Source organism: Mesorhizobium sp. Z1-4 (assembly GCF_004000235.1).
GTDB lineage: Bacteria > Pseudomonadota > Alphaproteobacteria > Rhizobiales > Rhizobiaceae > RCIO01.
In genome coordinates, this window is the sequence record NZ_RCIO01000001.1 from 569,523 (window position 1) to 627,193 (window position 57,671).

Annotated in this window: 49 protein-coding genes, 1 pseudogene and 1 riboswitch (2 of these 51 cut by a window edge); of the genes and pseudogenes, 22 read left to right on the top strand and 28 right to left on the bottom strand. The window is 60.3% G+C overall.

Going from position 1 to position 57,671, the window contains the following annotated elements:
• Positions 1 to 1,188, bottom strand: the 5' portion of a protein-coding gene (locus tag EP165_RS02740) for a proton-conducting transporter transmembrane domain-containing protein (protein ID WP_127520016.1). It extends 372 nt beyond the left edge of the window; the window shows 1,188 of its 1,560 coding nt (coding positions 1-1,188); its start codon is at positions 1,186 to 1,188; its stop codon lies beyond the left edge, outside the window.
• A 109-nt stretch (positions 1,189 to 1,297) separates the two neighbouring features.
• On the opposite strand from EP165_RS02740, the gene EP165_RS02745 reads away from it, so the two are divergent.
• Entirely contained in the window at positions 1,298 to 2,164 is an 867-nt protein-coding gene (locus EP165_RS02745) for a LysR family transcriptional regulator (protein WP_127520017.1), read from the top strand.
• A 521-nt stretch (positions 2,165 to 2,685) separates the two neighbouring features.
• Here the strand turns inward: EP165_RS02745 and EP165_RS02750 are convergent.
• Together EP165_RS02750 and EP165_RS02755 are read right to left on the bottom strand one after the other, a co-directional pair.
• Positions 2,686 to 4,818 (bottom strand): type IV secretory system conjugative DNA transfer family protein, encoded by a 2,133-nt coding sequence (locus tag EP165_RS02750; protein WP_127520018.1) that lies wholly within the window; start codon positions 4,816 to 4,818, stop codon positions 2,686 to 2,688.
• Entirely contained in the window at positions 4,811 to 5,359 is a 549-nt protein-coding gene (locus EP165_RS02755; RefSeq protein ID WP_127520019.1) for a hypothetical protein, read from the bottom strand. The genes EP165_RS02750 and EP165_RS02755 overlap by 8 nt, the downstream gene beginning before the upstream one ends.
• A gap of 295 nt (positions 5,360 to 5,654) precedes the next feature.
• Here EP165_RS02755 and EP165_RS02760 point away from each other — a divergent pair, with 295 nt between their 5' ends.
• Complete coding sequence (locus EP165_RS02760) at positions 5,655 to 6,089, top strand: Ros/MucR family transcriptional regulator (RefSeq protein ID WP_127520020.1); 435 nt, start codon at positions 5,655 to 5,657, stop codon at positions 6,087 to 6,089.
• Positions 6,090 to 6,155: 66 nt separating this feature from the next.
• Here the strand turns inward: EP165_RS02760 and EP165_RS20355 are convergent, their stop codons facing one another.
• The 3 genes from EP165_RS20355 to EP165_RS02775 form a co-directional block, all read right to left on the bottom strand.
• Positions 6,156 to 6,476 (bottom strand): hypothetical protein, encoded by a 321-nt coding sequence (locus EP165_RS20355; protein WP_164742934.1) that lies wholly within the window; start codon positions 6,474 to 6,476, stop codon positions 6,156 to 6,158.
• Between the two features lie 54 nt (positions 6,477 to 6,530).
• The gene (locus EP165_RS20360) at positions 6,531 to 7,130 is read right to left on the bottom strand and encodes a hypothetical protein (RefSeq protein WP_164742935.1); all 600 of its coding nucleotides are present in this window, start codon (positions 7,128 to 7,130) and stop codon (positions 6,531 to 6,533) included.
• 191 nt (positions 7,131 to 7,321) lie between these two features.
• Positions 7,322 to 7,669: a hypothetical protein gene (locus tag EP165_RS02775; RefSeq protein WP_127520022.1), complete on the bottom strand. Its 348-nt coding sequence runs from the start codon at positions 7,667 to 7,669 to the stop codon at positions 7,322 to 7,324.
• Between the two features lie 375 nt (positions 7,670 to 8,044).
• Between EP165_RS02775 and EP165_RS02780 the strand changes: the two genes are divergently transcribed.
• Positions 8,045 to 8,617, top strand: coding sequence for a tyrosine-type recombinase/integrase (locus tag EP165_RS02780; RefSeq protein ID WP_127520023.1), 573 nt, complete (start codon positions 8,045 to 8,047; stop codon positions 8,615 to 8,617).
• A gap of 300 nt (positions 8,618 to 8,917) precedes the next feature.
• A complete protein-coding gene (locus EP165_RS02785; RefSeq protein WP_245439972.1) occupies positions 8,918 to 10,246 on the top strand; it encodes a class I SAM-dependent methyltransferase in 1,329 nt (442 codons plus the stop codon).
• Here the strand turns inward: EP165_RS02785 and EP165_RS02790 are convergent.
• From EP165_RS02790 to EP165_RS02805, 4 genes are all read right to left on the bottom strand, one after another.
• A complete protein-coding gene (locus EP165_RS02790) occupies positions 10,232 to 11,389 on the bottom strand; it encodes a hypothetical protein (RefSeq protein WP_127520024.1) in 1,158 nt (385 codons plus the stop codon). The two genes, EP165_RS02785 and EP165_RS02790, sit on opposite strands and share 15 nt — an antisense overlap.
• Complete coding sequence (locus EP165_RS02795) at positions 11,376 to 12,020, bottom strand: hypothetical protein (RefSeq protein ID WP_127520025.1); 645 nt, start codon at positions 12,018 to 12,020, stop codon at positions 11,376 to 11,378. Before EP165_RS02795 ends, EP165_RS02790 begins: the two co-directional genes overlap by 14 nt.
• Positions 12,013 to 14,043 (bottom strand): coiled-coil domain-containing protein, encoded by a 2,031-nt coding sequence (locus tag EP165_RS02800; protein ID WP_127520026.1) that lies wholly within the window; start codon positions 14,041 to 14,043, stop codon positions 12,013 to 12,015. The genes EP165_RS02795 and EP165_RS02800 overlap by 8 nt, the downstream gene beginning before the upstream one ends.
• Positions 14,044 to 14,412: 369 nt before the next feature.
• A complete protein-coding gene (locus EP165_RS02805) occupies positions 14,413 to 14,610 on the bottom strand; it encodes a helix-turn-helix transcriptional regulator (RefSeq protein WP_127520027.1) in 198 nt (65 codons plus the stop codon).
• Between the two features lie 815 nt (positions 14,611 to 15,425).
• Here EP165_RS02805 and dctP point away from each other — a divergent pair.
• A pseudogene (gene dctP, locus EP165_RS02810) lies at positions 15,426 to 17,269 on the top strand (TRAP transporter substrate-binding protein DctP).
• A gap of 353 nt (positions 17,270 to 17,622) precedes the next feature.
• Here the strand turns inward: dctP and EP165_RS02820 are convergent.
• The 7 genes from EP165_RS02820 to EP165_RS02850 form a co-directional block, all read right to left on the bottom strand.
• The gene (locus EP165_RS02820; RefSeq protein ID WP_164742937.1) at positions 17,623 to 18,633 is read right to left on the bottom strand and encodes a ketopantoate reductase family protein; all 1,011 of its coding nucleotides are present in this window, start codon (positions 18,631 to 18,633) and stop codon (positions 17,623 to 17,625) included.
• Positions 18,630 to 19,427 carry an SDR family NAD(P)-dependent oxidoreductase gene (locus tag EP165_RS02825; protein ID WP_127520031.1) on the bottom strand — a complete coding sequence of 266 codons (798 nt, stop codon included), beginning with the start codon at positions 19,425 to 19,427 and terminating at the stop codon, positions 18,630 to 18,632. Before EP165_RS02825 ends, EP165_RS02820 begins: the two co-directional genes overlap by 4 nt.
• A 6-nt stretch (positions 19,428 to 19,433) precedes the next feature.
• Positions 19,434 to 21,179 (bottom strand): M28 family peptidase, encoded by a 1,746-nt coding sequence (locus EP165_RS02830; RefSeq protein ID WP_127520032.1) that lies wholly within the window; start codon positions 21,177 to 21,179, stop codon positions 19,434 to 19,436.
• A complete protein-coding gene (locus EP165_RS02835) occupies positions 21,176 to 22,012 on the bottom strand; it encodes an ABC transporter permease (RefSeq protein ID WP_127520033.1) in 837 nt (278 codons plus the stop codon). The genes EP165_RS02830 and EP165_RS02835 overlap by 4 nt, the downstream gene beginning before the upstream one ends.
• Before the next feature lies 1 nt (position 22,013).
• The gene (locus tag EP165_RS02840; RefSeq protein ID WP_164742938.1) at positions 22,014 to 22,898 is read right to left on the bottom strand and encodes an ABC transporter permease; all 885 of its coding nucleotides are present in this window, start codon (positions 22,896 to 22,898) and stop codon (positions 22,014 to 22,016) included.
• Positions 22,891 to 23,979, bottom strand: a complete 1,089-nt coding sequence (locus tag EP165_RS02845; protein WP_127520035.1) for an ABC transporter ATP-binding protein — start codon at positions 23,977 to 23,979, stop codon at positions 22,891 to 22,893. Before EP165_RS02845 ends, EP165_RS02840 begins: the two co-directional genes overlap by 8 nt.
• 67 nt (positions 23,980 to 24,046) lie before the next feature.
• Positions 24,047 to 25,114, bottom strand: a complete 1,068-nt coding sequence (locus EP165_RS02850) for an ABC transporter substrate-binding protein (protein WP_127520036.1) — start codon at positions 25,112 to 25,114, stop codon at positions 24,047 to 24,049.
• A 194-nt stretch (positions 25,115 to 25,308) separates the two neighbouring features.
• On the opposite strand from EP165_RS02850, the gene EP165_RS02855 reads away from it, so the two are divergent.
• The 3 genes from EP165_RS02855 to EP165_RS02865 are packed head-to-tail and all read left to right on the top strand — an operon-like array spanning position 25,309 to position 28,698.
• On the top strand, positions 25,309 to 25,842 hold the full coding sequence (locus EP165_RS02855) for an Lrp/AsnC family transcriptional regulator (protein WP_127520037.1): 534 nt from the start codon (positions 25,309 to 25,311) through the stop codon (positions 25,840 to 25,842).
• Positions 25,843 to 25,875: 33 nt separating this feature from the next.
• Entirely contained in the window at positions 25,876 to 27,678 is a 1,803-nt protein-coding gene (locus EP165_RS02860) for a gamma-glutamyltransferase family protein (protein WP_127520038.1), read from the top strand.
• 3 nt (positions 27,679 to 27,681) lie between these two features.
• On the top strand, positions 27,682 to 28,698 hold the full coding sequence (locus tag EP165_RS02865) for an NADPH:quinone reductase (protein ID WP_127520039.1): 1,017 nt from the start codon (positions 27,682 to 27,684) through the stop codon (positions 28,696 to 28,698).
• Positions 28,699 to 28,767: 69 nt separating this feature from the next.
• Here EP165_RS02865 and EP165_RS02870 read toward each other — a convergent pair whose 3' ends face one another.
• Positions 28,768 to 31,479: an autotransporter outer membrane beta-barrel domain-containing protein gene (locus tag EP165_RS02870; RefSeq protein WP_127520040.1), complete on the bottom strand. Its 2,712-nt coding sequence runs from the start codon at positions 31,477 to 31,479 to the stop codon at positions 28,768 to 28,770.
• Positions 31,480 to 31,781: 302 nt separating this feature from the next.
• Here EP165_RS02870 and EP165_RS02875 point away from each other — a divergent pair, with 302 nt between their 5' ends.
• A complete protein-coding gene (locus EP165_RS02875) occupies positions 31,782 to 32,405 on the top strand; it encodes a response regulator (RefSeq protein WP_127520041.1) in 624 nt (207 codons plus the stop codon).
• On the opposite strand, the gene EP165_RS02880 is transcribed toward EP165_RS02875, so the two are convergent.
• From EP165_RS02880 to EP165_RS02890, 3 genes are all read right to left on the bottom strand, one after another.
• Entirely contained in the window at positions 32,402 to 34,057 is a 1,656-nt protein-coding gene (locus tag EP165_RS02880) for an ATP-binding response regulator (protein WP_164742939.1), read from the bottom strand. The two genes, EP165_RS02875 and EP165_RS02880, sit on opposite strands and share 4 nt — an antisense overlap.
• A gap of 433 nt (positions 34,058 to 34,490) precedes the next feature.
• Positions 34,491 to 35,648, bottom strand: coding sequence for a helix-turn-helix transcriptional regulator (locus tag EP165_RS02885; protein ID WP_127520043.1), 1,158 nt, complete (start codon positions 35,646 to 35,648; stop codon positions 34,491 to 34,493).
• A gap of 151 nt (positions 35,649 to 35,799) precedes the next feature.
• Positions 35,800 to 36,369, bottom strand: a complete 570-nt coding sequence (locus EP165_RS02890; RefSeq protein WP_127520044.1) for a hypothetical protein — start codon at positions 36,367 to 36,369, stop codon at positions 35,800 to 35,802.
• Positions 36,370 to 36,727: 358 nt separating this feature from the next.
• Between EP165_RS02890 and EP165_RS02895 the strand changes: the two genes are divergently transcribed.
• Together EP165_RS02895 and EP165_RS02900 are read left to right on the top strand one after the other, a co-directional pair.
• On the top strand, positions 36,728 to 37,723 hold the full coding sequence (locus tag EP165_RS02895; RefSeq protein ID WP_127520045.1) for an ankyrin repeat domain-containing protein: 996 nt from the start codon (positions 36,728 to 36,730) through the stop codon (positions 37,721 to 37,723).
• Between the two features lie 30 nt (positions 37,724 to 37,753).
• Entirely contained in the window at positions 37,754 to 38,500 is a 747-nt protein-coding gene (locus EP165_RS02900; protein WP_127520046.1) for a hypothetical protein, read from the top strand.
• 151 nt (positions 38,501 to 38,651) lie between these two features.
• Here the strand turns inward: EP165_RS02900 and EP165_RS02905 are convergent, their stop codons facing one another.
• The 5 genes from EP165_RS02905 to EP165_RS02925 form a co-directional block, all read right to left on the bottom strand.
• Positions 38,652 to 39,461 carry an IclR family transcriptional regulator gene (locus EP165_RS02905; protein WP_127520047.1) on the bottom strand — a complete coding sequence of 270 codons (810 nt, stop codon included), beginning with the start codon at positions 39,459 to 39,461 and terminating at the stop codon, positions 38,652 to 38,654.
• A gap of 72 nt (positions 39,462 to 39,533) precedes the next feature.
• Positions 39,534 to 41,480, bottom strand: a complete 1,947-nt coding sequence (locus EP165_RS02910; RefSeq protein WP_127520048.1) for a TRAP transporter permease — start codon at positions 41,478 to 41,480, stop codon at positions 39,534 to 39,536.
• A gap of 60 nt (positions 41,481 to 41,540) precedes the next feature.
• On the bottom strand, positions 41,541 to 42,527 hold the full coding sequence (locus tag EP165_RS02915) for a TAXI family TRAP transporter solute-binding subunit (RefSeq protein WP_127520049.1): 987 nt from the start codon (positions 42,525 to 42,527) through the stop codon (positions 41,541 to 41,543).
• Positions 42,528 to 42,628: 101 nt separating this feature from the next.
• Positions 42,629 to 43,558, bottom strand: a complete 930-nt coding sequence (locus EP165_RS02920; protein WP_127520050.1) for a beta-keto acid cleavage family enzyme — start codon at positions 43,556 to 43,558, stop codon at positions 42,629 to 42,631.
• A 1-nt stretch (position 43,559) separates the two neighbouring features.
• Entirely contained in the window at positions 43,560 to 44,897 is a 1,338-nt protein-coding gene (locus tag EP165_RS02925) for an aspartate aminotransferase family protein (protein WP_127520051.1), read from the bottom strand.
• Positions 44,898 to 44,993: 96 nt separating this feature from the next.
• On the opposite strand from EP165_RS02925, the gene EP165_RS02930 reads away from it, so the two are divergent.
• The 11 genes from EP165_RS02930 (at position 44,994) to EP165_RS02980 (ending at position 55,982) form a co-directional block, all read left to right on the top strand.
• Positions 44,994 to 46,160 carry a CaiB/BaiF CoA transferase family protein gene (locus EP165_RS02930; RefSeq protein WP_127520052.1) on the top strand — a complete coding sequence of 389 codons (1,167 nt, stop codon included), beginning with the start codon at positions 44,994 to 44,996 and terminating at the stop codon, positions 46,158 to 46,160.
• Entirely contained in the window at positions 46,157 to 47,035 is an 879-nt protein-coding gene (locus tag EP165_RS02935) for an SMP-30/gluconolactonase/LRE family protein (RefSeq protein ID WP_245439973.1), read from the top strand. The genes EP165_RS02930 and EP165_RS02935 overlap by 4 nt, the downstream gene beginning before the upstream one ends.
• A 15-nt stretch (positions 47,036 to 47,050) precedes the next feature.
• Entirely contained in the window at positions 47,051 to 47,950 is a 900-nt protein-coding gene (locus EP165_RS02940; RefSeq protein ID WP_127520053.1) for a dihydrodipicolinate synthase family protein, read from the top strand.
• Between the two features lie 11 nt (positions 47,951 to 47,961).
• Complete coding sequence (locus EP165_RS20810; RefSeq protein WP_501981652.1) at positions 47,962 to 48,231, top strand: 2Fe-2S iron-sulfur cluster-binding protein; 270 nt, start codon at positions 47,962 to 47,964, stop codon at positions 48,229 to 48,231.
• On the top strand, positions 48,221 to 49,633 hold the full coding sequence (locus EP165_RS02950; RefSeq protein ID WP_127520055.1) for an NAD(P)/FAD-dependent oxidoreductase: 1,413 nt from the start codon (positions 48,221 to 48,223) through the stop codon (positions 49,631 to 49,633). The genes EP165_RS20810 and EP165_RS02950 overlap by 11 nt, the downstream gene beginning before the upstream one ends.
• Positions 49,630 to 50,727 carry an NAD(P)/FAD-dependent oxidoreductase gene (locus tag EP165_RS02955; RefSeq protein ID WP_127520056.1) on the top strand — a complete coding sequence of 366 codons (1,098 nt, stop codon included), beginning with the start codon at positions 49,630 to 49,632 and terminating at the stop codon, positions 50,725 to 50,727. The genes EP165_RS02950 and EP165_RS02955 overlap by 4 nt, the downstream gene beginning before the upstream one ends.
• Positions 50,728 to 51,513: an SDR family NAD(P)-dependent oxidoreductase gene (locus EP165_RS02960; RefSeq protein ID WP_127520057.1), complete on the top strand. Its 786-nt coding sequence runs from the start codon at positions 50,728 to 50,730 to the stop codon at positions 51,511 to 51,513. It begins immediately after the preceding gene.
• Between the two features lie 125 nt (positions 51,514 to 51,638).
• Positions 51,639 to 51,852: riboswitch (cobalamin riboswitch) on the top strand.
• A 105-nt stretch (positions 51,853 to 51,957) separates the two neighbouring features.
• On the top strand, positions 51,958 to 52,776 hold the full coding sequence (locus EP165_RS02965) for a (2Fe-2S) ferredoxin domain-containing protein (protein ID WP_245439975.1): 819 nt from the start codon (positions 51,958 to 51,960) through the stop codon (positions 52,774 to 52,776).
• 10 nt (positions 52,777 to 52,786) lie between these two features.
• On the top strand, positions 52,787 to 54,283 hold the full coding sequence (locus EP165_RS02970; RefSeq protein WP_127520058.1) for an ABC transporter substrate-binding protein: 1,497 nt from the start codon (positions 52,787 to 52,789) through the stop codon (positions 54,281 to 54,283).
• An 8-nt stretch (positions 54,284 to 54,291) separates the two neighbouring features.
• Positions 54,292 to 55,215: an ABC transporter permease gene (locus EP165_RS02975; RefSeq protein WP_245439976.1), complete on the top strand. Its 924-nt coding sequence runs from the start codon at positions 54,292 to 54,294 to the stop codon at positions 55,213 to 55,215.
• On the top strand, positions 55,212 to 55,982 hold the full coding sequence (locus tag EP165_RS02980; protein WP_127520059.1) for an ABC transporter permease: 771 nt from the start codon (positions 55,212 to 55,214) through the stop codon (positions 55,980 to 55,982). The genes EP165_RS02975 and EP165_RS02980 overlap by 4 nt, the downstream gene beginning before the upstream one ends.
• A 25-nt stretch (positions 55,983 to 56,007) precedes the next feature.
• On the opposite strand, the gene EP165_RS02985 is transcribed toward EP165_RS02980, so the two are convergent.
• A complete protein-coding gene (locus tag EP165_RS02985) occupies positions 56,008 to 57,153 on the bottom strand; it encodes an iron-containing alcohol dehydrogenase (RefSeq protein WP_127520060.1) in 1,146 nt (381 codons plus the stop codon).
• Between the two features lies 1 nt (position 57,154).
• On the bottom strand, positions 57,155 to 57,671 hold the 3' portion of the coding sequence (locus tag EP165_RS02990) for an aldehyde dehydrogenase family protein (RefSeq protein ID WP_127520061.1). It continues 863 nt past the right edge of the window; the window shows 517 of its 1,380 coding nt (coding positions 864-1,380); its start codon lies beyond the right edge, outside the window; its stop codon occupies positions 57,155 to 57,157.

The window sequence follows — 57,671 nt, forward strand, 5'->3', positions numbered from 1 at the left end:
GCCGAGCGCGATCGCCTGCGGCGACTTCGTTTCCAGGCCGAAGCCGAAGCCGATGACCGCGTAGATCGCCAGCGCTAGCGCAAAGGCGCGCAGCACCGCCCAGCCGTTCGGGACCGCGATCGGGCCGGGCCGGCGGATCGACGCCACCAGATCGACAGCGTTGCCGGAGGCGAGGAAGGCGTGCGCCTTGTAGAGCGAATGGGCCACGATATGGAGAAGCGCCAGCGGGAACAGCGCCAGGCCGCACTGCATGATCATGAAGCCCATCTGTGCGATGGTCGACCAGGCGAGCGAGTTCTTGACCGCCGACTGGGAGAGCATGGCGAGGCCGGCGAAGAGCGCGGTAAAGCCGCCGACCATCACCAGCACCGCCAGCACACCGGGGCTGAGCAGCATCACGTCGGCGAAGCGGATCAGCAGAAAGCCGCCGCCATTGATGACGCCGGCATGCAGCAGCGCGGAGACTGGCGTGGGCGTCTCCATCACCTCGGTCAGCCAGCCATGGATTGGGAACTGCGCCGATTTGAGCATCGCCGCAAGTGCGAGCAACCCGGCGGCCCAGGTTACGCCGGCGGGCATGACGCCATCGCGCGCAGCGGCCAGGATGGTGGCGATGTCCAACGTGCCGTACCCGATGGTGAGAAGAACCGCCGCGCCGATCAGCGCCGCATCGCCAACCCGCGCGACGATGAACTTCTTGCGCGCCGCCCTGACGGCCTGGATGCGGTTCCCATAGAACAGCAGCAGCCGGTGCAGGCACAGGCTGGTTGCGATCCAGGCCAGGACGAAGTGAACGAGATTGCCCGCCTGCACGAGCAGCAGCACTGCGGCCAGCGTCGCCGCCATCCAGCCGAGAAACGCGCCCTGCCGCGCCTCGCCATCAAGGTAGGACGCCGAATAGCGCAGCACGATCCAGCCGACGAAGGCCACTAGGACCAGCATGGTCGCGCTCACCACGTCGAGCCGGATTGAGAGGCCGATCCCGCCGAGGCCTAAGACCGGTCCGGTGTGCGCGCCCTCAGCGACCAGAAGCGCCGCCGAAGCGATCGCGGCGGCAAGCGCCACCAGCGCCGCGCCCTCTGCGAGCTTCGGGACGAGCGGCGGGCGCCGGCCGGGTCGCAGGGAGGCGATCAGAGACGCCAATATGAGAATCGCGGGCGCAATTAAGGGGGTGAGATAATAGTCCATGGGCAGTATGCTTTCCAAAGCGGTTCCGTGTTGCCTCCGTTGTATCCTGCGCCCTACTACCAAGAAAAATACATTGTTCTGGGCATGTCGTTCTGTTTACATGAACGATATGGCAGAGCTGAACTTCCACCATCTGCGCTATTTCCACACCGTGGCGCACGAGGGGAACCTGACCCGCGCGGCCGAACGGCTGAACGTCTCGCAGTCGGCGGTATCGACGCAGATACGGCAGCTTGAAGATCGGCTGGGCCAACCCTTGTTCGAACGGCGCGGCCGGACCCTCTTCCTGACGGAGGCAGGTCGCATCGCGCTCGATCACGCCGACGCCATCTTCGCGGTCGGCGAGGAGCTTCTGAACACCCTCGGCGAACGGCCATCCAGCCGGCTTCAGGTGCTCCGCGTCGGGTCGCTGGCAACGCTCTCGCGGAACTTCCAGATCGGTTTCCTGCAGCCACTGCTTGGCCGCGACGATGTGGAGGTGGTCATCCGGTCCGGAGCGCTCGGCGATCTGCTCCAGAATCTCGAAGCGCACCGGCTCGATGTGGTCCTCGCGAACATCGCGCCGCCGCGCGACGCAGCCACGCCGTGGATATCCCATGCGATCGCCGAACAGCCGGTCAGCCTCATCGGGACGCCAGAGCGGATCGGCGCAAACGATGCATTCGAGGACCTGCTCGCGCGCGAGCCACTCATCCTGCCGACCGTCGAGAGCAGCATCCGGTCCGGCATCGACGCGCTGTTCGATCGCCTACGTATCCGCCCCCGCATCGCCGCGGAGGTGGACGACATGGCGATGATCCGCCTCCTCGCCCGCGAGGGAGCCGGGCTCGCCATCGTGCCGCCCATTGTCGTCAAGGACGAACTTGAGAGCGGCCGGCTCGTCGAGGCGGACCGGTTCCCGCAACTAAGCGAGACCTTCTATGCCGTAACGCTCGCCAGACGATTCCCAAATCCGCTTTTACGAGATGTCATCTAGCATAGCGGTTCAGTTCGTGCCGCAACGTAGAAGGGCGTCGGAAGCGTCTGATTGGGGCGGCAATGCTTTCTGATCGGTACGGCGGCAGTGCCGGGTTGAAAGCCTCGAAGTGGGCTTGTTGTCAGAAATACATTCAGGCGCCGACCATGCACTTGAATTGCTCGAAAACGTTGCAATTGTCAGCTTTCCGGCGGCATGAAACCCTCGATCAGGCTGCCGGGAACGCGGTAGGAAGCTCAAACTGGATCGCAATGGTCGAAAAGGCGATCACGCTGATACTACCAGGCGCAGTGTCCGCTTTCTGCAGGCGGGCGGAGCCGATGAACGATCGAGTTGGAGGGCGCAAAGCTGCCATTCGCATTGTCGATACGAAATACGACTTTGGGCTCGAAGCTGTCATTCGCTTCTGGCTTGATAGAAGACAGGAGCTAGGGACGCGCGGCTGCCCTTGTCGTTGCAGCCGGCATGGCCGAGTAGGAGTGCCAAGGTCCACAGAATAGGTCGCCAACTGAATACCTGAACTAGTCCCATCTCATCGGTTCGCCGCTGTCGAGTTGGTCTTCCGGCGGGGTCGGTTCGTCCCCGGACTTAGATTCGTTGTTGTCCTCGCCCACCTCCGAGTGATGCACGGCATACTTCTCTCGCATGAGGGCGCGTAGCTCTCTCCGTTCATCACTGTCCATGCGCCGCGCCCGCTCCATGCGCCCGGCCTCGATGCGCATAGAGACCGCCTGTTTAGTCACACCCTTGATGAAGGCGGCGAAGGACAGCCGATCTTGGTTCTCGATCATGCCGGCGTCTGTCCTGAGATCACCCGCTAAGGCGCGCGCATCCTTTGACGATACCCCGCCGGCGAACTTGATGGCCGTATTGGCCGAGATCGCCTCGTGGAGCTTGGGCTCAAGCTGCCCAAGATATTGATGGCTCAGGATCATGCCGACGCGGTTCTTGCGCGCTTGGCTGAGGATGAGGCCGATGTTGCGGTCGAAGTAGTCGCTTGCCTCGTCAACGTAAACCAACGTCGGGAGGCGTTTGGCCTTCGGCAGGATGGCCCGCTCCTGGGCCGCCTGTGCGATCATGGCGATGAAGAAGCGCCCGAATATCTCGGTCCCGTTTTCCTTGAGCAGATCCTTTGCTGTGTTGACCAAAATGACCTTGCCGGCATTCATCTCGGTGAACAGGTCGAGTTTGTTCTTCGGATGCGAGAACATGCGCTCGAAGGTCTGGTTCTCGAGGATGCCGTAGAGGCGGCGAAGAACCTGGCGGCGTGTTTGGGTGAACTCCTTGCCCCGGAACTCATTGTCGAAGAAGGCACGTGCCGAGCCTGTGAGCTTGGCGATGTATTGCTGGTAACGATCGTAGCCGTCGTCTTCGAGCAACTCGCGCAAAGTGTGGATGGTGGCGCCGGGGATGTGTAGTAGCAGGCGGGTTATGTAGCGGAAGATTATCGTCTGCTTCTGCGTCATGCCCGCGTCGAGCAAGGACCCAAGCACGAAGTCGTAGAGTTCGAGGATGGAGTTGGTCAGCCGCTCGCGATCGAGTGGCGAATAGGCACCGAGCCGGCTTTGCCCGACATCAAAGAGGTTGAGTGCTACGGGGTATTCGACATCGGTCGGATCGATCAGGCAGATGCGGTCATGCAGCGGACCACCTGGCGCAAAGACCTGCATGCCGGCGATTGTGTTGATGAGGTCGGCCTGGCTGTCGATGACAACAATGGTGGCCTCGCCTTTCGCGACAGCATCGAGGTCGTGGAGGATGAGCGTCTGTAAAGCCTGTGTTTTGCCGTGGCCTGAACCTGCGACGATGTGATGATGTTCAAAGCGAGTCTCAAGCGGAATCGCGATTGGAACAGAGACGTCGAACAAAGCTGGTAGCGGTGTGCCGCCAAGATAGGTGGCGAGCAGCTGAGTGGGTGGCATAGTCGGTGCGCGGCTCGGCAGTTTGACCGAGCGGTCGCGGATTGACGCTTCGCCGGGAACTGCGCCCGACGCAGCCAGCAAATTGAACTCTAGCCGAGACTTGAGTGCTTCGGTCAAACCCAGCTCAGCCCAATCCGGGGCGAAGGCAAGCTGAACCATATTCTCGACCGCTGCTGGCAGTTCGTTGACATTGTCGAGAAGCGGCGTGTCAAAAACGATGTTAGTGTCATCCGTCGGCGTGGGCGTCAGAAGCGAAGGTACCGCGATCACCAGCGACTCGATCAACGTAGTAACCATCCCGGCGAGCAGGCCTGCCACCTCGTCCAACTGATCAAGCCTTGCCGCCAGTTTGAGAATGCCGTCTTCGGCTTCCCAGATCGCCGATCGCGCTGCCAAACCTTCGGCGGCGACCTCCGGCAAAACAAAGAGCTCTTCATACTGAATGAGACGGTAGATGGCGCCGGCCAGCGGCTCGAAGTAGACGCAGGCCGTGACGTCGATATCTTCGTCAGCGAACTGCGAGAGTGCGACAATGGCAACGTGTCTTGCCAAAGACCCAATGCCTTCTTCGGTGTCCAAGCCGGCATCAGCCAATTGCTCCCCTGCCTGGACCGACATGGCTTCGATCTTTCGCCGCGCGCCGGACTTGCCGACCTCATCGAGCGTGCGTTTTGCTAGCCGCTCGAATGTGCCGCGCAGACCGAAGCCACGATAGATCGGATGGTCAGGCACTGGAGCCACGCAGGACGATGAGCTTGGCCACTTTCTTGTCGAGTGCGGCGATCGGAATGATCTCGCGATCGTTCCAGTGCTTGGCGCTTTCAAGAACCTGCCTGAGATAGCCGCAGGTGTTTTCCAGGAACGCTTCCTTGTGGATCAGCTCGACCACGCTGTCGCATGGGAAGGAGCGACCACCGTTGAGGAAATCGCTGACCAGGATCTGTTCGCGCATTGCGTTGAAATAGACCGCGGTCATCAAGCAGAAGACGAGGAAGGCGATTGCTATGGCCGCGCCAAGCGACATCAGGAGCCAGGCCAGGCCGAACGCTACGATTGCGACCAAAGCGGCTGGACGGATCGACTTCTTCAGATCGTCCATCATGTCAGAAGCCACAATGACGGCCCGCTCGAACTTGTAGGTCTTGAGGAGTTGTTTCTCCTCTTCGTCCAGTTCGAGTTCTGCATGCAGGTGGAACATGACGCCGGTACCCAGCCTCAAAGGTACGAGCGAAAAGACTGCGCCTTTTTGAGCGCGTCCGAACAAAAGCTTCATAGAAGCCCCCTCCCCAATACTGCGCCCCAGTCCAATTTATCGAGCGCACTATTTTGGTCAATGTGAAGTTTGCACGATGAGGAGGGACTACAGGGTGGAGATGCACGACAAGTGCATTAATCACAAAACGCCAGCTTCGAAAAATGAGCCAATATGTTCTTCAATGAGCATCAGTGTGGACCCTAATATCGCTCGATTGCTTGGGGATACAGTATCCCCCTCAGTATCCCCCTCCGTTGCCAGCGTCGGTTCAGCCGCGTATGGCACTTGGAGGGGCATCAAAGGGACACATTCAATGACCGAAGCAATAAGCAAAGAAGAGCTGGTCGAGCATGTCACCGATATCGTCGCAGCCTATGTGTCGAACAATCCCGTTCATGCTTCGAACCTGCCAGATCTAATCGAGACCGTGCGTGCAGCACTCACCAAGCTGTCGGATGGCGAAGCGGCGAAAGAAGCAGAAAAGCCGGTACCTGCAGTGCCTGTGAAGCGGTCTGTTCAGCAGGACTACATCATCTGCCTGGAGGACGGGAAAAAGTTCAAATCGCTAAAGCGGCATCTCGGTGTCCACTACGACATGACGCCTGACGAATACCGTGCGAAATGGGGTCTCCCCTCCGACTACCCGATGGTTGCACCGTCCTATGCAGCAGCGCGATCAGAACTCGCGAAGTCGATGGGGCTCGGTCGCAAGCGCAAGGGTGCAGCCAAAGGTCGTGGCAAGCGGTAGCCGGCTTCCCTTCAAAGCCCTCCCAGGTCTGGCCGGCAACCTCGACTTAAATCGACGCTATGGAACTCAATTCAACCAGATAGACGGGGCCGCGGTTGCCTGTTTTCTGACCGTCACTGCCCTGTGCTCCCGCAGTGCCGGCACTGCCGCTGTGGCCAGCTTTTGACGTCGGGCAGCCCGGCGTGAACCCACCGGCTCCTCCCGGTGCGCCTGCATTTCCACCTGCACCGCCAGCACCCCCTGCACCAGGCGCGCCACCCAAATTGTAGATCGAAAACGCGAGGGTCTTCTCAAGCGCACGCTTTGTGCCGGCAAGCCAGATGGCGCCGCCATTTCCACCATCACCGCCGCTGCCGCCTGTTCCACCGCGACCGCCATTTCCGCCATTCCCGCCATTCCTTGGCGGCAAATTACAAACCCATGCCATCTTGATTTTCTCCTTCAGGGAATCGGGAAATCGTCGTCATAACTGTAGCCTTTGTATCCGTCACGGCCTCGGCCACCGGCTCCACCGTTTCCGCCCGCACCAGCAAATCCGCCATCTACTCCGGTGGCGTGAAAAGAGACCGGCGGCTTGCCCGGCGTCGGCTCCTTGCCATAGTCAATCGCGTCCACAAGAAGCACGAATGCTGGCAGTTCCCTACCGGCGTTGCCGTTGTTGCCAGGCGCACCGTCAGCGCCGTCAAAACCATTGGGATGTTTGTTGGTTCCCGCCGCGCCGTTCTGCCCGAATGCGCCGCCCTTACCCGACCATACCTCGTAGCGGGGGACCAATATCTTGCTTTCAATCGAACCGTCTTGAATGAAAAGACGTTCGGCCCAAAGGGCAACAAACGCATCGTCCGGCGACCCGATCTGAAGCGTTGCACCTGGATGGAATACCACAACGCTGGCGCGCAATATGTTCTGCGGAACCTCAGTACCCGGCTGGACATCAAAGCGCGTCAGTATTTCGACGGCGCCAATGGCTTCCGTGATTTCTGTTGGCAACGCCGTTGAGCTCGCAAGCTCGCGTTGCGGATGCGGATCAAATCGTTCCATTGGTCCCTCCCGACAGCCAATCTGTGGCAGGGACCATCATGGATTCGACGTCGCTGGCCCCAGCAGATCGGCGAGCCAGAAGGATGCTATAGCTGCGGAGACCGCGAAATTACGCGATCGCATAACCAGCATCTCAACTGCAAATCACGCGGACGGCATTGCCGACCGAGACGGACGGCAATGTATTTCGATCAAATTTCCATGCCTTCCACGACCGACAGGCTGGTAAGGATATAGCCGACGCGATCGTTCGGGAGCCGCACCGAAGCGAGTGTCCAGGTGTGGCCGAATGGATCGTCCTGGCGACTGTGAACGGTCTCTACAATCGCGCGCTCGGCATAGAGCGCGCACATGCTGCCATAATCTGATGGTGTAAGCGGATCGCCTTTGACCAGCCGCTGCATGAGCGTGATCGCTGGATCGGCTTCCACGCAGAACATCGTGTAGAGCGGCGTATCTTTACCCACGACGATCTCAGAATTGGCGGAAGCGGATGCTGTGAAAGCCGCCAGCGCGGCGGCCGCGATTGCAAGGCGCATGGTTCATTCCTCTGGATGCGAGTGAGGCTGGCCAGAGGACGACGGCAATGTTTGGTAAATAAAAACGCACGTGATCAGCGCTATTGCTTCTGTTTGTTTCGTTCATCACTGAAAACAGAATGGACAAAATTGTTCTCATCTCAATTTCGTGAGACAATACAGGGAATTATTATTGAAATTTTGCAGTCGGTCAGCTAGACATGCCGCCTGTCTCCCAGGGTGGGAGGCTGTAGGATGGCGGCCCGGTAGGCGTGTGAACGAAATTGTCCATTTTGTTCACCGAGGGGCAATCTAACTGGGCTTGATTGGTTCGTAAGCCAACCAAGAAACCGCCCCGATAAACCCTATATGACTTCGACACCTTGGCGTTCAGAGATGCCGTTCCAACAGCACCGCAGCCTCTATGCAGCGGACGGCCGGCGTAAATACCTCAACTCCGATGAGAGGCGTGCTTTCCTCGATGCTGCGGCACGGGACGATCATGAAATCTGTACCCTTTGCCTGACGCTGGCGTACACCGGCTGCCGGATATCGGAGGCGCTGTCGCTCACGGTTTCGTCGGTTCAGTCGGGGGAGAACCTGATCGCTATCCGCTCACTGAAGAAGCGCGGCAAGGTGGTCGTGCGGGAGATACCTGTCCCCGCCGAGTTGGTCAGGCTGCTGCTTGAAGGTCGCGGCGGCGAACATCCCGATACGCTCCTTTGGTCCTTCGGTCGCACCTTCGCCTGGCGTAGGGTGAAAGAAGTAATGGCAAGGGCTGGCGTCACCGAACTTCATGCCTCTCCACGCGGGTTGCGACATGGGTTTGCGGTTTCCGCAGTCTTGGCCGGCGTCCCGCTCACTCTCGTCCAGAAATGGCTCGGCCATGCAAGTCTCACAACCACGGCAATCTATTCAGATGTGGTCGGTCCCGAAGAGAGAGAAATAGCGAGGAGAATGTGGTCGTAACCGCACTTGAACGACCGCTTTGTGTTTTCGAGCCGGCAGCTTCAAGACGCCTCCCGAGCTATAAGGGCAAAATGCCGCGTCCCATGATCTGCTTCAGTGAGTCTGGCGACGCAAAGAGATCACGTCTAGCCCATCCAACTGAATCGATCAACAAACGTAGGGTGACCTTAGCGCCCAAAGCGGATAGCGTTTGAACGGCGTCAGAGGCCAAAACAGCGCGCGGGCTTTTGGCTTTTGGAGACCCCCTCAGCTACGCTATCACCGCCCCGAGGGTGTCGAGCGAAAGCATCTGTTAACCATATGAGCCAACACGATATTATTGATACTCAGTCATTTGTCTCCTTCTTGAAGGAGCAACAAATGCCAGTTTCATTTGACGGTTGGGTATCAGGCCGCAGCGTACGAACCCTAGCCACCAATTCCGGTGCAAGTGCGCTCGCATTTCAAAATTGGAGAAAATTCAAAGAAGCATTTGCTCCAGAATTGATCGCAAAAGCCGTCTCCGAAAGTGCCGTGAGCGTCAAGCGCTGTCTTGATCCGTTTGGGGGATCGGGGACTACCGCGTTGGCTTGCCAGTTTCTTGGCATTATGCCCTACACCTTCGAGGTCAATCCATACTTGGCCGATCTAATAAAAGCGAAGTTGACCACCTATGACATGGGCACATTGGCCACCGACTTTGCTGACGTGGTGCGCGAGGTAAACCGTCTCAAACCTGATCTGCATAAACTGTATGAACACGCCCCAGAGACACTTATTGAACCGGGAAAGAACGACCGTTGGATATTTGATCTTGAAGTCGCCGAACGCATTGCCTCATACCGGTTAGCAATTGATGCACTTTCGAATAGGGATAACGCGCGCTTGTTCAGGGTATTGTTGGGCGGCGTATTGATTGATCTTAGTAATGTTTTGGTGAGCGGGAAGGGGCGCAGATACCGCAGAGGGTGGAACAAAAATCACAAGCACCCGAGGCAGGTTGATATTCTTATGTTGCGGGCGGTGGAGGCCGCAATCGGAGATATTGTCCGCCATGCCGAAAGGAAAGAACTTCGCTACAATCTAACGGGCGGCGACTCCCGAGAACTCATCAAATCCGCACCCGAGGTGGATTTGGTCCTTTTTTCCCCACCATATCCTAATTCTTTTGACTACACGGATGTTTACAATGTTGAGCTGTGGATGCTGGGATATTTTGCAGATTTCTCTATCAACAAAAAACTGCGCCTGGCAACTCTGGCGTCTCACGTTCAAATTAGTCGGCCGTTCGCGCATGCACCTCGGAATTCGGCTAAGCTTCAGCGTACATTGTCTCGTTTAGAGGAGGTTCGAGAACAGCTCTGGGACAAACGTATTGTTGATATGATCGGCGGCTATTTTGCCGACATGCTCAATATAATGCAGGGATCATCCAAGGCTCTTGCCGCCAATGGTGAGATTTGGATGGTGGTAGGCGACAGCAAATATGCAGGTGTACCAGTGCCTGTGGCGGACATTTTGTGCGAACTGGCACCAGATGCCAATTGCTCCGTGCTGCGCAAGGAGCCCTTCAGATCAATGCGTACTTCTGCTCAGCAAGGTGGGAACGAGGAACTTCCTGAAACCCTTCTCGTTTTAAGACGGATGTGACGAAGCTCCATATGTTTCATTTCGATGATCATCCGAAGAGCCATACATTCGATACCGTCGCAGCTCTATGCCCGCCGTTTTCGCAGGAGCCGCAATTGGCTCGAGACACCCGTCGTTGTCACAGTGAGCTACTGTTCTCATATCAAAGCAGCATAACATAGCTAGTTCAGCATTTTGTTCGTTCTTGTACGCGATTGCTTGCTTTAGCCCTTTCTCAACCGCCTCCCGGCGCACCGTTTCAGACACAGGATTATCACCAGAGGTTCGAGACCTCAGAACTTTTAGCTCCATAACAGCATGATGAATTTGGGTATTTTCTAACGTGGGATGCTTCGAGACAAGCATCAAGTCACAGCGGCCTTCGGTGCCCGGCTTCTCAAACTCACACGAATACGGCGCCTGAAATCCCACATTGATAGCTATCTTCATCCAGTTCTGAAGAAACGCCTCGGTCTCCGGACGCGGAACATATTTTGCTGGGTTGCTCCAAGGGCCTTCAGGGCCAATCTTAGCATCAGGAGTTCGTATTGATGTTTCATAAAAGCGTTGAAGCACCCGATCGAGCGCTTCGATACTAAATTCATGCTGCCAAATTAGGAAAATTTGGACCGTGTCGGCATCGCTAATCCCATAAGGATAATACCTGATTTCAAAATCCGTCGCATTGGGATCAAACAAAAAAATCCGGGAATTTCCCAAGCCGAGATCTTCTATTTCCTCAAATATTTCTGACGTGTTCGCATGCGAAAACGAATGTCTGTAGGCTCTCCTAAAGGCTGGCCCCGCGATCCAGAGACTTCCAGAAAATGCTATAGAACCATTATCCACGATGGGTTCTCGCTGAGCCGACAGTTGTTCCGCATCAGCTCTTGAGCGATCCGAAATGAGGAAGGCACTCAAGACCTTTCTATCGGACGAAAAAGCATCATTTCGAATCCGTGCAGATACGGCCTTGGCGATCGCTTGGATCGCTATCCGGTCTGAAGGAACATCGATTTCTGGGTCCACACCTAGATTTTCATGCGCAACAGACACCATTTCATCAACGTCCGCACTGCCCAGCGGATTGGCATCGTTTGGATCGACAAGTCTTCGGGACGACAATTCGTTACTATCTGGCTTTATGGAGTTAGGCTGTGCCATGCAGCCTCCGCTCGAGGTATCGCATATATACCTGAAGTCTATCCCCACGTGTTGAGCTTACTCCCTTCGCAATGGACTGCTCAAATGCTTGAATTGCATACGCAGAGTAATTTGCACGGCGCCATTCTGAGAAGTCGATTACATCACCGGTTCCGGTGCGCTGATCTGACCAAGTTGCATCGAAACCGACCAGGACTTCGATAGGTTCACTGATCTGACTGGCAGCGATAGCCAACCTTCGAAGAAACGCCATGACACGCCGCTCTGAAGAAAACGAAGCAGCTACGTCTATCAATGGTTTGGTTGCTTCAGCATTGAGAGCGAATTCGCCTTCAAGCCGCCAGCGCCCCTCAATGAACGAGTGACCAATGTTGTGAATTGTGACAAGGCCGAGTCCGACCAGATGGTCCAACTGTTCCTGAAGTTCAGGGTAGAATGGTCCTCCTCTTCGCTTAAGGATCTTTCCTTCGTAGCTATCAAGGGACCAGACCGGCCCGAGAACGTTCGCCAAGAACGCGAGAGCATGGAACCGCATTATCGGCACGGGACTAATGTCCGCTACCTCGCATGCATCAAGTAACAGCAGCAACCGCAACCGATCATCATAGCTGTCGTGGCGATGATCAGTCATTCAAATCCCCAAGGTTCTCAATGACTTCGTTCAAAAACTGCTCATACTTAGGCCGATCCGCTCGTAGCGCGGCGTTATCTGCTGCTAGATGGATCAGGTCCACTATTCGACTTTTTCGAGTTTGTGGCTCGGGAATGCGCTCAAGAAATGAGGTCACAAGGTGCTTGCTAGGCAAATACGAGGTAATGATCACCCTGTTCGTTGGCGTAGCCCATGAGAATGCGGCCAATTGATCACCAGCGCGATGAGCAAACAGAAAATCCAATGACGCTTCCGGGGCGTCCACCACCAAAGACGACGAATGATCATCGGCAGCAATACTCAGAAGAGCCATACGGAAGGCCAGATCGACAAATTCAGCTTGTGAAAGTGACACATCGCCAGGTTCGTCACGAATAGTCTCGCCGGCAGTCGCCCCGCCAGTCATCGCCAGGCGAAACGCCGGAAAAGTAAAACGGGCACCGTCGCCGCCCTGTCCAACCTTCGCCGATACAGTTTGGTAAACTAGCGTGGCACTTTCTTTCAGAAACAGTTGCAGGTATTCTGAAAAGGCATTCGCAATATCGTCCTGTAACTTCTGCACACTCTGAAGCGCCTCTGATACCACAGCCTCAAATCGCTTTTCGGCCTCTTTCAATCTATTTCGGTCTTCCGTGGCAACCGCCTGGTAAGAACCAATTTCGTCGTTCACTGAACCAACTGCCGCCCGTTCGGTAGGGATTTTTCGTAGAATTTCCACAAGCTCTCGATCAACGGCGATCCTTCGCATTTCTAGATCAATGTACTCACTCTCAGACGCCTCAAATCGCGCCTGAGACTTCTCCATCTGCTGCTCAGCCTCAGTGATTTGCTGAGTTGCGAGTTGCAGCTCTTCTTCGAGCCTTACAATTCGAGCTTTGTCGACTTCACTTACCGAAACTACTGCCTCTTGATCCGCATGTTTACTGCCGCAAACTGGGCAAAGACCCTGTCGAACACGGTCGTTGAGTTCTGCAGCCGCAGGCGACGGCTTTGTGTTGCAAACCAAACACCGGCCATCAGCGAGCAGATGGCCCAGTACATAAAGAGCTGTTTCCTGCGTCGGACTCAACCAATGGCGAAGTGCCTCAATCTTGATGCGTTCCAGTTCTCTCAGAAGTGAGTCACGACTTTCCAGTGCTTTTAGGCGTGCAAGCCTCAGCGCCTTACGTTCCTCATCCGCTTCAATGCGTTCCGCCGTCGCATTTTCTAACTTGTCCCTAATTGCGTCCGCTTCTGCGATCTTTATCGTTCTTTGGGCCTCGGCCGCCTCAGCTTGATCAGCTTGCCTTTCGGCTTGCGACGCACGATCCTTAAGCCGCTTAATCATTTGATTGGTGTTTCGCAGATTACTATCCGCTGAAATCACAGCCTGCTGGGCTACTGCATATTCCTTCGCTCGTGCAGGCGGCAGCATGAGCACACGGAAAATTTGGCGTTGCGCACTTGGATCCCAAACCAAAGCACGTCGGTCTTCCATCATGAAAATCAAAAAGCGCAGAATGATCAGCACATCAAAGAAATCGCCTACCCCAAACAAATCGCAGATTGCGCGTTGATAGGCTTTCTCGTTGGCCTCCCTGCCAGTTGGCTCTGGAAGTTCAACGCTCTCGCCGTCCACAGCCAGATCGACAAGCGCTAAGTCAGAGAGTCGTCGTGTTAAGGAAATAGCGCGTGGACCAAAATCAACACTGAGAGTTGCTTGAGCTCTACCCGCGCCATCAGCAACGCGGGCTCCAAACACCTGCCGCTCGCGCTTTGTCAGCGGCACCGCGCGTGCTCTGATCTGACCAAGCTCGGTTTCTGAGGTAGCGGATGGCAGGTCAAATGGACCTGAAAGAGAGCGGAACAAAATTCCAATCAGGGTTGTCTTGCCGCTACCATTCACACCCACAATTAGATTGGGGCCAGCTTGAAAATTGATCTTGAATGGTTCGTCGCACGATGACGGATAAAGCTCGTAGTTTGTCAAAGTCAGAGACTTGAAGATGGGGAACTTTATCATTCAGCTCATAGGCCTTGGTTATTCACGAATACAGTTGCCGCAAGTTGGGCTTAAACAAGCGTGGGCTCGTACCAAACCATCCCGTTCCATCGCATTCAAGCCTCGTGCCGGGTTCAACCACGAGAGCCACCCAGCGTTCGGCTTCCTTGGGCTGTAACCAGCAGCCTAAAACGCACAATTGTGCGACCGCCTCGACCAGCCCGGAGCTATAGTGAGCCCATTTCACGAAATGCCGCTAACTTGGTGACAAGATTAATGGGTACCGATGGGATCAAACCTGGGTTCCGCTGATCAAGAGAATTCGAGCTTTCACACGCAATACCGGAGAATGGGTGGACCGCCCGGCCGGACGATCCACCCGCTCCTTGTTCAGGAGAGTCGAGCAGGCACTTCTCGACGGTCGATGCGTTGTTGAAGCCAGTCGAGCACTTCATCCTCAACCCAGCCAACCCGGTTCTGGCCCAGCCGTATCCGCTTTGGGAACTGGCCTGCCGCCTCCAGGCGAGCAATGTGTTGTGGTGAATACAGGACCATCTCCTTCACCTGCCGTTTCGATAGTATCCTCATCGCGAGAACTCCTTGTTTGGGAGCATCGCGATGCCCCGGTGGTGACAAACCCCGAGGGATGGATAGAGTAGCAAAAGGCATTCACATTGTCGCGAGCGGTTTGTTTTCGGAATCGAACCACCGGAACGCGTAGATTTGGGGGTATATTCGGGGGTATTTTTATATTAGCGATCTACTAATATTTTTTTCTTTTCAAACATTTGAACAACAACATCGATTCCGCCCCTGGCACCATTTTTTTTCGCTCACGCCAAACCCGCTAGGTTCGCTGGCTCCGCGGGGGCGGGCGAAAGCCCGGGCCGCAGTCGCGGCCTTGTTCCGGTTCGAGGATACTCCTCTCGGCGCGCAAGAAGCTATTGCCGAGACAAGTGCCGCCACATCGTCGGTATCCAATAATGCATGTTCCGTTGCGATCGACCGGCGCAACGCGCTTTGAATCGCAAATGAAGTGGCGTTCCTTCTGCTCGATACAGAAATCGGTCCAATAGGCGGCTTCTTATCGAATGTTCCCACCCCGGACGTGACCGGAGAGAAGAACGAAGTCGATGAAAGCAGCCCTATTTACCCATCGCCATAAGGACATATAGAACTGAACCGCAACCTAGCCACCGACTAAGAAAATTCTGACGATTGATAGTATACGCGACGAAATGTATACGCGTCATGCCTGCTTCCGATTGGGGAGAGCGCAGTTGAAACCCTACATTTCTCTTGCCGCCGTGTTTCTCATTTGCTGCGCGGCGCCCCACGAAACGCGGGCGGACGACTATCGCATTACAACCGTTGGCGACGACGCTGCGTCCGCGGTTCAGCGCATGGCCGATCGACTTCAAGCCGACGGCAACGGCGCAACGCTGTCCTTTCTGCCAGGCTTGGCAAGCGCCGGGGAAATGCTCAACGTCCTTGATGCCGGCCTCGTTGACATCGTCGTGGTGCCCTTTCCCTTTGTGCCGGCTCTCGCCCGATCGCCGCTTCAAGAACCGTTTATGGCGCGAGACGCGATAGAAGTTCGCAAGGCTATCGATTCCGAGGTCGGCGCGTTTGAAAAAGCCGAAGTCGAACAGGCCGGATATCGTGTCCTCGATTTCTGGCATGTATCGTCGTCGATCTTCGGTTCGACGAGACCGGTTCTCGAGGTTCAGGACCTCCAGGGGTTGAAGGTTCGTCAAGGGGCAGAAGATGATGGACAAACGCTGCTTGCGCTTGGCGCCGCGCCGGTTACTCTGGCGTTCGGCGAGGTCTTCGCGTCACTGCAGGCCGGAGCGATCGATTCAAGCGCCGTACCGCTAAACGAAACGAGCGTTGCCCTAGGGTTTGCCGACATTGTGACCAACTATGTCGACCGCCTTTATGTGCCGAGCCTTTATGCCGTGCTGATCAGTGAGGAGCGATGGGCTGGAGTTCCTTTTGCCGACCAACACCATCTAGCAAAGGCGGCTGAGGAAGTGGGCGAAAGTCTCGTCGACAAGCTCCTGCAACAAGCTCAGGCTTTTCGCACGCAGGGACTGTCGCGTGGCGCGGCATTTAACGGATGGGCAGTGCAGGACGTCGAACAAGTCAGGCTCGCCAGCCTGTCCGCCATCTCCCTCGACAGGCCAGTTGATCGAGAGTTGGTCAATCTGGCATTTGCCAATGCCGCGGCCGACCCAGTGCCGCCGCCAGATGCCGCCGAGCCGCGACCTGAGGCGGAGATCATCCTTCTCTATGCGACTGACAGGGTGCGCGTCGACCTGCAGCGCCCGGATACTGCATACTCGTCCGATCGCAGACTTCGCGGACATGATTTCGGTGTAGCCAACGTTAAGCTCAAGGCCGGCCGGAAATTCGGAAACGACCTCGAAGACGTGTCCTCAATCGAGTCCCTCACCGCACTTGGTGAGGGTGCATTTCTCAACCGCCTGCGCATGAACGCTGATCGGCCGGTCGTCATCTTCATACACGGATACAACAACTCGTTCGCGGATAGCATCCGGCGCGGCGCCACCATTCAGGAGGACATAGCCGCCAAATCAACCGTCATCAGCTACACATGGCCGAGCGACGGGGAACTTCTAAGCTATGGCTATGACGAGTCTTCGACTGACACGGCGGAGCAAAACTTCAAGCTGTTCATGGATAAGATAACCGGCGCCGTCGATGCGGAAAATATCAGCATCGTTGCGCACTCGATGGGAAGCCGTTTGCTGACAAAATATCTGGCAAGTCTCCCCGAACGCGGCATCGACGCCAGATGAAATTCAACGAAATTATCTTCGCTGCCGCCGACATATCGACCAGCTTTTTCAGGCAAAAGGAGGAAGCTCCGTTCGATCCGAACGCGCCGATATCAAGCTACGCGCAGCGCATCACGATCTACTCCTCCGAACATGATCGGCCTTTGGGATTGAGTAGGAAGCTTCACCGAGATCAACGCCTGGGGCTGGCCGATCAATCGAGCATCTATGTGGAACCCGATATTATCGCGATTGACGCCTCGCTCATCGACCCGGCCAAATGGTATCAGAAGTTCAGCTTTGCAACCCGGCACTCTTACGTCTTTGACAAGGAGGCCGGCGTACGTGACTTGACCAGGCTGCTCAAGGGTGAAGATTCGGCTGCGCGCCCTGGCATGGCCCGGCGAATGAAAAACCAGTTGGAATTCTGGGTTCTGTCTCCCTAGTGAGCTGGAAGGCGCCATTTTGTGCACTGCCGATGAAGCCCGCTATCGTAAGTTGAACCTGGAATTGGACTGACCGCTTCCGGCCTCAATTCAGATACTCCACGTATCGGCTCCGCTCGTCTGCCTCGCGCCAACGGCGGCTTGACCAGACCGACCCACCTCTGCGCTCGACGATCTCGAAGAAGAAACCTTCGTCGTAGTTGCGCCACCTCAGGCCGAAAGGCATGCCGAATGTCTGAGCCGGCCTAATGGTGATATCTCAGCGATATCAATGTCGCTCATGCGACCGAGGCCTTATATCCGTGACGGCATATCTTCGGCGACCGGCTGCCCCGCCAATGGACATGCGCCGTTCAGGCGCCGATCCCCAAAAGAGCGCCCGCAGACATCTCCTGCTCCCCACGCTCGATTGCATGAACGACAGCACTCAGTCTTCGCAGGTGCGGCACGGGCACATTGCTGTTGCCAGCCAGCCGGATAACTTCATCCACGAGGCCATCGATCTCGGTCGGGCGCTTGTGCAACGCGAGATCCCGCCAGATCCCGGTGCGTGCATTGTCGTGGCCGCCCCAATAGCGCCGCTGCGCGTCCCACGACGCCTGCTGCGCCTCGCTATCGACGGGTGAACCAAGACGAAAGGCCTTCGGGTCGAAACCGTCAGTCGTCTCCACCGAAACGCCCAGTTTCTCGGCAACAGCGACCGTTTCGCCGCATAACGTGGCCAGAACGGCGCGGCGCTCGGGATCGGTATAGACGTCGGGTACATCAAGATCGGTGATCGCGGTGCCGAAATAGACCGCGCCCAGAGCCATCTTGGCCCACAGGAACCCGAATATGTTGCTTGTCGCCTGAACAGGCTGCTGGACTTCGAGAGTTCGCGCCAGATGTGCAAGTCGCTCCGACATGCGCCCGTCCAGTTCACCCAGCTTGAAACTGCCGGTGCCGCCGTATTTCACATGGCCCGGCTCGACGTAGAAGCCGCCGAATGTGAGATAGGCGCCGATGACCCGATCTTTGCCCAGGGCGTCGGCCAGCTTGTATTCTTCAAGGCCGTTCTGCAACGATACGACACAACCCTCGGGGGCAAGTACGCGCTGCAGCAAAGGCAGAGTGTCGTTGGTGTGGCGGGCTTTCACGGCAAGCAGCACCGTATCGTATTTGCCGGCTATTTCTTCAGGCGTCGCGATGTCTGCCTGAACTGTTGCTTCCAAAGCGCCGGAGAGCCGCAGCCCGTTGTTGCGTACGGCGTCGACATGTGCCTGGTTGGCTTCGGCATAAACGACATCATGGCCGGCGCGCGCCAGATGCACGCCGGTGATCGCACCGATCGCGCCGGCACCCACGATCAGGAAACGGTCACTCATCGCAGCTGCCTCGTCAGCGGCATGTGCGTTCGCCCGCAATGGGTGCCGCCGGTCACTTCCAGTATAGCCCCGGTTGTCCATTCGGAGCGGCCGCTGGCCAGGAAGGCCACTGCTTCACCGATGTCCCCGGCACTGCCGGTGCGACCGATTGGCGTGCCGCGCAGCGTGAGGTTCACGTAAGGGTGCGCGTCATCGCTTTCCTCGGTCATTACGTTATCGAGGACGAGACCCGGTGCTACCGCATTGACGCGAATTCCATGCGGGCCAAGTTCGGTTGCGAAGATGTGCGTCATGATCTCGACGGCCGCCTTGGAACCGCTGTAATGGCCACCGCCGGGGCGGCCGCTACGTGCGGCCCCCGAGGAAATGTTGACGATCGATCCCTTCACGCCGGCGTCGATCCAGCGACGCGCGATTGCCTGGCAGGTCAGCATCGTGCCGCGCGTGTTGACTGCAAAAACACTATCCCATTCCTCGACGCTGACTTCGAGCAGGGGACAGTTGGGAAAGATGCCGTGCGTGTTGACGAGAATGTCGGGAAGGCCGAGCGCCTGCTCAGCCTCGCTGATAAAGCGGACAACATCGTCCGGCTGGGACTGGTCGCCTGAAACCGCCGCCAGCTTTCCGGGATAGATCTTCTCGAGTTCGCCGTTAACACGGCGCACTGATTCAGCATTGATATCGGCCAGAACGACCGAAGCGCCTTCCCTGAGGAAAATCTCCGCCGTCGCGCGTCCCAGCCGTCCAGCGCCGCCGGTGATGAGTGCGACCTTGCCGTTCAACAATTGTGTCATGGAATGTTATCCCCTGGAGACGCCGAGCGCCTGCTCGATATGTGCGGCTGCCTGGCGCAAACCGAAGGCAATGCGATTGCGCGCACGCGTTGCTCCGACGAACAGGAACTTCTCATCGTCCGAACCCGGCTCGACCGATGCGAGCAGTCTCACCGGCCGCAGAGACGGGTAAGGCGGAGCATTGATTGCCGGGTCCTGTTCGAAACGGTCGCACTCGGTGTAATCGAGCGGCACCAGCGCCCGCGACACGGCAATCAGTGCTTCGTTGAAACGGTCGGCGTCGTCCTCCCCGGCTTGTGCAATTGCCGCGTTCAGACGTTCGGCCAGGCCTATCAGCCGTTCCGCACCCTCATTCAGCTCCGTCACATCGAAACGATCGCCAACCAACTGCACAATCGAACCGAGCTCGGACTGCAGGTAGCGGCCGTGTTCGGCCCAGTCGAGCGGCAGGATCGGGTCGGCGAGAAGCCGCCATACGGTATGCAGATAAATATTGGTGTCGCGGACGAGGATCTTCTCATCCATCTTGTCGAGCAGGTCATCGGGGGTGTGCCACCACCAGCCGGTTCCATGTCCGAGCCGGTTGCCGCCGCCAAACACGGCCGCCGACGCATTGGCTTCGCCGGTGGCGGGCTGCTCACTCATATTGCCGTAGATCGCGGATACGCCGATGCCCCAGAATGATTGGTCGCCGGCGCGCGCCATGCGGCGGTTGGTGAAGTCCTGTCCAGCCTGTTCGCGCAGTGTTTCGACCGCCAGGTTGCGGAGCTCGGCAGCAGCCGTCGTATCGGCGACCACCGTGTTGCCCTTGCCGCCCGTGGAATCGACATTCACATGTACCAGCGCGCGCTTTTCCAGTTCCGCCCAGTTCTGCTCGGCGTACCAGGTCGACCCCGAATAGCGGCCCTGCGAATGCCCCGACCAGAAAACTATGCGCAGGCCGCGCTGCCACTTGCCGCGGTTCTCCGCGCACACGCGACCCACTTCCATCATGGTGGCGTTGGCGCCGCCATTGTCCATGACGCCGTAATACCAGGTGTCATGATGGCCGGTGAAAAACACGAATGGCTCGTCCGCACCGCCGGCTGGTCCGGCCATGTCACATACGAGGATCGGCGTCTTGCGCCAGCGAGTATCGACGTCGGCGTACACGGTGAGCGCCAGGTCAGGCGAGGATCGCAGTTTGTCGCGGATCGCGGTGCCGGCGTCGAGTGGCACGGTGACAACGACGGTACTCGGCAGGTTACCTGCGGTGTCATAGGTCGGGCTGCCCCAGACCGGCGAAATGCACATCTCATGGACATGTTCATGCGGGCTGACGTGCACTTGGCCGACCGCTCCGGCAAGGCTTGCACGCCGCGACATGACCGGGTTGGCAATGCCGTCTACAAGTACCAGTTTGCCGCGAACATCCGTCGTGGCGAAGGCTTCTTCGGAGCCACTGCCAAGGTCGACGATTTCGGCTTTTAATCCGTCGGCGGGCGCCGATTGCGAGAAGGAATGGGTGATGCAGCGCAACGTGTCACCGGCCATCTCGACGCGTGCCTGGCCAGGCAGGCTGATGTAGGCGTCATGCAGGATGAGTTCGGTATCGAACCCGTATTCCTTCATCCGTTCCTCGACATAAGCGAGGCTTTTCAGTTCTTCCGGCACGCCCGATTCCTTGCGCCATTTGGCGAATTCCTCGAGATGCCGCCACATGCGCGGGCCATCGACGGCCGCAATGAGGGATGTCGGAACTTCGGCTTTCATTCGGCGGTCTCCCTGTCCTGCCGCAATAGGCTTGCCGGCAGTTCCTTGTTGCGCATGAAGATGCTGAGCACGGCGACGATCATCAGCGCGAAGGCGATCAGCACGCTGGACAGCGCCGCGATGGTCGGGTCCTGCCATTTCTGCAGGTAGAGGAACATCTCGATGGGCAGCGTGTTGTCGCCCGCCCGCACCAGAAACAATGTCGTCTCCACCTGGTCGAAAGATGTCACGAAAGCGAACAGGGCCGACACAACCATGCTGATTGAAATCTGCGGCATGGTGATCCTGAAGAACGTACGCAGCGGCCCGGCGCCCAGATCCATGGCCGCCTCCTGCTGGGTCCAGTCATAGTTGGCGAGCGCTGCCGTCAGCACGGCGGTTACAAAGGGCAGAACCACCACCACATGCGTAGCCACCAGGCTGAAATAGGTGCCGTACATGCCGATGCGGATAAAAAACATGAATACGGCGACGCCGAGCACGATATTGGGCAGCACTATGGGAGAAAGTAGTGCAGCCTTTGCCATATCGGCCCAGCGTCGCCGGTAGCGAACGATGGAGTAGGCGGCCATTGTGCCGACCACCATGGCCACCGCAGTCGCGGTCAAAGCAAGGATCACGCTGCGCAGCGCAGCGAGGTAGAACGATTCCTGCTGGAACAGGTTTATGTACCAGCGCGGCGAGAAGCCCTCGGGCGGGAACACGTTGTAGGCCACGGCCGAGAAGGAGTTGAGCACAACGACTGCAAGCGGTGAGACCACAAACAGCGCTCCGAGAACCGCAAAGGCTCCCAGCAGCAAATAGCGATAGTGCGGAAGGCTTCTGGTGGCCATCTCAAACCTCGCTGTAGCGCAGGAGGCGGTTGGAGATCAGCACCGTAACCATTGCCAGGGCAAGGAGCACGATGCCGCCAACCGCGGCCAGCGGCCAGTTGATATCGGCGGTTGCAGTGTAAATCTGTAGCGGCAGCACCAGGACCCTTCCGCCGCCAAGCAGCGACGGCGTGACGAAGGCGCCGAGCGCCAGCGTGAAGCATATCTGCATCCCGGCCAGCAGACCGGGCAGCGTGAGCGGGAACGTAATGCGGCGGAAAGTGGTCCACCACCCGGCGCCAAGGTCCATCGACGCCTCGCGCAACGTCGGGTCGAGCCGCGTCATGGTGGAGAAGATCGGAAACACAACAAAAGGCAGGAACACGTGAGTCAGACTGATCACGACACCGGTAAGGTTGAACACCAGTTTCACCGGCTCCGGGAAAGCGAGCACTGTCTGCAGAAACCAGTTTATCGGACCCTGATCGGCCAGCAGCACCGTCCAGCCGTAGCTGCGTACGACAACGGAAACCAGGATGGGCGAAAATATGATCAGGCCAAGCCAGCGTTTCAGAGCCGGTGAATTGACCCGCCAAAGCGCATAGGCGAGCGGATAACCGACCAACGCCGAACAGAGCGTGGTGATCGCCGCCATCTTCACGGTGTCGAAAATGACCGTGTGAAAATACGGGTCGGTGAGGAAGTCGATGTAGGTGGCGAGTGAAAACTCGTCGATCAGCCTGCCACGTTCGAACGTGTAGACGCTGTACTGGAAAAAAACCAGCATCGGCAGCACGAAGGCATAGGCCATGATCAGGAATGCCGGCAGCAGAAGCAGCCATGGCACGGCGCGTCGGCGCAGTGGCTCCTTTGCCGGCAGCAGCGGTGCAGCGGCAGCTTCAGCCATTGCCGTTCTCGTCCGCGAAAACCGTAGCCGCGCCACCATCCCAGCCGATGTGTACCGTCTCGCCCAGGCTGTGGGGGGCGCTCGTCCCGTCATGCGGCGCTTCCACCGTCAAATCGGTGTCGCTGCCTTCCAGGGTCACGACATATGTAATGCTGGATCCGGAAAAAATGACGTCGCGAATAGTCGCCTTGCCGGAGACGTTCTGCTTCTTCGCCTCGGGGCCGACACGGATGCGCTCGAAGCGCAGCGACACGATGCCCTTCTTGCCGCTCAGCTTTTCTGTAGTCGGTACGGTGAATTTGAGGCCGCCGATCGCGACGCTGGCTTCCTTTGCGCTGCTTTCCAGTATCTCCACGGGGATCAGGTTCGCGTTGCCGATGAATGAAGCAACAAAACGGGTGGCCGGGCGGTCGTAGATTGCCTGGGGGCTGTCGAGCTGGTCGATGCGGCCCTTGTTCATGACGGCAATCTGGTCCGACATCGTCAGAGCCTCGCCCTGATCGTGGGTCACATACATGAACGTGGTGCCCACCTCGCGCTGGATGCGCTTCAATTCAAGCTGCATCTGCATACGCAGTTTAAGGTCGAGGGCGCCGAGCGGTTCGTCGAGCAGGAGCACCTTCGGCTGTTTGACGAGTGCACGCGCCAGCGCCACACGCTGCATCTGCCCGCCCGACAGCTGGCGCGGCTTGCGCGCCGCGAAATCCGTGAGACCGACCAGTTCAAGCGCCTCGCCGACGCGCTTGTTGATCTCCGCGCGCGGCCTGCGATCGATCTCGAGCCCGAAGGCAACGTTCTGCGCCACGGTCATGTGTGGAAACAATGCCCAGCGCTGGAACACCATATTAGTGGGCCGCGCATAGGCAGGCACATTTTGCATGCTCTGGCCTGCGATGAGGACGTCGCCGCGATCCGGCCACTCGAAACCACTGGTCATGCGCAACGTCGTCGTCTTACCGCAGCCCGACGGTCCGAGCAGCGAAAAGAAACTGCCCTGCGGAATGGAGAAAGATATGTTGTCAACGGCCAGAAAGTCGCCAAAGACCTTGCTCACGCCGTGAAATTCAACGTCGGACGTCATTATGCGGCACCTTGCGGTTCGGATGCGGGGTGCATGCTTTTTGTCCGCGTGCACCCCGCGCCGATTGTCAGCGGAGTTTGAACTTGACCTCGCGGTCCCAGCGTTGGCGCCAGTCAGGCGTCATCTCGGCGATATGCGAATAATCGGGCACGATCGCGTCCTTGGCTAGGTCCAGGTTCAACGTCGGATCGTTCTCCTGCTCTTCCGTGGCGCTTGCGCCCTCAACCACCGGAATGGAGAAGGTGAGCTGACCGTAGCGACCGGCGTTTTCAGGCGACAGCAGCGTGTTGACGAGGTCAGAGCAGACCTTCCGCTCGGCGTCGTCAACGCCGTTGGCGACGGTCAGGAAGATGGGGAAGGCGATAGCGCCCTCATCGGGGACGGCGAAGCCAAGCGGTGCGCCTTCCTCGATCCAGACATGTGCCAGCGAAGAAAACCACGGTGCGATCCAGGCATCGCCCGCCACTAGCAGGTTCTTCAGCGCATCGTTGGAATCAACCAGCGCCTTCAGGTTCTCCGCATTGTCCGACCAGGTCTGGAAACCCGGATCCATGTTGCGCTCGTCGCCGCCATTCAACATCGAGGCGACCACCATCATGCGCGTATCATAGTCGAACATGGTGACCCTGCCGCGATACTCCTCGCTCCACATTGCGGACCAGGAGGTCGGCGGCTCCTTCACGGCATCCTTGTTGTACAGAATACCGATACCGGACATCTGGTAGCCGACGCCGCGATTGTCCGGCCGACGGAATTTTTCGATCACCTTTTCCATGTTCGGAACAAGAGCGGGATCGAGCGATTCCCACATGTCGTCGACGTCGCCCTTGGTCATGGAGTCGACATTGAAAAAGCCGCAATGAACCAGCGGATCATCAGGTGTGGTGCGGCGCGCGGCAACCATCTTGGGATAGGTGATGGTGTTGTTCGATTCCAGAATATTGATGGTGACGTGCGGGTTTTCTTTCTTATAGGCGTCGATGACTTCCATCGGGACGACGCCCTGGTTGGACCCGGCCCAGATGAAGAAGGTGATTTCAACTGGCTCTTGCGCGGACGCTGGCGCAGTGGTGAGCGCGGAGCAGCCCAGCAGGGCCGCGGCGAGGGCGGTGCTTCGAAATGCGGTTTGCTTCATGACAGACTCCTTTTCGCTCGGACATTGAGCGATTGTCGTTCCCCGACGATGTGGCGGCCCCCAGCAGGCCGCAGACCCGTTATATGCGCAAAAATTCGCTATGGAAATACGCAATTAGCAAAAATTCGTACACAGACTACGCATATCGTCATTTGTGATTGCGATTTTCTACGTAAATCGCTATTGGGAGGAATATGAAGGTGCAGACAAAAAAAGCAGTCTTGGACAAGGTCGACCGGCAGATCATCGCGGAACTGGCGCGGGACGGGCGACGCTCCTATCGAGAGATCGCTAGGTCGCTCGAAATCTCCGAAGGCACCGTGCGAACGCGCATGGCGCGCCTGCAGGATGACGGTCTGATCCGTGTCACGTTGGTCGGCAATCCATTGGCGATGGGCGTCGGCGTTGGCGCAATGATCCTGTTGCGTGTCAAGCCGGGCTATGTGCGCCAGACGGCCAATGCGCTGGTTGCGTTTCCCAACGTGCGTTTCGTCAGTCTTTCCTTCGGAAAGGGGGACGTCATCATCCAGACCCTGCACAAAGATGTCGCCGACCTGCACCATTTCGTCAGCGAAACAATTCCAGAGGCTGCGCCGGAAGTGGTGAGCACTGAAACGCTGCAGCTAGCGGAAGTCCTTAAGAGCTCGTGGACCTGGGGCGACTGGTTCGAATATCTGCGCGGCGATGTGCAGGACGACGACCAACTCCCGCCAGAAACAACGGGCTGAGCACCGAACAATAGAGGCAAGCAGAGGCAGTTCATGGCGTTGGTCAACGGAGCGGCATTCACGACCCGGCCGGAAATCCAGGGAACGTTCGGCGTGGCGGCGTCGACGCACTGGCTCGCGAGCGCCGTCGCCATGGGTGTTCTGGAGCGCGGCGGCAACGCGTTTGATGCAGCCGTAGCGGCAGGATTCACACTGCAAGTTGCCGAGCCTCATCTGAACGGACCGGGAGGCGAGGCACCGATCATGGTTTGTCCCGCCGGCAGCCGGCGGCCTCGGGTGATTTGCGGACAAGGAGTGGCGCCCGGCGCTGCCACCATCGAACGCTTCACTGATATGGGGCTCGACCTCGTGCCGGGCACGGGACTGCTTGCGACCTGTGTCCCAGGTGCGTTCGACGCATGGATGCTGCTGCTACGCGACTACGGCACGATCAGTCTGCACGAGGCGCTGGAACCGGCATTGCACTATGCCTCCAATGGGGTCCCGGTTCTGCCGCGCATATCGGACACCATAAGTTCGGTCGCGGGGCTCTTCAGAAACTGCTGGCCGGGTTCGGCGGCGCTCTATCTGCCAGGCGGCAAGGCTCCGGCGAAGGGCACATTGCTGCGCAACGAGGCGGTCGCGGGCACCTATGCGCGCATACTGGCAGAGGCAGAGTCGGCGGGCGGTGCGCGCGAGCGGCAGATCGAGGCTGCCCGCGCCTGCTGGTACCGGGGTTTTGTCGCAGAGGAAATCGATCGTTTCGTTCAGTCGGGCGAGGTTCTGGATGCTGATGGGCAAGCTCACCGTGGTTTGCTGACCGGCGACGACATGGCCCGATGGAGCGCCAGCATAGAGGCACCTGTCTCCGGCAGCTTTCGCAACTACGAAATCTTCAAGTTCGGGCCGTGGAGCCAGGGACCGGTGCTGCTGCAGCAGCTGGCGCTGCTTGAGGCCTTTCCGCTCGAAGAGCTGGATCCGACCGGGCCGGAATTCCTGCATCTGGTGATCGAGGCTTCCAAACTGGCCTTCGCCGACCGTGAGGCGTTTTATGGCGATCCTGACTTCTCGGATGTGCCCATACAGCACCTGCTGTCCGAGGATTATGCAAACCAGCGGCGCCCGCTGATCACCGAAGCGGCGTCGCATGAACTGCGGCCGGGAATGGTGGCCAATGAAGACGCCTGGCTGCGCCACCTTTCCGCCGTCAACCAGCGCGACGCGATGTCGGCGGTCGGAGCGGGCGAGCCTACGGTGGGCGATGTGGTGGCCGAGCGCGGCGACACCGTGCATCTCGACATTGTCGACCGTTACGGCAACATGGTGTCTGCTACGCCCAGCGGCGGCTGGCTGCAGAGTTCTCCGGTCATCCCGGCACTCGGGTTTCCGCTCGGTACGAGAGCGCAGATGTTCTGGCTCGAACCAGGTCTGCCCGCGTCGCTCGAGCCTGGCAAACGGCCACGCACAACACTTTCGACGTCGATGGCCTTCAGGGATGGCGAGCCGTACATGGCCTGGGGAACACCGGGAGGCGATCAGCAGGACCAGTGGAGCACCCAATTGTTTCTTCGTCATGTTGTGGGCGGGAAAAACCTCCAGGAAGCGCTTGAGATGCCGAACTGGCACAGCGACCATTTCCCGGCTTCCTTCTGGCCGCGCGCGAGCCGGCCAGGCGTGGTTGTCGTCGAGGGACGCACACCACCGGAGACCATCGAAGGGCTTCGCGCGCGCGGCCATGTGGTGGAAGTCGGGCCGCCATGGTCCGAAGGCCGGCTTTCTGCGGTATCGCGGGTAGGCGGAAATCTGAAGGCGGCTTCGGACCCAAGGTCCATGCAGGGCTATGCGGTGGGGCGGTAGCAGATGGCCCGTACAGTCGAATACACCGCCTACGGCCCGGCGCGCGACGTTCTAAAGATCGTTGACCGAGACATTCCGGAGCCGACCGCCGGCAACATTCTCGTGCGTGTGATGGCATCGGGCGTCAACCCTTCGGACGTCAAGAAGCGGGGCGGCTGGGGCAATGTCGCTTCGCCCACACAGCCGATAGTGCCGCATGCCGACGGCGCCGGTGTGGTGGAGGCCGTCGGACCGGATGCCGACCCCTCCTGGGTCGGGAAGCGGGTCTGGATTTTCAATGCACAGGGGAGCGCAGGCTACGGGCTCAAAGGCGGGCCGGAATCGGGCACTGCATGTGAATACACGGTTGTTCCGCCGACTTGCCTTGCTCCGTTGCCCGATGAAGCGTCCTTTTCGACCGGCGCATGTCTCGGTGTGCCGGCGATCACCGCACACTATGCGGTGTTCAGCGATGGCCCGGTCAAGGACAAGCTGGTTCTGGTGCAGGGCGGCGCAGGCGCTGTCGGCGAGCTCGCCATTCAGTTCGCGGCGCGCGCTGGCGCGAAGGTCATGACCACCGTTAGTTCGCCGGCTAAAGCCGAAATTGCGCACCGAGCCGGCGCGGCGTGGTGCATAGACCGCAAGATGGAAAATGTCACCGAGCGGGTACTCGCCTTAACGGATGGCGGCGTGGACCGCATCATCGAGGTGGATTTTGGCGCCAATGCCGCGCTGGATGCCAGCATATTGGCCATCGGCGGCTCGATCGCCGCCTATTCCTCTCCTTCGGACCGCCATCCAACGATGCCCTATTACGAGCTTCAGATGCGCGCCGCCGTCATTCGGCTTATCTCCAACGTTCGCATCCCGAGACCCCGGATCGATGGGGCAATCGCTGCAATCAATGAAGGGCTGAGTGAAGGCTGGCTTTCGCCGACGATCGCACGCGAATATGCGCTCGCCGACGTCGCGTTGGCACACGAAGCGGTAGAGCACGGTCGAGCTATCGGCCAGACTGTCGTCGGCGTTCGGACAGCATAGCCAAAAACTGCCCCAAACCAGGGCGCGCTCCGGCACTCCGGCGCGGCGTTCATTTGCCGCCGTGAGAACCTAGAACCTGACTCCGAGTGTAGCCCTGCCCTTGTGAGCCTGTCCGGCGCTGCCGAACTGACCGCCGTAGCTGAGGTCGAGATTTGCGCTGCCGGGCAGATTGACGCCAAAGCCCGCCTCAACGATGAGCGCGCTGCCCGACACCGGTGTACCGGAGACCCCGAAAGGCGTGCCGCTGCCGAAACCGTTGGACGCCTGCGGCGCGTTCCCGAATGTCTGGCGCCAGCCGATGCCGCCCGAAACCGTCGCCAGCACATTGTTGAAGGCGAACAGTGTCTGCGCCCGCACGCCCAACTCGGTTACGGCTGTGGTGTGCGAGGCCGGCGCCACAGACAGAGCAGCACTTCCGCCCGCCTCACTGAACCTGGCTGTCATAGTGTGCGCGATGCCTGCACGTGCATATGGCGTCAATGCCGATCCGCCCCGGCCGAAGGTCGTGTTGACCTCGCCGAATGCCGAGATCGTGCTGGCTCCGTAGTTGCCCGTAAGCGTCTGGTTGATCCCGCCGACGCTGATATTGCGCGTCGAGGAAACCATGCTGCGGGTGTAGGCCGCCCCCAAGGCAAAACCGGTCCTGCTGCCGCTCCTGCCAACATAAGCGCCAACCGACAAGTCCGCGCTGGACAAAGACGTGTTGCGCGCGGGAAGCGAAATGCCGGTGTATCCGGCACCGGCGAAGCCGCCGAACAACCAGCTTCCATTGCGCATATCTGCGCCCGCAAGGAGCCCGCCACCGGTGTTGCTCATTGTGGCGGCATTGGTGTTGCCCGTCAGGTGGGAAAACCCACCGAATGCCGATACCCAGCCCGCCTTGGAGCGTACCTGCCCACCCATCTGCCTGACGGGGAAATAGCCAAGAGGCTGGATGTTCTCGCCGGCACCGGCAAATGCCCGTTCAATCCGGTCGAGGACATCGGAACCCATCCTGATGCCGTTGCCGGAAAGGGCACCCTGGGTCGCTGCGAAACCCTCACCCGAAAGCTGGTCGAGGCCCGCACCCGCCGCTGCGTCGGAAAGCCCCAGTACCGCGTCATAGACAGTGTTGCCCGCACCCAGGCCAAACACCGCCGCCCCGGCGGCACATTGGTTGGCGCTCATGCCTGTCTTGCAGAACGACGATGCCGCAAGTTGGGAACTAAGCAGCACGTTCATCGCGTTGTAGCTGAGCGAGAAATTCAGGAAGGCAAAATCATCGGTGACGGCCGGATCGAAAGTGCCGGTGACGCCGCCTGTCGCGGTGGCGATCGTGTAGGTGCCGGGCGCGTAGGCAGCGCCGTTGTCGGCGCCATTCTCCGGTTTAACATGCACTGAACCACCGTTGATCGTGATGGTTCCAGTCGCGTTCAACCGGTCGTTGTGGGTGCCGGCCACAAAGCCACCGTCCTTGATCTCGACCTCATAGGTCGAGCCGGGCGCGAAAGTGGCATTCACTACATTGGTCGTTCCTATTGAGTTACCCGGGGCAAGCTTGGCGCCAGCGGGTATGTTCAACGCGTTCAGCGTGCCATTGCCACCCACCGTTCCGCCGGTGATGTTCAGTGCTCCACCGTAGTTCGAATTGATGATCAACGTACCACTGGAGATACCCAGAGTACCGCCGAAGCTGTTGCCTATGATCAGGGTGCCACCGGTTACAGTCGCGGTTCCAGAAAAGCCGGAGGCGTCGCCCGTAAGCTCAGTCCTGCCCGCCATTTGTTCGATGGAGCCTCTCCCAGCCGGACCGGAAAGATCTGAAGACAATGTGAACGGCGTCGCTACCCCACCGGTATGATTGAGCACAATCTTGCCGGTTCCGGGCCCGAACTGGATCGTTGGCGTGTCCAGGATACCAGGCGCGCGTGGAGCATCGCCATCGGCAGCGCCGACATTCAGAAGACCGGTAGCGCCGGCGTTGTAGAGACCAAGTCCAAGCCTGGTCGTCATCTCCGCCTTACCGCCATCTGATATCGTTAATGTGCCAGTACTCGACTTGGAGCTGAACAGGTCATTGCCACCGAGGTTGACCAGGTTTGAACTCCAGCGGGAGTTGCTGCCGGTAATGTTGACGCGACCTGTGGCGCCATTTTCCCTGCCAATAATAGCGGTCTGATTCGTGACAAGACCGCCGCCGCTGACCGTCAGCGCGGCGTTCGTGCCTGCACCCATGAACAGATGTGAGCTGATTGCCCATTTGGAGCCTGAGCCAGTGACGGTTACTTCGCCACCTGACCCGGCACCGAAAGCGACATACCCGCTGGCCCCGGTGTTTACGGTTCCGCCTCCGGAAATCAACATGGAGCCGGTTCCGCTGCCGCCGACGCGAACGTTGTTCGAAACGCTCAGCGTGGACGCACCATCGACAGTCACGGTTCCACTGGAACCGGCGTTGACACCCAGATAGCCTTGAGCGGCATTCGTGACTGTTCCACCATTTAGGATGTTCAAGGTCCCGGTGCCGGTATCGCCAACCGTCAGAATACCTGCTCCGACATCCAACGGGTTCGCCAGCGTGCCACCGCCTGCACCATTGACGCTCTCAACGGCACCGCCGTCGATCGTCACCTGTGCCCACGCGCTGCCGATTGTACTTTGCAGGGCGATCAAAGCCGTGCCGGCAACAAGCCTGCAACGCATACGACCGGCTGTTCTTCCGGCTGCTCCTTTGGAGCACTCCGCCACCACGATCACGCGCCCGAGCGCCTTCGACAACATGTGCCGATAAACCCTGTTCATTCCTGCGTCCCCACGCCCTGCATGCGACGCGCAAAACAGAGTCAAACCGGATCGACGACGCGCACCCAAAGGCGCGCTACCCCAGATTGGGAGGGACAATGGAAGCCCCTACCCCGAGGCACAACTCGTTCAAATGTGCTAATTGACGTGACTTGGCGGCCCTGCTAGCCGATTGGACTTATTTGACTTTCCGCCTCGATAGCCGGTGCGGTTGCCTGTCCCCCCAGTTAGTACATACGTGCTAATGGCGGCTGCCCTGCACTGCTGCTAGGACGAACCTCGGCCACTCAAGGTTGAGGAACATGACCGGTCAGCACATCATCCTTGCGGATGATCATCCGATATTCCGAGAAGGACTGCGCAGGCTGGTTCTGCGCGCCCTGCCGGGTTCGGATGTGCTTGAGGCAGGGGATTTTGCCAAGGTGATCGCATTGGCGAGCGAAAAGCCCCCGGGGCTTTTCGTGCTTGACCTTCACTTCCCGGGATTTGCCGCTGAAACGTCGATCCGTCGCCTCCGCCGCGACTATCCCACAAGCTCGATCCTTGTGATCTCGATGAACGACTCGGACGCCACAATTAAGCGGGTGATGGCGCAAGGCGCGGACGGCTTCGTTTCCAAAGCGGCAAGCCCGGAAGTGATCGGCAATGCGGTTGCCAGCGTCATCGATGGCGAAATCGTGGTCGTCGATGCCGCCATGGCCTCCGCTTCGCATATCGACCAGGACGGCGCAGCCACCGAGCGCCTTTCACCGCGCCAGCGCGAGATTCTGACGCATATCTCGCTCGGCCGCAGCAACAAGGAGATTGCACGGGAGCTTGGCATCTCACCCTACACGGTGCGGGTGCACGTATCCGCGCTGTTCAAGTTGCTGGGCGTCAGCACCCGTGCCGCAGCAGCGGCGACGGCCAAGGAGATGGGCCTTTAGGTCAGCCTTCCACCCGCAACGGGTGTATCAGCTTCCAGGCAAATGCGGGTCAACGCCGCTCGCAACTCCGGCGGCGCGACTGGTTTTCCGAGGACCGGGATGCCGGCCCTGTGAATCGCCGAGAGGGTGGCTTCGTCGCTGCGTCCGGTCAGTACGATGGCAGGCAAATGCGAGCCTATCCGGCCACGGAGTTCGGCTATGATCGTGAGCCCGTCCTTGCCTGTGCCCAGATGCATATCGGTCAGGATTGCGTCGTATTCGCCTCCAATTTCTTCCTGACCCATCCACGCGGTGACCTTGCAGCCCCACCTTTCCAATAGACTGGCGGTTGCCAGCCGTACCTTTTCATCATCCTCCACAAGGCAGATCCGCCTGCCGGACAGCGGATGGTTGAGCACCGCGGGCGGCGGGCCGGCGTCAACGGGCGCAACGGGCTCAAAACCGGAAATGAGAACAGATGTGCCGATGCCGAGTTGCGATGCGAGCGTGACATCGAGGCCAAGCAGGCCTCCGAGGCGCCGAACGATCGACAGCCCCAACCCCATGCCCTCGACGGTCGGAAGGTTTTCGTTGATCTCCAGTCGAACATACTCGGAAAAGACTGCCTCCGTATGAGCTGGATCGATACCCGGCCCGGTGTCGGATATCTGCAGGTTGGTGTGCCTTCCGGCTCGCCGCAGGCCGAGCAGTATCCGGCTTCCGGGCGCATATTTGAACGCGTTACTCAGTACGTTCTGAACCATCGTGAAAAGCAGATTCGGATCGGTCTCGACCCAGCATTTGGTGGGTACGAAACGCAGCGTGCAACCGGCCTTCGACGCAAGCTCGCGATTCTGGTGAACAACGCGCCGCATAAAGGCGCCGAGATCGACCGGTACGGGCCGGGGCTCAACGCCACCGGTTTCGATGCGCGAGATGTCCAGCAGCGATGCGAATAGATTGGTGACGGAATCGACCGATTGATCGACACTTGCCAGCATTTGTTTCTGTTCGCGCGACAGGCGCGTTGCCTTGAGACTTGCCGTCAGCAGACCAATGGCATGGATCGGCTGCCGCAAATCGTGACTGGCCTGTGCCAGAAACCGCGATTTGGCGAGGTTGGCCTCCTTGGCCTCAAGATTTGCAGCCTTCAAGCCGGCCAGCGCCACGGTCAGTTCCGATACCTTCGCATCAAGCGAGAGCGTCAGGTCGTGATTAGCGGTGAGAAACCGATGCATTCTCAGCGCGAGAATTGACAGGATCATTGCATACAGCAGCATCATCAGAGCTATCGGCAGATCGGCCAGCACCCCGGACTCAACGATGTGAGCCACGCCAAGCACAGGCACTGAGGACCAGATACTCGTGAGTGCGGAGCGAAGAACCGCATGCTGAGACGAAACCGCGCCCAGCGCAGTACCGCCAAGCGCGAGCGAATAGACCGCCAACAGGTTGAAGCTGCCCGCAGTCACGCCAAGCGCTCCCGCTGCCCAGACAAGTCCCACCGCGCCGGTAAGAGCCGTATGGGCATAACCTGCCCGGATGAGGCGCTCGTCGGAATATGCGCCCGTGGCATGCGCGCGGCACAGGAAACCGAGCGTAACCGAAAGCAGCAGCATTGCACCCAGCCACAAGAATGGCCAACGCGCTTCCGGCAGCGCCGAAACCATCATGGAACTTGTCAGCAGAACAACGCCGACATGGACCATCCAACCCTGGAAGCCCAAGTCAAACAGATAGCGGAGTTGCCAGGGTTCAGTTTTGAGAAATGCACTTTTGCGCACGAAGTCAGTCTCGGGCGAAGGAGTTTGTGTTTTGCCATCGCCGGAAACTATCGACAACTGTGGGCACGAACCGGCCGCTTCCCTTCGCTTGGAAGCTCGCCGAGGAAATTTTCTTAGCCGAAGATATTTTTCGTCACCAACTATGCAATTGGCCGCACCGGCTTCTCATGTCGGACACTCAGACTTTTTTTCTACTTAAATCAAAAGCCGACAGCGTAGCGCAACGCCTAAAGAAATAGCATCGAACCGCGAATTTCATGCTCCGTCGTGTAACACGGCAACCTGCCACGTGACGCAACTGGCCAACAATTGCCGGCGCCTATCAAGAAGGTAATGATCGCGATCGCTCGAGCATCCGTACGAGGTCCACCTGACGGCGCGCGCCGGTCTTCTGGAGAGCCGACTTGAGCTGATTTCTTACAGTGTGGATGCTGACGGAGCGCTCGGACGCCAGTTCCTTCAGCGTCCGACCGCCGGCAACGCCAAGCGAAACGGCCATTTCCGCGACCGTCAGACCGTGAAGCTTCGCAAAGGCCTTGTCGGCTGAATGGTCGTCAGGGACCGGACTAATGGTGATCAGCAGGCAGATGCGCTGATAGGCCAGCACGAGGGGGAAAAGTGCGATGGGATGCGCATCCGGTTCGAACTGCGCAAAACGGACAATGTGCGACGTCGCGCCAGAACCTTCTTCTACGGAGATCGTGGCAGCGACCGGCGTCTCGCCGCGCAACATCGCAGCCAGACACCATTCCAGCGTACCTGCCGCTTCAGGGTTGTTAAAGGTCGCGCGCCCCGCCCGATCGTCACGCACCACGGCGCCGTCGCGCAGCATCTCCTGGCCACCATCGTTGGCATATAGAACGAAGCCGCTGTCAGCCAGCAGTAGTACCCCGGCTCCGCCGCGGACTAAGCCCTTGCGCAGCAGGTCCAGTTCAAACGATTGCCCGGCAAGTGCCCGGCTGATCTCGAATGCCTGCTGCAGGTGCGGAGTGAGATGCCCGATCGTTCGGAGCCACGGTCCCTCCAGCCGTGCCTCGTCCTTGAGCCGGATGTTGCCGCCAAAGGCCAGCATGCGGGTCTGGTCCCTGAAAAGGAGCGCACCGCCGCCTGCCGCCACATTTTCCTGGGGGCGAACCCAATCATTGTAGAACTCGGTTCTGATCAGGTCCGCTTTGGGACACATCCATTCGGACGGCAGGACGGTTCCGGGCTCGCCTCTTGCGAAGCCCGCCGCCCAGGCATTCATCGTTCCATAGTAACTGCCATAGGATTCGATGTAGTCGGGATCGTATCCCGACGACGTCAGACCTAGCGAAATTCCCGCCGGAATGTCGAAACCGAAAAGATGTGTCTTCACGCCACCGGTGACATGCGTCAGCTCGACCAGAAAATCCTCCCAGCGGCTCTGGTCAAGCACGGCGCTGTATATCAGGGATGTCAGTTTCTTGTAGGACGCAATACCAATATCGGCATCAGCCACTGCTTCCACCCCCGGCAGACAAACACAGTAGGCGACAGCTTAGCCATTTCTAACCGACGCTCAATGCCCGGTATGCAAGAGGAATCGGCCTGACGACGTTCGGCAGCGCGAACGTCATCCGAAAGCGCGGAACGTCACCATATTCTGGCGGCTATGATCCTGTGTAGCGCTCGCCGCACTTGGATATCCATTGCCGGCTGGCTGCGATGGCTCCATCGGCTGCCAAGGCGCGCCTCCACAACTGGTTTCCCTCGAATACCACCGCCAATTCTACGCCGGACGCGGCTGCGCCGAGATGCTCGGCGAGGCGATAGGCGATATCCTTTCCGTTGAAATTGGACATCGTCCCGGTGTGCGAGAGATAGAGCGTATGGCCGACATATTCCTCGGCTGGCGACCCGTCCACCGCAACCATCAGGGAAAGAGGAACCTTAACTTCGCCGGGTGCGCGTTCCTCGTCAATCAGGGGTTCTGATTCCGATCCTTGGAGTGTCAGCCCGAAGCCGACCTTGTCCGACTCGCAGGTCAGGATAAGAGTGACGGCAGGTTCATGCATTCCGAATATCTCGGCCTCTTTGTCACTCAAATAGCGCCAGGTATCCCTCGCAGCCGCAGGAGCTGAGAAGCTTGCTGCCAGGACGATTGCTGCAAGCAGCCGTACCGATGTCACTACCACGATGCCTTCCATCCCCTTGACGGTTTTTCCATCGCTCAGCGCCAAGACGCCAGCCACCATGATCGGCAGACTAACTCTGCGAGCGTATCCGGGCATGAACCAAATGGATCATGCGAAAACCCTGTCGGCCCATTAAATCGCATCCAGGAATTCGTGAAACGGGCTGGTTCGGTGGAAGGAGGCTGCCCGTTGCTGTTGGTTGCAACAGGAAGCCAACAATCCGCGCCCTGCTTAACGCCAGAGCGACCCGGACGGGCAAAGCCACAAAGGCAGACGGCGTAATGCGGTCACGACCAGGCCCGTATTCAGGGACTTCGAACACGTAAGGCTTCAGGCACCGGCGCTGGCCACCGCTCGCGAGCTCGCGCATCTGACGCCCGGAAGGGCTGTAGGAGACAAACGCATGGCGATCAGAACGTTCTTGGTGATTGTGGCTCTGCTGATGGGTCCGATTTCCGCGGCCCATGCGGACGGCATGCGGAAGCTGATGAGCCAGATGCAGTTCGGCGAGCAGATAGCGGCAGAGGAGTTGCGGGCGGCCATCTCAGCTGGCGCGGACGTCAATGCCCAGTACATGGGGGGCTGGACGCCGCTGACGCTGGCCGCGTCCAGTCAGACCAATCCCGAAATAGTGCGCACGCTGGTCGCGGCGGGGGCGGATCCGGCAAAACCCGCATCGACCGGCACGACGGCGATGGGTTGGGCCATTGGCGAATCGAAGATCCCGGCAGCGGTTCTCGAGGCACTGCTCGGTGCCGGTGCGGATCCCGATGCTGTCGTCGAGCCATATTACGGCAACACGGCACTCCTGCACTCGGTCTTCCACCGACGGGCTGATTATCTTCCCCTTTTGATCGCTGCCGGCGCCGATTTGGAAGCCCGCGATTCGGACGGCAACACACCGCTGCACCTTGCCGCGACGCTGGCTTCGTCATCACCTGAAATCGCTCGCGCGTTGGTTGAGGCAGGTGCCGACACCGAGGCGCGAACCGCCGGCGATGTGCTGGCGGGCCGTACCGCGCTTATGAAAGCCGCCTGCTTTTTTGAAGCCAATCCTGCTTTGGTGAGGGACTTGATTGCCCTTGGCGCAGACCCGATGGCCGAAACGCCGGGAATCCTGGCCAAGACGGCTCTTTTCGAAGCACTGAGCTGCTCCGGCAGCACGCCGGAAATTGTTCTCATGCTGCTGGAGGCCGAGCTTGCCGCCAATTCGGAGTTCCTCAACGACGCGCGGGTGACAACGAAGGCGTTGGTCGAGGCGGCTCGATGGAGCAAGAAGCCCGAGATTGTACGCGTATTGCTTGAAGCAGGCGGTGACCCTCAACGGGCTATGAAAGCGGCCGCCGAAAATCCCGCCATGCAGGGTTTCGACTGGGCCCCCTATCTCCAAGGCAAGTGAGCCACGCGTGCCGACCGGGACGGCGATGTAATGCGCCGGTCGATTTTCCGGGCAAGAACATTTGGCGCTTTGGTGGCAGCCGTGCTGTTCGCGGGGGCAGCGCAGGCCGCCGAACCGAGCTGCGAAACCCTCAACCGGCTTTATGACAATCGCTACGTTGGCGATTTTGCGATCGATTGGGAGACGTTCGAGATCGGCTTTTCTCTGCCGCTGTTCGACTGTGTCGAGGGGGACAAGAACTATGTCCTTGCAAAAGCGATATATGACCTCGAGCGGTTGCGCCCCTCCAGTGAAAATGAACCCGATTGGTATGCCGAGGTCTCTGCCTTACTCATAGAGCCCGGCAACATGATCCGTTACATTCCTGAGATTGACCTCGCGCCCAACTCTACGGCCCGCACTGTCCGTGATGGCGATCAGGCGGCGATCTTTATTCTCGACACCTACGTGCATTCGACCGAGAGATTGCGGCCTGCATATGTGCTCGTTCACGAGGCCTTTCATTTGCGGCGCGATGACCCAGGCCATGTAGTCTGTGTGGCGGGGGTAAACGCGGGCAAACGCGTTTGCGATGAGCGCCTGGGCGGCCCGGCAACTTTGTCCAGAGGCAGCGGCAACAGCCACGAGTTCCTCTTCCTGCTGGACGTGCGTGACAGCGTAGCCGCAACGCCGGAAATGAAGCAGAACGCGCAGCAACAGCTTCAATACCTCGCCGACAACATGTTCAATTCTGTCGATGCGGATGCTTCTCATCGATACGGCTTGAAGAACCGTTAGTTCATCAGAGTTCCTCGGCGCAAAGATGCGCGGAACAGCGACATCGATTCCGCTCCCGGGCACCATCTCGGCAAAACCAGAAATCTACCAGGGACCCCGCGTCGGTCGGCGTTTCGACGATGTTTCTCGTCGCGACCTAGAGCGACCCTCCTTACCCGATCCGTTCAGCTTCCAAAGCCGGAAACCCGAGGCGTACCGACAACTGGCGGCCGGCCTTTTGCACGGCGGGTACATACAGATCATCGAAAGCGTCCCCGCGGAACACCGATTCCGGTCCCGAGATATCGATCGACGCCACGACATTGCCTTCCGCGTCGCGCACCGGTGCGGATACGGAGCAGCCTCCGGCTTCGGCGATGCCGTGGCTGATCACGATCTTGCGCTTCTCGGCTTCGCGCACGGCTTTGCAGAGCGCTTCGCCGTTCGCTGGAGTCAGTTCGGTGAATGACCGCATTCGGGTTCGCGCAAACATCGCGCGTATTTCATCATCGTCGAAATCGGACAACAGGTGCCAGCCCAACGGCGAAGCGTATGCCGGAAAACGGTGACCGACATTGACATTGCTGAGGTAGCCGAGCCGCGACTGAATGCAGTCGAGGAACAACACCTCGGTGCTCTCCAGAATTGCCAGATGGCTCGAAATACCGGTTTCTTCGGTCAGCGCTTCCAGCACCGGCCGCGCCGTCTGGATAAGCGACTGCCCGGCCAGATAGGAAAATCCCAGGTTGAGGACACGCGCACCCAGCGTCACGCTGTGGCCGCCATCGGCGTCTTCCACGAAACCCATGTCCTTCAGCGTATAGACGAGACGAAAAACCGACGACCGGCTCAAGCCCATCTCGCGGCCAATCTCGCTGACATTCATCGGCCGTTCCGCTTCGGCGAGAATTTCCAGCACGCGGAGGCCGCGGAAAAGCCCGGGCACGAAATACGTGTCGTGATTCTTGTGCTGCTCGCTCATTTCAGGACCATGCCGTTTGCCCGCAACATTTACCACAGACCAAACGGGCAATCCCACACGAACTGCCGTCCTTCAGGCCTTTGCTCCCTGCGTCTGCGATCCTGCCCGTGCAAGCGCGAGGCTGGCAGCCGTCGCACCGAGCGCCAGCCCGGTCATGACCAGCGAGCTGGCATACGGCCCCACGGTTGCCCAGAACAGAAGCCCGCCGCTGATCAGCAGACAAGTGCGTGCAAGCCAGCTCACCGGGCCGCGCCAGTATCCGCCGACCACGATTGGCAGGATGTAGAACATGATCAGCGCCAGCACCGTGTCGAAAACGACCTCGGCAATCGACGGATCGATAAGGCTCGAAAAGGCAAACATGAAGGGAATGATGTAAAGCGCCTTCGCGATCTTCATGCTCTCCCAGCCGGTTCGCATTGGCGGAGCGTCGGCGATCCTCGCTCCGACAAATGCGGTCATACAGATTGGAGGCGTGATCGTGCTGTCCTGCGCGAACCAGAAAATGATGAGGTGTGCGGCCAGAACGGATATTCCCATGTGCTGCAGAGCACTGGCGCCCAACGCCGCGATGATGACGTAGGACGCTGTCACCGGCAGGCCCATGCCGATCACGTATGACATCAGCCCGATCAGAACCACAGCTATGATCGCGTTTCCGCCCGACGCACCGATGAGGATGGACGTCACTTTGGTGAGAAGTCCGGTGTGGACGATCACAGCATAGATGATCGCAGCGCTTGTGATCAGCGCCGCGATTGTCAGCACCACGCGCGCAGCTGCCTCAAGACCCGTCAGCAGTTTCGACGGCGTTATCCATGTCGAACGGCGGACGTAGGAAATAACCACCGTCATGACCACGCAGGCCGCGGATGCGTAAAACGGCGTGAAGTTCATCAGCAACAGTGCGATCAGCACGAAGATCGGCACGAAGATATGCCCGCCTTCCGCCAGAACCGTGCCCAGTTTCGGCAACTGGTCGACGGGCATGCCGGCCATCCCGCGCTCAGCGGCTTTGATATCAACGTAGAAATAGATCGCCGCGTAGTAGAGAAGTGCGGGCGCTACCGAGTAGAACAGGATTTCGACGAGCGGTATGTCAGTCAGGCTCGACATAACGAAGATGCCTGTTCCCATCAGGGGCGGCATCAGACCGCCTCCTACCGATGCAACCACTTCGATCGCCCCCGCTTCATAATTGCGGAAGCCGAGCTTCTTCATCATCGGTATCGTCATGGTGCCGGTGGTGGAAACGTTCGAGATCGAGCTGCCCGAGAGCATTCCCATCAACGCAGAACTGATCACCGCTATTTTCGCCGGGCCACCGCGACGGTGGCCGGAGATCGCAGCCGCAAAATTGGTGAAGATCCTGTCTCCTCCAGACAGGCGCAAAAAGACGCCGAACATCAGGAAGGTGAAGATGAAAGTCGCAACCAGTCCGGTGATGAAATTGAAGATGCCTTCGGCATCCATGTACATCGTTTCGATAAACCGCTCAGGCGACATACCGGCGTGTTTGAAGATGCCCGGCCATATCGGGCCCGTGAGCGCATAGACAATAAAAACAAGATTGAGGACGACTATCGTCGATCCAACGCTGCGGCGCGTGGCTTCGAAGATCGTGACAAGTGCCACGATGCCCATCAGGAAATCGGTCGTGGGAACCTGGTTGTAGCCGACGAAACGGTCCAGCCAGCCGTCGGCGCTCCAATAGGCCCACCCGAATGCGGCGAGCGCGGCCAGCGCCAGCACCCAGTCCAGAAGGCTGGGATTGCTGGCGTGGCTGGATTTCCAGGCCGGGTAGAGAAGCAGCGTCAGCGGGATCGCGAAGGCGAGAAACAGGCTTCTGGCCTCGATCTGATCCGGCGCTACGGTGAAAGCAAAGTAGAGCGTGAGGCACGTCAGAGTGGCGCATACCACCGTGACTGCGGGCCGCAGCAGACCGCCGGGCTGGCGTTGCTCTCGGGGAAACGTCTGGTCCCGATCCGCTTGCGCGCCTTCGTAGTATCGCCTGAGCATGTTGTTCCCCCCGAGAAAAGGGTGCGCACAAGGCGCACCCTCAGGCAGCTACAAGAGTTCTTAGTTCCAACCGCGCTCTTTGAAGTAGCGCTCGGCGCCCGGATGAACCGGAATGGGCAGCCCTACATGCACTTCTTCGGGGCTCCAGCGGCTGAAGCCGCCATAAGCTTCGATCATCCGGTCGTGGTTTTCGGCGAGCGCCTTGACGACACGATAAACGATCTCGTCGTCCATCTCCGCGGTCGTCAGGATTACGGTCGACAGGTTGACGGTCGGGATGTCCTGATCCTGTCCCTCGTAGGTGCCTGCCGGGATGACAGAAGGCACGTAGCCCCACTTTTCGACGAGCGTGGCGCGGACATTTTCGGGCAAAGGCATGATGCGGCCGTTTCGCGCAGCGACGGCCTGCTGCATGTCGGCGGAATTGGTGCCGACGGTATTTGTATAGATATCGATCTGGCGATTGGCGAAGGCATCCGCGAGGCCCTGCTGTGCACCTTCCATGACGGAGCTGCCCTGTGCTTCCAGACCGTCATAGTCATAGCCGTATTCCATCAGGATCTTTTCCTGCGCGAAGAAGTTCGACGATCCCTTCTGGCCAACGCCAATGCGAACCGTGGCACCGTCCTTCAGCTTGCTGAGAATGTCCATGTCGACACCCTCGGCGATCACCAGATGAACGGTGTTCGGCACGAGGTTTGCCACGGCGCGCAGATTGCCGAAGCCCTGGTCTGGATAGACTTCGTTGCCGCCCTCGTATGCAAGCTTGAGGAAAGGGCCATACGAGAGGCCGAACTGGGCCGCACCGCTGCCGACCGCAAGCGGGTTGCCAACCGCACCCTTGCCGGGGACCGTGGTCATGGGCTGGCCAACATAGGACTCGTTCACGATGTCCGACACCATGGCCGCGGTCGGATACCAGGTTCCGGTCGGTCCGCCGGAAATGAACGTTGCAATGTCGTGTGTATCCTCCTGGGCATTTGCCGGCCCAGAAATACATGCCGCGACCGCAACCATTGCGACGCCCAGCTTCGTCATCATATTCATAGTTCTCACTCCCTTAGTTGAACCGAACGGCGGCGGTCGCTGTTGTTCCTGACCGATTTCGCCGTGTGATTGATCGTCGCCAGGCCATGTAGCATCCCCTGCTATCTGGCATCGACGAATTCGCTGTGTGCGCCTCCCATTGGCCGCGCACTCTTGCTGACATTCAGGATGGCGCGCGCTTCCTCAGACGAAGCGATCTCGCCGCCGAGGTCTTCGACGATCGAGACCGCCTTGGCGACGAGTTGCGCATTGTCGCGGCACAGCTGCCCCTTCGAGATGTAAACGGTGTCCTCCATGCCGATGCGGACATGGCCGCCCAGAAGCAGGCTCTGCGCAAGCATGGGGAACGCCCACCGCCCGACGCCGAAAGCGGCCCACTGGACACCTTCGGGAAGCGCTGAAACGAGAAATGCCATGTTCTGGGGCGTGGCCATCGCTCCAAAGCGAACACCGAGGACCAGCTGAACCATCAGCGGCAGATGAAGCTCGCCGGTATCGATCATATGCCGCATCAGGTGGAGATCGCCGGTGTCGAAAATCTCGATCTCCGGCTTCACACCGCTGGCATAGATGCGCCGTGCCATGGTCTGGACGCTGTCCGGCGAATTGATGACGCTGGCTTGCCCGGACCACATCGTATTGAGGTCGAGCGTGCAGATATCCGGCCGCAGCGCCTCGACATGCGCGACGCGCTTTTCCGGTACGCAGAGCGTCGAGCCCGGCGCGGCCGATCGCGGATCGCCGGGCGACGGGATAAATCGCCCGCCCTCGCCGGTCGTCAGGTTGATCAGCACCTCCCGGTTCTGGTCGCGAATTCTGCCGACAAGCTCCTCATAGAGCTCCAGCCGCATCGAGCCCGCTTTAGTCTCCGGGTCGCGGACGTGGAGATGGACAATGGCCGCGCCCGCCGACGCCGCATCCAGGGCAGCCCGCGCAATTTCGGCCGGTGTGACGGGCAGGTTCGGATTTTGCGACGGGCTGGTCAGGTTGCCGGTAACGGCCGCCGTCAGGATTGTCTTGCGCTCAGCCATTTTATGCGACCGCCTCCAGAGTGTCGGACAGCGCCTCGCCCAGACGTCCGACAATCAGGTCGACTTCGGCGCGCGTAACCGCATAAGGCGGCGCCAGAAGAACATGGTCGCCTGCGTTTCCGTCGGCGCATCCCTGCGCCGGGTAGCAGAGCATGCCATGGGAAAGCGCGGCAGCCTTGAGACGATTGGCGACAGCATCCTCTTTGGCGAAGGGCGTTTTCGTCGAGCGATCCTGAACAAGCTCCAGCGACCAGAACAGGCCGCGACCGCGAATGTCGCCGACATGGGAGTGCTGGCCGAAGACGGCACGCAGCTGCGTTTCCAGGTAACGCCCTGTTTCACGCACATTCGACAACAGGTCGTCATCTTCCATCACGTCCAGAACCGCGAGCGCGCCGGCACAAACCACGGCGTGCGACATATAGGTATGTCCGTTCCAGAGCTGGCCCGACCCGCGCCCGATGGCATCGCAGACGTCCTGCGAGGCAATCACCGCCGCGATCGGCTGATAGCCCGCGCCGAGCCCCTTCGCCATGGTGACCAGATCGGCGTGTACGCCCTCCTGCTCGAGGGCAAAGAGCGTTCCCGTGCGGCCGGAGCCGCACATGACTTCGTCGGCCACGAACAGGACGCCGGTTTCGTCGCAGATTTCGCGGATACGCCTGAAGTAGCCACTGGCCGCCGGCTGGCTTCCCAGCGTCGCGCCGACAATCGGCTCAGCCACGAATGCGGCAACGTTATCCGCGCCCACCTCGGCGATCTTCTCAGCCAGCTGGTTGGCCATGCGAAGGCCGAACGCCTCCTCGGTCTCCCCTTCCCAGCGGAAGCGGTAGTCGTAGCAAGGGTCGATATGATCGCAGTCTGTGAGAAGCGGTGCGTAAGGTGCGCGCCTGCCGGCGTGTCCGCCAACCGAAAGCGCACCCAGGGTGTTGCCGTGGTAGCTGGACCGGCGTGAGATGGTCCGTCCGCGCGAGGGCTGGCCGCGCTCCAGGTGATACTGACGCGCAAGCTTTAGCGCTGCTTCCATCGCCTCCGAACCGCTGCCCAGAAACATCGCCCGGCCGTTTCCGGTTCCGGGCGGCGCAGCCTTAATCAGCCGCTCTGCCAAACGTTCGGTCGGTTCGTTGGTGAAGAATCCGGTATGGGCAAATGCGGCCTTGCCCAACTGCGATATGATCGCGTCCCGGACACGATTCTCGGAATGGCCGAGGCAGGAAACCGCCGCGCCGCCGCAGGCATCGAAATAGCGTTTCCCATTTGAATCAATGAGATAGTTTCCCTCACCCCGAACCATCGTGGGCAGGGAATCATCGAATTTTCGGTGCAGGACGAAGCTCATGCCAAACCGTCTTGTATATCAAACAGTGTTTTGTATATTAGACAAACTGCTTCGATGCAAGGTGCAGTTTTCGAAGGAAGAGCCTAAGCTCCACCCATGACCCACGCATTTGACTCGCTGAAGGTGCTCGATCTGACCCACGTGCTCGCTGGGCCGTTCTGCGCTTATCAGTTCGCACTGCTGGGCGCTGACGTGATCAAGATCGAGCCGCCGGCCAATCCGGATTGCGCACGTGGCCGCGGCCCGGACGCAGGGCTGAACGCGGCTGGGCTCGGCCTGACCTACCAGGTTCAGGCGGCCAACAAGCGCGCGCTGGCTCTTGATCTCACCCAGCCGCGTGGCCGCCAAATTCTACGGCAGCTGGCTTCGCAGGCAGATGTCCTGATCGAGAATTTCTCCAACGGCTCGCTCGACAGGCTGCAATTGGGGGCAGACGACCTGCGCAAGGAATGGCCATCGCTGATTTATTGCTCGATCACCGGCTATGGCGATGCGGGACCCCGGGCACAGACCGGGGCTTATGACAATGTTATCCAGGCCGCATCAGGCGTCATTGCCCAAAGCGGCGGCCACAAGCCCGGTCTTTCATTCGTCGACTACGCGACCGGCTATGCTGCGGCATTCGCCATTTCGGCCGCGCTCGTCAAACGCGCAAACACAGGGGTCGGCTCCGCCATCTCCGTTTCGATGCTCGAAACTGCGCTTTCGATGATGGCTCCCGAGGCGGCGGCTCTCGACTTCGCGGCCGGTCCGGCGAAGCGTCGCGAAGCCGGCATTCTCTCATACGAAACAGCCGAGGGAACGCTGGTTCTGGGTGCCTTCACGCCGGCGCAATACCGAAAACTGGGCGATTGCCTCACCGCCATCGGCATCTCGATCCCGCCGCTCAGTCAATGCAATGATTGGCCGGACGTGTGGGATCATTCCGGGGAACTCGAGCCTGCGCTCGCTGCTGCCTTCAAGACGCGGCGGGCCGACGACTGGGTCGATATCCTCCACGCCAGCGACTTGCCCGCCGAACGGGTTCAAACGCTTGCCGAAGCAATTCGGGCGCCGCAGATCGACGCGCGCGACTATTTCGCCGCGCATCCGGCCGCTCGCGATATCCGGCTGCCGCTGGGCCCCAGTCGGTTTTCTGACGGCGGGCCGGCGATCAGGCGCGCGCCGCCACGCCATGGAGAACACACGGACGAAATTTTGACCGGCTTGGGCATTTCACGCTCCGACATCGCCGCGCTCAGGGCTGAGGGTGTTGTGTCTTGAGAGATCGTTTCGAGCCGGTCACCCCGAGCATATTTTCTTCACTTCCCGAAGAGCATCACTATCGCGGCGCTCCCTCGCCCTGGGCCGCGATGACACGACCGGGCCAGACCCTTCACTCGTTTCTGGAGGCGCCCTTTTTCGACGCGAATGGCGACCTCTGGCTCTCCGATGTGGCTTGCGGCCGTGTCTTCCGTGTTTCCCCGGATGCCCGCTGGCACGTTGAACATGCATATGATGGCGCGCCCCACGCGATGCGCCATCGGGCGGACGGACGCGCCCTTGTCGCAGACTATTATCGCGGCCTTGGCTTTCTCGACGGGAACAACTTTGTGCCGACTACCAGCGGGCTGCCTGACAAGCCCTTCATCGGTCTCTCCGACATGGCGCAGGACGCCGACGGCAATTTCTGGGTCACCGATTCCGGCCGCAGCAGCTTGTCGGACCCGACGGGATGCCTGTGGCGATTTGAAAGTTCGGGGCAACTGCGGCTCGTGCTTTCGAACATCCCCTACCCCAACGGCGTCGCCCTCTCGCCGGACGGTGTGCATGTCTATGTCGCCGTGACCCGAGCCAATCAGATCTGGCGCATCTCGGCCGCTTTACCTGCCTCCGACCCGCCGATGGCAGGCGTGTTCCTGAACCTCTCCGGCGGCCTGGGGCCGGACGGGCTGGCCACGAACGCGATGGGCTGGTTGGCGATCGCGCAGGCACAGGCGGGCCGCGTCTACGTCACCGACAGCCTCGGCGACCCGATTGCGGAAATCCGCCTGCCAGCCGGGCGCTGGACGACTTCTGTCGTCTTTGCGCCGGACAACCCACGACGTCTTTTCATCATCGAAGCCGAGCACGGTTCGATCTATTCGGCAGAACTGTAGACACAAGGACAAGAAATGAACCGTGACCAACTTCAGGGTTTCGTGCCCGCTGCTGTGACGCCGTTCTCCGACAGCGGCGAGATCATGTTCGACGCCTTTGCGGCCGTGCTCGACTTTCTGATCGCTCGCGGCGCGTCGGCCATTTGCGTAGCCGGCGACAACGGCGAAAGCTGGGCCCTTAGCGCCGCTGAGCGCGGGCTTCTGGTGCGCTTCGCCAAAGATCATCTCGGCGCAGACACTCCGGTGATCCTGGGTATTTCCGCGCCAACGATGAAGGGTGTGTCGGAGTATATAGGCGCGGCGGAAGAAAACGGGGCGGATGCGCTTTTGTCGATGCCGCAGACCTACGTGCTCAAGGCATCGGATGACGAACTGAAGGCGCGCTTTGAAAAGATTTCTGCGGCCACCGACCTGCCGATCATTCTCTACAACTCACCCCGTAGGGCGGGCATCAGCCTGAGCGTCGATCAGATCGAGAACCTCTGCAACGCAGCCAACATCATCGGGCTGAAGGAGTCCCAACGCGACTTCTTCCACCACAGCCACCTCCTGCAGCGGCTGGCAGAGCGGATTTCCGTAATGACCGGACCGTCGCATTACATCCTGCCGGCGTTCGGGCTGGGCGCGCGCGGCTTCATCGCGACCGGGCCGGAGTTCATTTCGGCCCGGCCCTCCGATTTGGCCGAGATTGCCCTGGCGCCGGGTTCGCAGGCCTTCCGGCAGGCTCACAACGAACTGACCACGATCTATGAAACGCTGATGCGCGTCGGCACCTGGCCGTCCGCACTCAAGGCGACGCTGGAGTTGATTGGCGTGCCGGCAGGCATTCCGCGTGACCCGGTGCTGCGCCTCGGTCCCGCCGATACCGATGCGCTGCGTGCAATGCTGGACAGCCTCGGACTCAGGCGCCAATGACCTCCGCTTCAATGCCCAAGCGAACCGACGCCGACCTGCGCTTCCGGTTCAACGGAACCGAATATTCCGCGCGCCCAGGAGAGACCCTTGCGGCTGCGCTTCTGCGCGCCGGAGTTCCAATGCTGAGCGAACCGGCAAGCGACGCGCGCGGTGCGTTCTGCTGGATGGGCTGGTGCCAGGAATGTCGCGTGCGGCACGAAGGGCGCTGGGTCGAGGCGTGCCGGCTTTTCGTTCACGACGGTCTCGAAGCGCACGGCAGGCGGGCTGACGATGCAGGATAGCTGGGACATTGCAGTTCTCGGCGGCGGACCGGCAGGCGGCGAGGCAGCGCGTGCCGCCGCGGCATATGGAGCTCGCATTGTCCTGATCGATGAACAGGCAAGGCCCGGCGGTCAGGTTTGGCGCGCAAAGGATACAGCGCGCGAGGACGTTGGCGACAGCTCCGAAACGGCGGCCGGCAATCTGCACCGCGCCAGGCTGGAAAAGAGCACCGTCACTTTTCTCAGCCAGGCGCGCCTTTGGCACATCGAGCGGGCGGAGGACCAATGGCATCTTCACCTACTGGTCGACGGCTGCAGCCAACGCCATGCCGCGCGGAGCGTCATCCTTGCCCCCGGCGCGCGAGAGTTCGTTCAGCCCTTTCCGGGCTGGACCACACCTGGCGTATTCGGCCTGGCCGGCGTCACGGCGCTGATGAAGTCCCAGCAGTGCCCGCCAGGACGCCGCAGCGTCGTATCAGGCGGCGGCCCGCTCGCCATTTTCGCGGCGTCGGAAATTCTACGGCTGGGCGGTGAAGTCGCAGCGGTCGTTACGCCGAATTCAAAAGCGGAATGGCTGCGCTGCTGGCCCGAATTCATGGCCAACCCTTCCCTCACTCTTCGTGGCGCAGAGATGATGATGCGCCTCAAGCGTGCCGGTGTGCCTATCCTTTGGCGCCATCTGGTGTCCCGCGCTTCAGGCGACCCAACATTGCGCGCTGTGCAGGTAACGCCCTGCCACGCCAACTGGACACCACGCGGAGGCGAAAGCGCAATCGAAGCCGACGCACTGTGCGTCGGGCATGGACTGGTGCCTAATTCCGAAGTCGCGGTTCTGGCAGGATTGACCCCTCAATATGACGCCCAACAGGGCGGCTGGATTGCCGCCTCCGGTCCCCTGGGCGAGACCGAACTCCCCGGCCTTTATCTCTGCGGCGACGGCGCCGGTCTGCGCGGGGCAGCGGCATCGCAAAATCAGGGCGCACGGGTGGGCGAAGCGGCGGCGATGGCGCTGAACGGTCAGCGCCCCGGCAAGACCTCGCACCGGACAAGCGCTGCCGAACGGTTCGGCCGTGCGATGACCCGGCTAGCAATACCGCAACCGGGACTGGCGAGACTGACCGATGCTGACACCATCGTGTGCCGCTGCGAGGCGATCCCGCGCCGAAAGCTTGACGCGGCGATCGATGCCGGCGCGACCAGTCTGGATGCGCTCAAATCCGCTACCCGCTGCGGCATGGGCCCTTGCGGCGGCAAATACTGCCTGACAAATGCGGCCCGGCTGATCGGCGAGAAGACCGGCAAGCAGCTTGCAGACATCCCGCCGCCAGTGCCTCGCCCGCCGCTGTTCCCGCTTCCCGTCGATGCCGTCGGAGCTGGTTTCGACTATGACAACCTTCCCATTCCGGCGCCCGCTCCCCTATGAATTCGAAATACGACATAGCGATCGTCGGTGGCGGCATCATGGGCTGCGCAACCGCGCTGCGCCTGGCCGAAGGCGGAATGAAGCCGGCGATTTTCGAAAAAGGCGATCTGTGTCAGGGCGCGTCAGGGGTCAATGCCGGCACACTCAGCCTTCAGATCAAGCGCGTACGCCTGATGGAATATGCGCTTCGCGGCCACGAAATCTGGGAGAGCATGGGCGATGCCGTCGGCTTCCGCAAAACCGGCGGGTATACCCTCGCGTTCAACGGCCGCGAGGCAGAGCTGCTTGAGCACCGCCAGAACCTGAAGCGCGAAGCCGGCGCTCCAATCGAGTTCGTCTCGACCGACGATCTGCGGAAATCCGAACCCGGCATCGCACACAGCGTTGTCGCCGCCTCCTATTGTGCGGAGGACGGCTACGCCAATTCATCGCTCACGGGGCAGTATTACCGCGCACAGCTGAAAGCAGCCGGCATTCCGTATTTCGAGCGCAGCGCCGTCGATGCAATCGAGACCGACGGAAAAGGCTTCACGCTGAAAATCGCGGACACTGCCGTATATGTGCCCCGGCTGCTTCTCGCGGCAGGCGCATGGCTGGGCCCGCTGGCTGCAAAGCTGGGTTTCGATCTGCCTGTAAGAGCGCGCGTAAATACGGTGTCGGTAACGGAGCGGATGCCCCCGCTATTTGCAACCGTGATCGGTCACGCGACCGGCCTTTTGACGATGAAGCAGAAACCCAATGGCACGGTTCTGATCGGAGGCGGCTGGCAGGGGCTTGGCTCGCCGGAAACAGGCCGGGGTCGCGTGAACGCGGAAACTCTGGCGCCGAATGTGGCGCTGGCCTGTCATGCCGTGCCGGCACTGAAGACCGCCCGGCTTCTGCGCAGCTGGACCGGCTTCGAAGCCAACGTCCCGGATTTCTATCCCGTGGCCGGTGCGGTACCCGGCGTCGAAAACGCGTTCATGCTGGGCTGCGTTCGCGGCGGCTTCACCATCGGCCCCTACATCGGCCAGCTGATGGGCGATTACATTCTGGGACGCACTCTCGAGCGGCCGCTGTTCGAGACCGGCCGAAAATTTGAAGGAGCAAATTGAATGTCGACCGCAACCTCTGATCCCGCGCGTCTCGACGGCAAGACGGCCGTCATCACCGGTGGCGGAACCGGCATCGGGTCGGCTGTTGCGAAGGTTCTGGCCTCCGCCGGGGCGAATGTCATCGTGGCGGGGCGCCGCGCTGAACTGCTGCGCGTTGTGGCGCAGGCGACAGGCGGCCATGCCGTGACCTGCGATGTTCGGGACGCAAACGATGTTGCAGCCCTTATGGCAACAGCAGTGGATCGTACCGGGCGCCTGGACATTCTCGTCAACAACGCCGGGGTGCCCGGCCCCATTGCCGACGTCGCGGATGTCGACATGGACGCCTGGCGCGGCTGTCTCGAGATCAATCTCTTCGGCGCAATGAACTGCCTTCAGGCAGCCGCCCGCATCATGCGAAGCCAATCATCCGGATCGATCATCAACATGTCGTCCCTGATGGGTTTGCAGGGATACCCGATGCGCACCGCCTATTGCGCTTCGAAATTCGCGCTGGTCGGTATCACCCAGGCGATGGCGCGCGAGCTTGGGCCGCATGGCGTGCGGGTCAACGCGCTGCTTCCCGGTGCGGTGTCGGGCGAGAACATGGACGAGATCGTTGCGCGCCGCTCGAAAGCCGAGGGTCGTCCGGCCGCCGATATCATCCGCGACAGCTATACAGACCCCTCCGCGCTGAAGCGCTGGGTCGACCCGGAGGAAGTGGGACGCGCCACCCTTTTCCTCGCATCGGATCTGTCATCGGCAACGACCGGCGAGACGATCAAGGTCGACTGCGGCCGGTTCTGATCGCAGCGCCGGGTCCTTTGGAGAAGGCACCGCATCGCCAAGGTCGATGGCAATGACCTTGGGCAATCCCCGTGCATACAGCCGGGCATTTCGCCCGACCCATTGACTCCGATGCGCCGCCGATTAGTGTCGCCACCGGTCAAGGTTCTTTCGACTCGGTTCGACCGGGCTGAAAGCTAAGAGGGAATCCGGTGCCCCGTCGGGAAATCCGGAGCTGACCCGCAACTGTAAGCGGCGAGCCGCTTTGCCGATCAACGTCACTGGCCCGAAATGGCCGGGAAGACAGGCAAAGCAGCGACGACCCGCAAGCCAGGAAACCTGCCTGACTGAATAGAGTTCCGTGGTCGGGGATTGCCACAGGAGCGCGCGCTCAAGCGGTCCGTGTGCGACCTCTTCAAGCGCCGTTTCCACTTCCCCGTCCGCAACAGGTCGGGGATTTTTGCTTTGGGACTCCACGAACACACCGGAACCGGCACCGCGCGCGGCGGCAAGGCCGTTCTTCTGCTCGCGAAGTCGGCCTTTGCCGCGGCTCCGCATCGGGAGATGCAACGCATTGCGGCCATGGTGGGCCTCATGCCGGGCGTGACGAAAGCTCTTTGCTGCTTCTCCGAGCAGGGTTCGCCGTCGCTTCGCGACGCGCTGCGGACGGTAAGCGGCGGTTCGTTTGCGACGATCGTGATCGTTCCACTGGTGCTCCCGATGGAACCGAGCTTCCACAACTGGCTGACGCGCTCGCTGAAGCGCTGGCAGGCCGAGGACGGCTTTGCCTGGCCGCAGGTGCGAATAGCGCGCGACATTGCACAGAGCCTTCATTTCGAGCCGCTGCTGGCGGCGCTTGTCGCGGGCACGGCGGCAGAACCGCCTGTCCTGCCCGATTCCGTTCACAAGCCGGAAGGCTCGCTGGTGCCCGCGCAAAAGCGGCGGGTGCTCGTCTGCGAAGGTGGCGCCTGCAACGCGGCCGGCGCCGATGTGATCTGGGGACACCTGCGCAACCGTCAGGTCGAGCGCAAGCTGCGCCTGACCGGCGACGGCACGATGACGGCCAAATCGACCTGCCTCGGCCCATGCAATCTCGCGCCCGTGCTGCAGGTGTTTCCTGAAGGCACCTATTACGGCGGCGTCACCGAAGCCGCTGTCGACCGTATCGTCGAAGAGCACCTCGTCGGTGGGCACGTCGTATCCGATTTCGCCTACGCACCGACCGGCCGCAAACAGCGGCTGCGCACCATTCACCCAAAGAACCCTGAGAAACCCAAAATCTAGGAGAGGTCACATGAACCGCATTCCGCGACGCGCATTCGCAGCAGCGGCCGTATCGGCAGCCGCATTGCTGACGGCGATGGCACCGGCTTCCGCACAGGAGGCGCTGAAGGTGGGCGCCACGTTCCTGCTCGGCAGCACCGATCCAACCGCCGGCTCCGCCGGCTGGGCGCTCGCCAGCCATGGCATCGGCGAAAAGCTCTTCATGGTCGACAAGGACGGAAAGCTGGTGCCAGAACTGGCAGCGCGCGCCGAACGCAGCGGCGAGCTTGAATGGACCGTCACGCTCCGGTCCGACCGATATTTCTCCGACGGAACCCCGGTCACCGCCGCGGCAATCGGCGAGGGTTTCACCAACACATTCGAGAAGAGCAAGACGGCGGCAGCGACGGGCGGCAAACTCACTTTCGAAACGGTGGACGGACTGACGCTGAAGGTGACCACGGAAAAGCCGGTGCCGCTGATCCAGGCCCTGTTCGCCGAATGGCCGCTGGTTGCCTATACGCTGAATGACGCTGGCGAAGCGGTTTACACGGGCCCCTACGCCATCGCGGAGCTGAAGGCAGACTCACATCTGGAACTGGCACCGAACGCGCATTTCGACGGCACGGAGCGTTCGCCGATCACGCTGCGCAAGTTCGGCGACGCCCAGACGATGGCACTTGCCTTCGAGGCAGGCGAACTCGACCTAGCGTTCGGCCTGCCTTCGGAGGTCCTTTCCCGGCTCAAGGCCAATGCCGGCCTGACCGTAAAGAGCTTCCAGGTCGGCTACCAGTATTTCGGTTTTCTCAACATCGCCCGCCCCGCATTTTCGGACCCAATGGTGAGGCAGGCCGTCGATCTCGCCATCGACCGGGATCAACTCGTAGCCGCAATCAATGGCGGCCAGCCGGCGACCGGGGCCTTCGCACCCTATTTCCCGTTCGCCCCAATCGAGCCACGAATGAGCGACCTTGAAAAGGCGGCCGGTTTGCTCGACGAGGCCGGCTGGACATTGGGGCCAGACGGAATGCGCGAGAAGGACGGACAGCCGCTGAGGATCGAGGCTTTCGCCTATCCGCAGCGCCCGGACCTCGTGACCATGCTGCCAGTGGTGAAGGCCGCACTTGCCAAAGTGGGCATCGATGTCGGCACGCAGGTGGTCGAGAACCTGAACGAGGTCGCGGCCTCGGGCGAGTTCGACATCTTCCTGTGGGCACAGCACACAGCGCCGAGCGGCGATCCGGCCTTCTTCCTCAATTCGATGCTGCGCAGCGACGGACCGCTCAATCACGCGCGCTACGGAAGCGACGAATTCGACGCCATCATTGCCGGCTTTTCGACGTCCGGCGATATCGAGCGTCGCGCCGGGATCGCGCTCGATGCCCAGCAGAAGCTGTTTGAGGACGTGCCGGTGACGTTCCTCGTCTCGCCGGCCTGGCATGTCGGCGTTTCAGAGCGGCTGTCGGGCTACGAACCGTGGGGCTCGGATTACCACGTCATTCGCCCGGATATGGGCGAGACGCGGTAGCAACCTCCTTGACCGCCCATATCGTCCGGATCGGCCTGCGTTCGGCCGCCAGCCTGCTGGCGGTCTCGGCGCTGGCCTTTCTTGTCGTGGCGTTCATGCCGTCCGACCCGGTGATGATCGCAATCAGGGCGTGGAACCTGCCGGTCGACGAAACCACCATCAGCGCACTGCGCACCGAATGGGGCCTCGACCGGCCATTTCCGGCGCGCTACCTGTCGTGGCTGGCCGATTTCGTGACAGGCGACTGGGGGCGATCCTTCCGCACCGGGGAGCCGGTGCTTGACGAATTCTCGTCTCGCCTGCCCCTGTCGCTGGGCATCGGCCTCGGCGGGCTCACACTCGCAGCCTTCGCCGCCATTCCGCTCGGTTTTGCCGCCGCACTCAAGCCTGATGGCGTAGCGGACAGGCTGAGCCGGCTGCTTGCCATCACCGTGCAGGCTGTGCCCGCCTTCTGGCTCGGGCTGGTGCTTATCTGGGTGCTCGGCGTCCAGCTGCGGCTGATCAGCCCGTTCTCTGCCGGCATTGATGTGATGGCACTTGCCGGCGGACTGGTAGCGCTGCACTCCACCGGCATGCTTGCCCGCGTCTACCGTCGCGATCTCATCGAACAGACCATGCAGCCCTATTACCGAACGGCACTCGCCAAGGGGCTGACGCGCCGCCAGGCTCTGTGGCGCCATGGTCACAGCAGTGCGCTCTATGCGCTGCTTTCGGCCATGCGCTCCGAGGCCGGCTGGGCGATCGGCACGACGGCGGCACTGGAAGTGCTGTTCGGGCTGCCGGGCGTGAGCCAGTTTCTCGTCCAGAGCATCAGCGCGCGAGACCACTCCGTGCTGCTTGCCTACATCATGGTCGTTGCCGGCTGGATGCTGGCCATGAATGCGGGCGTGGAACTGGCCATGCGACGGCTCGACCCGCGGGCGGCCCGATGAAGGCCAGGTTCCTCCTGTGCGCCGCGATGGGGCTTTTCATCGTCGCAGGCGGCTTCTGGCAGCCGCACGATCCCGACGCCGTCGACATGACCTTGCGCCATGCATTGCCTTCGTTCGAACACCCGCTCGGCACAGACCATCTCGGACGCGATCTCGCTTCACGCATGATGATCGCCGGCTGGCGAACGGCTTCAGTCGTGCTCGCGGTCGGGGCGATCGGTTTTGTCGGCGGGTCGCTGGCCGGTACGGCGGCTGCGATACTGGGCGGCTGGCGCGAGCAGATCACCCTGCGCGCGGCCGAACTCTTCATCGTTGTGCCAACGCTGATCTGGGCGCTGACCGCCGCGGCGATCTTCGGCCTGTCGCCCGTGACGGCCGGCATTGCGCTCGGCCTCGCCGGTGTCGGCCCCTACGCGCTGTTGTCCAACTCGCTGACGCACCGCGTCCTCGGCCAGCCCTTCGTACACGCCGCCCGCGGCCTGGGCGTATCGTCGCCGCGCCTGATGGCGCGCCATGTGTTGCCAAACACGCTGCCGCTGATCTTCGTTTATGTAGGCAGCCAGGCGGGGCAGGCAGTGGTTGCCTACGCCTCGCTCGCCTTCATAGGCCTCGGCTCCGACCCGTCCAAACCGGACTGGGGGTCGATGCTGTTCGAATACCGCATGTTCGTATTCGATCACCCCATGCTCATGATCTGGCCGGGGCTGGCGATCGTTGCCATGACGGCGCTTCTGAACTGGGTGTTCGAGCATCGGCCCGGCAGTTGAGCTCAGCCGCAAGGCAAGTCCGCATCTAGATGCAGGCTTCGAACAGTGCCTTCACGTTGTCGCCGGTCAGTTCGACCGGATTGCCGCCGCAGCTCGGGTCTTGAAGCGCCATCGCCGTTAGTTCGTCGATGCGGTCGGTTCCGACGCCAAGTTCGCCCAAGCGGCGGGGAATGCCGAAACTGTCGTTGAACGACTGCACGAACTCGCGGAAGCCATCGAAGCCGCCATCGATGCCGAGATAGGCGGCGGCGTGGCCGAAGCGCTCGGCAATCGCCGGCGCATTCAGGTCAAGCACCGCAGGCATGCAGACCGCATTGGTCGTGCCGTGGTGCGTGCCATACACCGCGCCGATAGGGTGCGAAAGCGCGTGGATTGCGCCGAGCCCTTTCTGGAAAGCGGTGGCGCCCATGGCCGCGGCGCTCATCATCTGCGCGCGTGCCTCGAGGTCAGTGCCGTCCGCATAAGCGCGCGGCAGATACTCTTTCACCAGGCGCATGCCTTCCAGCGCGATGCCCTGGCTCATCGGATGATAATGCGGGCTGGAATAGGCCTCCACACAGTGCGCAAAGGCATCGAGCCCGGTGCCGGCGGTGAGGAATTTCGGCATGCCGACCGTGAGTTCGGGATCGCAGATCACGACTGCCGGCAGCATCTTCGGATGGAAGATGATCTTCTTGGTGTGTGTCTCGGAATTGGTGATCACCGAGGCGCGGCCGACCTCAGAGCCAGTACCCGCCGTGGTGGGCACCGCCACAATCGGTGCAATCGCATTTGCATCGGCGCGGGTCCACCAGTCGCCGATATCCTCGAAATCCCACAGCGGACGGGTCTGGCCGGCCATGAAGGCGATCACCTTCGCGAGATCGAGCCCGGAGCCGCCGCCGAAGGCGATGACGCCGTCATAACCGCCGTCGCGATAGGCGCGCACGCCCTCTTCCGCGTTCCGGTCAGTCGGGTTCGGATCGACTTCGTGGAAAAATCCGCGTCCCAGTCCGGCCGCTTCAATGAGGTCGAGCGTGCTCTTCGTGATGTCCATACCGGCAAGGCCGCGGTCGGTGACCAGAAGCGGCCTGGAGATGCCGGCCGCCTTGCAGGCCTCGGCGATTTCGGAAATTCGGCCCGCGCCGAAGCGGATTGCGGTGGGGTAAGACCAGTTGCCTCGCAGAGACATTCTATTGTGCTTTCTTGAGATGATATGATTTGGGGCGTGTCAGGTTCTGGTAGCCGATGACGGACAGACCGCCGCCGCGGCCGGTATCCTTGCAGCCGGTCCAGCACAGTGCGGGATCGAGATAGTCAGCCCTGTTCATGAACACGGTGCCGGTTTCGATACGGTCGCCAATGCGTGCTGCGCGCTCGACATCGCGGGTCCACAGCGATGCGGTGAGGCCGTAGTCGCAGTCGTTCATCAGCGAAACCGCTTCGTCGTCGTCCCTGACCTTCATGATGCCGACGACCGGACCGAAGCTCTCCTCGCGCATGACGCGCATGGAGTGATCGACATCGGTGAGGATTTGCGGCGTGAGATAAGCCGCGCCATCATCCTCGGCAAAAGTCTCGATATGCGCCCTGGCGCCGGCTTCCAGAGCCTCGGCGATCTGCGCCCTCACCTCGCGCGCGAAGCGCACATTGGCCATCGGGCCGATTGTCGTAGCTTCGTCCAGCGGGTTGCCCAGCTTGTAGGCTTTG

What these genes read in the sequence shown, in the direction of transcription:
- EP165_RS02745 (WP_127520017.1), top strand. Translation starts at nt 1,298, where the DNA reads ATGGCAGAGCTGAACTTCCACCATCTGCGCTATTTCCACACCGTGGCG.
- EP165_RS02755 (WP_127520019.1), bottom strand. Translation starts at nt 5,359, where the DNA reads ATGAAGCTTTTGTTCGGACGCGCTCAAAAAGGCGCAGTCTTTTCGCTC.
- EP165_RS02760 (WP_127520020.1), top strand. Translation starts at nt 5,655, where the DNA reads ATGACCGAAGCAATAAGCAAAGAAGAGCTGGTCGAGCATGTCACCGAT.
- EP165_RS20355 (WP_164742934.1), bottom strand. Translation starts at nt 6,476, where the DNA reads ATGGCGGAAATGGCGGTCGCGGTGGAACAGGCGGCAGCGGCGGTGATG.
- EP165_RS20360 (WP_164742935.1), bottom strand. Translation starts at nt 7,130, where the DNA reads ATGGAACGATTTGATCCGCATCCGCAACGCGAGCTTGCGAGCTCAACG.
- EP165_RS02775 (WP_127520022.1), bottom strand. Translation starts at nt 7,669, where the DNA reads ATGCGCCTTGCAATCGCGGCCGCCGCGCTGGCGGCTTTCACAGCATCC.
- EP165_RS02780 (WP_127520023.1), top strand. Translation starts at nt 8,045, where the DNA reads ATGCCGTTCCAACAGCACCGCAGCCTCTATGCAGCGGACGGCCGGCGT.
- EP165_RS02785 (WP_245439972.1), top strand. Translation starts at nt 8,918, where the DNA reads ATGAGCCAACACGATATTATTGATACTCAGTCATTTGTCTCCTTCTTG.
- EP165_RS02790 (WP_127520024.1), bottom strand. Translation starts at nt 11,389, where the DNA reads ATGGCACAGCCTAACTCCATAAAGCCAGATAGTAACGAATTGTCGTCC.
- EP165_RS02795 (WP_127520025.1), bottom strand. Translation starts at nt 12,020, where the DNA reads ATGACTGATCATCGCCACGACAGCTATGATGATCGGTTGCGGTTGCTG.
- EP165_RS02800 (WP_127520026.1), bottom strand. Translation starts at nt 14,043, where the DNA reads ATGATAAAGTTCCCCATCTTCAAGTCTCTGACTTTGACAAACTACGAG.
- EP165_RS02805 (WP_127520027.1), bottom strand. Translation starts at nt 14,610, where the DNA reads ATGAGGATACTATCGAAACGGCAGGTGAAGGAGATGGTCCTGTATTCA.
- EP165_RS02820 (WP_164742937.1), bottom strand. Translation starts at nt 18,633, where the DNA reads ATGAGTGACCGTTTCCTGATCGTGGGTGCCGGCGCGATCGGTGCGATC.
- EP165_RS02825 (WP_127520031.1), bottom strand. Translation starts at nt 19,427, where the DNA reads ATGACACAATTGTTGAACGGCAAGGTCGCACTCATCACCGGCGGCGCT.
- EP165_RS02830 (WP_127520032.1), bottom strand. Translation starts at nt 21,179, where the DNA reads ATGAAAGCCGAAGTTCCGACATCCCTCATTGCGGCCGTCGATGGCCCG.
- EP165_RS02835 (WP_127520033.1), bottom strand. Translation starts at nt 22,012, where the DNA reads ATGGCCACCAGAAGCCTTCCGCACTATCGCTATTTGCTGCTGGGAGCC.
- EP165_RS02840 (WP_164742938.1), bottom strand. Translation starts at nt 22,898, where the DNA reads ATGGCTGAAGCTGCCGCTGCACCGCTGCTGCCGGCAAAGGAGCCACTG.
- EP165_RS02845 (WP_127520035.1), bottom strand. Translation starts at nt 23,979, where the DNA reads ATGACGTCCGACGTTGAATTTCACGGCGTGAGCAAGGTCTTTGGCGAC.
- EP165_RS02850 (WP_127520036.1), bottom strand. Translation starts at nt 25,114, where the DNA reads ATGAAGCAAACCGCATTTCGAAGCACCGCCCTCGCCGCGGCCCTGCTG.
- EP165_RS02855 (WP_127520037.1), top strand. Translation starts at nt 25,309, where the DNA reads ATGAAGGTGCAGACAAAAAAAGCAGTCTTGGACAAGGTCGACCGGCAG.
- EP165_RS02860 (WP_127520038.1), top strand. Translation starts at nt 25,876, where the DNA reads ATGGCGTTGGTCAACGGAGCGGCATTCACGACCCGGCCGGAAATCCAG.
- EP165_RS02865 (WP_127520039.1), top strand. Translation starts at nt 27,682, where the DNA reads ATGGCCCGTACAGTCGAATACACCGCCTACGGCCCGGCGCGCGACGTT.
- EP165_RS02870 (WP_127520040.1), bottom strand. Translation starts at nt 31,479, where the DNA reads ATGAACAGGGTTTATCGGCACATGTTGTCGAAGGCGCTCGGGCGCGTG.
- EP165_RS02875 (WP_127520041.1), top strand. Translation starts at nt 31,782, where the DNA reads ATGACCGGTCAGCACATCATCCTTGCGGATGATCATCCGATATTCCGA.
- EP165_RS02880 (WP_164742939.1), bottom strand. Translation starts at nt 34,057, where the DNA reads ATGATGGTTTCGGCGCTGCCGGAAGCGCGTTGGCCATTCTTGTGGCTG.
- EP165_RS02895 (WP_127520045.1), top strand. Translation starts at nt 36,728, where the DNA reads ATGGCGATCAGAACGTTCTTGGTGATTGTGGCTCTGCTGATGGGTCCG.
- EP165_RS02900 (WP_127520046.1), top strand. Translation starts at nt 37,754, where the DNA reads ATGCGCCGGTCGATTTTCCGGGCAAGAACATTTGGCGCTTTGGTGGCA.
- EP165_RS02905 (WP_127520047.1), bottom strand. Translation starts at nt 39,461, where the DNA reads ATGAGCGAGCAGCACAAGAATCACGACACGTATTTCGTGCCCGGGCTT.
- EP165_RS02910 (WP_127520048.1), bottom strand. Translation starts at nt 41,480, where the DNA reads ATGCTCAGGCGATACTACGAAGGCGCGCAAGCGGATCGGGACCAGACG.
- EP165_RS02915 (WP_127520049.1), bottom strand. Translation starts at nt 42,527, where the DNA reads ATGAATATGATGACGAAGCTGGGCGTCGCAATGGTTGCGGTCGCGGCA.
- EP165_RS02920 (WP_127520050.1), bottom strand. Translation starts at nt 43,558, where the DNA reads ATGGCTGAGCGCAAGACAATCCTGACGGCGGCCGTTACCGGCAACCTG.
- EP165_RS02925 (WP_127520051.1), bottom strand. Translation starts at nt 44,897, where the DNA reads ATGAGCTTCGTCCTGCACCGAAAATTCGATGATTCCCTGCCCACGATG.
- EP165_RS02930 (WP_127520052.1), top strand. Translation starts at nt 44,994, where the DNA reads ATGACCCACGCATTTGACTCGCTGAAGGTGCTCGATCTGACCCACGTG.
- EP165_RS02940 (WP_127520053.1), top strand. Translation starts at nt 47,051, where the DNA reads ATGAACCGTGACCAACTTCAGGGTTTCGTGCCCGCTGCTGTGACGCCG.
- EP165_RS20810 (WP_501981652.1), top strand. Translation starts at nt 47,962, where the DNA reads ATGCCCAAGCGAACCGACGCCGACCTGCGCTTCCGGTTCAACGGAACC.
- EP165_RS02950 (WP_127520055.1), top strand. Translation starts at nt 48,221, where the DNA reads ATGCAGGATAGCTGGGACATTGCAGTTCTCGGCGGCGGACCGGCAGGC.
- EP165_RS02955 (WP_127520056.1), top strand. Translation starts at nt 49,630, where the DNA reads ATGAATTCGAAATACGACATAGCGATCGTCGGTGGCGGCATCATGGGC.
- EP165_RS02960 (WP_127520057.1), top strand. Translation starts at nt 50,728, where the DNA reads ATGTCGACCGCAACCTCTGATCCCGCGCGTCTCGACGGCAAGACGGCC.
- EP165_RS02970 (WP_127520058.1), top strand. Translation starts at nt 52,787, where the DNA reads ATGAACCGCATTCCGCGACGCGCATTCGCAGCAGCGGCCGTATCGGCA.
- EP165_RS02980 (WP_127520059.1), top strand. Translation starts at nt 55,212, where the DNA reads ATGAAGGCCAGGTTCCTCCTGTGCGCCGCGATGGGGCTTTTCATCGTC.
- EP165_RS02985 (WP_127520060.1), bottom strand. Translation starts at nt 57,153, where the DNA reads ATGTCTCTGCGAGGCAACTGGTCTTACCCCACCGCAATCCGCTTCGGC.